Origin of the sequence: Helicobacter saguini, assembly GCF_000762875.2 — a bacterium.
GTDB classification, from domain to species: domain Bacteria; phylum Campylobacterota; class Campylobacteria; order Campylobacterales; family Helicobacteraceae; genus Helicobacter_A; species Helicobacter_A saguini.
In genome coordinates this window covers 1-56231 of record NZ_JRMP02000012.1, presented here as the reverse complement: position 1 = coordinate 56231, position 56231 = coordinate 1, and the positions used below count along the sequence as shown (strand labels likewise).

Sequence of the window (56231 nt, the reverse complement as noted above, 5' to 3'; positions counted from 1 at the left end):
AGCACAGATTTACTTGATAGGACGCGATTTAGCGATACGCAAAGTAGTGTGGAGTATTTCAAAGGCTTTAGCATTTTTGCGACTACATTTTATACCATTGACCCTATTGTGCTGCTTTTGCAGGGTAGCTTTAGGTTTAATTTGTATAAGAAAATGGATAATTTAAGTATTGATAATGCAGAGATTTTTAGCCTTAGCCCTATGATATATTTCGCGGTAAATCCTTATGTTTCGCTTAATTTTGGTGTGAAATATCAGTATAAAACAAAAGATTATCTAAATAACGCAGTAGTAAGCCCGCAAGGCTCATCGCTATCATATATCTTTGGCTTAGCTTATGAAATAAAAGCAAAGCTAATATTTTTTATGGACGCCGAATATAAAAATACAAGCGAATACACAATGGCAAGTGTAAATATGTCTATATCATATAGAATCTAGATTTTACACACTTAAAAAAGGCTGGTGGGTGGCGACTAGGTAATGTGCGAAGCAAAATATAGAATCTAGATTCTAAAAATATTTTCCAACCTTAAGGGTGGTTTGGGTGGGAATAGATAAAATAAAATATTTATAGAATCTTATAATTTGCTAATTATTAGTATTTAATGATTTTAAAAGAAAATTTGTATAATAAAAAAGCCCCGAAACCTTTTTAGATTCTATAGAATCTTTGGGGTGTAGGGGCAAACTCTACATATTAAGGAGGTTACTATGAAAAATAAACATAGTAACAGAAGCTCCAACAAAGTATTATACATAAAATTTGTAATATTTGGTTGCAAATTTAGTATTTTACTCAAAAGGTAGCTTTAAAAGAGGGGGTAGCCTTATAAGCTGCTCCACGCCTTAAGTAGATTTAATAAAACCTAGATGTTAAAAGGCAGGTTATGAAAAAATACATCCTTATTTTATTTCTTTCACTAGCCCAAATTCAAGGGCAAATCCATATCAATAATGATTCTATAAGTATAGATAAAAATGTGAAATCTTGGAGTGAAATTCGCAATGATAACCTGACGCGTCAGCAGTTTGATTATAGCTGCGGGAGTGCGTCTTTATCGACTATTTTGACTTATTATTATAATGTGGAGGTAAGTGAGAAAGAGATTTTAGAATCTGTGCTACAAAGTAAGGGAATTGACACGCAAAAGCAAGAGGAACTTGCAAAGGATGAGAATCTTAGAAAGACGCTAGATTTATCATTCCTTGATTTGTCGCATTTTGCGGAGAGCAAGGGCTTTAAGGCGATAGGACTAGGGCTTGATTTAGACACTTTGAAAAAGCTAAAAGCCCCTGTGATTGTGTATATAAATGTGCGTGATATTGAGCATTTTAGCGTGTATAAGGGCATTAGCGGCGAGTTTATCAATTTGGCTGACCCTAGCTTTGGCAATATCAAAATCCGCCTTGATAAGTTTAAAGAAATGTTTTATAGACGAGATGATAAAACGCATCCGGGCAAGATTCTAGCAATTCTGCCAAATTCAAACTCAGTGCAAATAAATAATGATTTTATGAATATAGATTCTAAAAACGACCTAATCTACGAAGTAATCAAGGACAAGATTGAATAGAATCTAGATTCTACATTTTCCAAATAAAAGCCTTTGTGTATTAATTTTTGATATTTGAAATATTATTAAGCTTAGTTTTTGTGGTAATTTTAGAATCTAAACCAAATCTACAACAAGAATTTATAGAGCTTTTATTTCAAAATCTTTGCCACTTCTTTAGCATGATAGCTTATGATTATATCCGCACCGGCGCGTTTCATACTTAGTAAAGATTCTATCATCACTTTTTCATAATCAATTACGCCAAGTTTCGCGCCTGCCTTTAAGAGAGCATATTCACCACTCACATTATACACAGCCAAAGGTAGCAGCGTCCTTTCGCGAATGTCACGCACGATGTCAAGGAACGCCAAAGCAGGTTTCACCATCAAAATATCCGCGCCCTGCTTTTCATCACTTAAAGATTCCAAAATCGCCTCCCTGCGATTTGCAACATCCTGCTGATAGCCCTTGCGATTGCCAAAAGTGGGCGTGCTTTGCGCCACCTCGCGAAATGGACCATAAAAACTACTCGCAAACTTCGTGCTATAGCTCATAATGGGCAGATTATAATAGCCATTCTTATCTAACGCGTGACGCATCGCAAAAATCTGCCCATCCATCATAGAACTAGGCGCTAGCATATCCACGCCGCTCTGTGCAAGCACAAGGCTTTGAGCCGCCAAAATTTCTAAGGTCAAATCATTTTCCACATTCCCCTTAGAATCTAAAATGCCGCAATGCCCATGGCTAGTGTATTCGCAAAAGCATACATCCGCTACAATGTGCATTTGTGGGAGTTGTTTTTTTATTTCTTTTGCCGCAGTTGCCACGATAGAATCTGCTTTGCACGCAGCAGTGCCTTTCTCATCTTTTTTAGAATCTGGGATAATGCCAAAAAGTAGCACACTTTTAATGCCAAGATTTAGTAGTTCCTCGCATTCTTTCAAAATATTATCAATACTCATTTGAAACACACCCGGCATCGAAGTCATCTCGTTTTTCACGCCCTTACCCTCGACAATAAAAAGCGGATAAATAAAATCACTCACACTAAGAAAATTTTCTCGCACCAAATCCCTACTAACCTCATTTAGCCTTAATCGCCTGAAACGTTGAAACATTTTTGTCCTTTTGGTAGAATTTATACATAGATTATACTTTAATTTTTTAACCCTACACTAAAATACTCCCTAACCCCATCGCCTAGCACATTAAACGCCACTACGCAAATAAATAGCGCCGCACCCGGATACAAAATCAAAGACGGATTACTCCAAATATAATCCTTGCTATCGGCAATCATAATGCCCCACTCCGCCGTAGGCGCAGCCACGCCCAGCCCAACAAAGCTTAAGCCCGAAATATGCAGCATAATATGCCCGATGTCAAGCATCGCCAAAGTCGCGCACTGACGAAGGATAGGCGGCAGCATATTTCGCTTGAAACTCTGAGCCGCATTCAAGCCATAGACCGCGGATAGCGCGACATACTCTTTATTTTTGGCGCTAAAAATTATGGCGCGCACGATACGCGCATACCACGCAAAATGCGTCGCGGCGATGGCGACTATCACATTTGCTAATCCGCCGCCCAAAATCGCTACCAAAAATAGCGACAAAATGATAGTTGGAAAGCTCAAAAACACATCGCAAAGCCGCATTAAGATTCTATCCAAAGCCCCACCCACAAAGCCGCTCACGCCACCCAACGCAATGCCAAAAAATAAAATCAATGCAAGTGTAGCAAAGCTCGCGCTTAGCGAGATTCTAGCACCATAAATAAGCCGCGTAAAAATATCGCGCCCAAGATAATCAGTGCCTAAAATATGCGTCATGCTAGGGGGCAAAAGCTTAGAATCTAGATTAATTTCATTTGGATTATAGCTTAAAATAAAGGGCGCAAAAATCGCACAAATTGCCAAAATCACAATAAAAACAAGGGCAATTTTGGCAGATAGTTTAAGAGATTTGCTACTCAACTGATGACCTTTTTTTGTTTTAAGAATTAAATAACATTTACAGGATTCTAACATTAAATATTGTAGAATCTAGCACAGAAGACTTTTATCTAACGTAAATTTTGAAATATTATTTTCATAACCTAAGGCTAAAAATGTTTGACTTATTAGAATTTAATCTTTTAGAATCTTACCCAAAAGTGCTAGAATTTCTCTACACCGATTTTTTCAGCTCAAACTCAATTGAGCATATTTTAATCAACACGATTTTTGCGATGGTGGCTGGATTTGGCTTTAGCTACGCGTTTAATCCGCCAAAACGCGTGTTTATCTCCATCGTGTTTATCGCTGGGCTTGGCTATTTTATCCGCTCCCTGCTTATGAACTCGCCCATTTTTAGCCTTGCGGGTGCGAGTTTTTGCGCGTCTTGCTGCATGGGGCTTACCACGATGCTCCTTGCTAAAAAGAATAAAGTTCCAGCCGAAGTAATCGTTTTTCCTGCGCTTCTGCCGATGTTTCCGGGCAGTTATGGCTACAAGAGCATTCTTAGTATCCTAGCCTTTACGCAAAACGCCGATAAGCCCGAACAGCTTGGCTATTTACTTGCGTTTTTTAATAATATTACGATTATGCTTTCAGTTAGCACGTCGCTAGTTTCAGGCGCACTCCTTACATTTATCATTTTTTATGAGCAAAGTTTTATGATGACACGCGGTCACAAACGCCTTTCGATTTATCACATTTTCCGTGATTTGAGGAAAAATAAAAAGTAAAATTTAAGATTTTTGTTGATATTGTTTGTTTAAATATTTAGTTTGTGATGATTTTTGGAGTTTGTTCCTTGAATAAAGGAAGGGTTTTGGGGAAAAGTTTAAAAAAAGTTGTTTAGTTTGGGTAATTTTATTGACTTTTGGGTTTGTTTTTTGTAAGATTACATCTTTTATTTTTCGTTACTTTACATTGATTTTACAATTTAAGTTTTGAAAAATTATTTAAACGCATAAAAGGAAAAGGATGCAACGGATACGATTGAAGCTTAAGGCTTATGACCACAGGGTGCTTGATAGGTCGATTGTGGCGATTGTGAATGCGGCGAAACGTACAGGTAGCGAGATTATCGGTCCTGTGCCGCTGCCGACTAAAAAGCGGCGATATACGGTGCTACGTTCGCCACATATTAATAAGGATTCGCGTGAGCAGTTTGAAATTCGCATTCACGCGCGAATTATCGATATTATGTCCGCGACTGGTGAGACGGTCGATAGCCTTATGAAGCTTGATTTGGCGCCTGAAGTTGATGTGGAAGTTATGTCGCTTGATAAGTAGGGCGTTTGTTCTTTGAAATGTGGGTTTTTGGAATCTAAGATTCTAAAAAACATAGAATCTAGATTCTATAAAGATTTAAGTTTTATGGATTTAAGTTTTTATAGAATCTAGATTCTATAAAGTTGTGGCGTTATGATAAGGATTTAAATCCTATCGCCCACCCACCACCCTTTTGAGTGATTGTGGATTGCTTCGAAATTGCTAAAGCAATTTCTCGCAGTGACCCACCCCCCTAGCCCCCCTCCGCAAGGGAGGGGGGAACAACCCCCCAACTATTAAAAAATAGAAACAGGGTTTAAGCTAGGGAAAGATAGAATCTAGATTCTATAAGTTGCGGTGGTTGGTAGATTTTTAGAATCCTATCGCCCACCCGCCACGCTATTTTTAGAAGTGGATAGAATCTAAGATTCTAAAATGGTATAGAATCTAAAACAAGATTCTAAGGATTATAGAATCTAAAAGGGTTTAAATCTTAGAATCTAGATTCTATAAAGATTTAAGTTTTATGGATTTAAGTTTTTATAGAATCTAGATTCTAAAATGATTCTATAGAATCTAAGATTAAGATTCTATAAGGTTGTGGTGATAGTTTAAATATTAGAATCCTATCGTCCGTCCGCCGCCCTTTTTAAGTGAGTGGATAGAATCTAAAAATAAGATTCTATAAATGCGGTGTGTTGGTTGGTAGATTTTTAGAATCCTAACCGCCCTTTTAAATGAGTGGATAGAATCTAGATTCTAGATTGTGAAATGTTGAAATATAGAGTCTAGATTCTATAAGTTGCGGTGGTCGGTAGATTTTTAGAATCCTATCGCCCAGCCACCGCCCTATTTATAAAAAATTATAGAATCTAAATAAAAAGGAAAAGAAAAATGGAATTTATAGTGCAGAAAGTCGGTATGAGTAGAATTATAACAACGCCTAGTATGGCTGTGACACTTTTAAAAGTGATAAATACAAAAGTGTGCGCGATTTTGGGTGAAGCAAAAAACAGCAATGGCAAAGCCTTGCACATTAAAAGTAGCGATGGCAAGAGCAATACTCCTGCAAATATCGCCCTTGTCGCGTATCCAAAGGGCAAAAGCACAAACAAGGCGATTGCTGGTAATCAAAAAAAATATAATCTAAGCAAAGAATTTAATAAATTCGCGACTTTAAATGTGGCAAATACTGAAAGTGGCGATATTGATACGAGCCTACTTGAGAGTAATCGCATTATAAAATCTAGCTTTAAGACTAAGGGTCGTGGCTTTAGTGGCGCGATAAAAAGGTGGAATTTTCAAGGTGGTCCAGCCGCACACGGCAGTAGATTCCATAGACGACTAGGGTCAATCGGTAATAGAGAGTGGCCAGGTCGCGTTCAGCCCGGGAAAAAAATGGCAGGGCATTATGGCGATGAGCTTGTAAGTGTTGAGAGCAAGATTCTAAGTTTTGATAAAAATACCGGCATTTTGGTGGTTAAAGGTTCGATTCCTGGCTACAATGGTGCGTTTGGTAAGATTAAGATTCTAAATAAGACTAAAAAATAAGGGTTAGAAATGAAAGCGATTGTATTAGATAATAAGTTTGCAAAAAGCGGTGAAACCGAGCTTCCCGCTAGATATGCAGAGATAAAAGAGCATAATTTATACTTGTATGTAAAGTCGTATTTGGCAGGATTTCGTTCTAATAACGCGCAAGCTAAAACGCGTGGAAATGTAAGCGGTGGTGGTAAAAAGCCTTGGTCGCAAAAAGGCGGCGGTAGGGCTCGCGCTGGCTCTATCACATCTCCTGTATTTGTCGGTGGTGGTGTAGCTCATGGTCCTAGCAATAATAGAAATTATGATATTAAAATCAATAAAAAGCAAAAACGTTTAGCCTTAGAGTATGCCTTAAAACAAAAAGCAGAATCTAATAGCCTTTTTGTAGTAGATTCTATAAATATAGAATCTGGCAAGACAAAAGATGCAAATAATGTGTTTAAAAGTTTGAAACAAAAAAGCACTTTATTTGTCGTTAAGGCAAGTAATGAAAAGACATTTTTGGCATTTCGCAATCTTGGTAATTGCTACTTGGCTGATAGCAGTGAGCTAAATGCGTATTTGGTTGCGGCGTTTCGTAGCGTTGTGATTGAAAAAGATGTCTTTGATGAAATTGTAAAGAGAGGTTAGACAATGGCAGATATAACAGATATAAAGACGATTTTATATACAGAAAAGTCGCTAGGATTGCAAGAAAAGGGCGTTATTGTCGTGCTTACTTCTCCAAGGGTAACTAAAAATAAGCTTAAAGAAATTTTTAAGGAATATTTTGGCTTTACTCCTTTGAAAATTAATTCTTTGCGTAGCGAAGGTAAGGTAAAAAGATTCAAAGGCAGAGTAGGGCAGAGAAATGATTCTAAGAAATTTTATGTGAAAGTGCCAGAGGGCGCGAATATAGAATCTTTATCGGTGTAATCAAAGGAGAAAATTATGGCAATTAAGACTTATAAACCATATACGCCAAGTAGGCGTTTTATGTCAAATCTTAGCTCAAAAGATATTACCGCGAAAGCTAGTGTGCGTGGTTTGCTTGTGAAATTACCTGTAACAAGTGGGCGAAATAATAATGGTCGCATTACTAGCCGACATAAAGAGGGCGGGGCTAAAAAGCTTTATAGAATCATTGACTTTAAACGAAATAAGTTTAATATTGAGGGAAAAGTAGCCGCGATTGAGTATGACCCATATAGAAATTGTCGTATTGCTTTGATATTTTATAAAGATGGTGAGAAGCGATATATCTTGCAGCCTAGCGGACTTAAAGTAGGAGATTCTATCATTTCTGCTGAGGGTGGCTTGGATGTAAAAGTAGGCTTTGCAATGAAGCTAAAAAATATTCCTATCGGGACAATAATTCATAATATAGAAATGCACCCGGGTGCTGGTGGAAGTATTGCTAGAAGTGCAGGGAGTAGTGCGCAAATTATGGGACGAGAGGGGAAATATACCATTCTTAGAATCCCAAGTGGTGAAATGCGATATATCTTAGATGAATGTATGGCGACAATAGGAAGTGTAGGAAATGAAGATTTTATAAACATTAAAATCGGTAAGGCAGGGCGAAATCGCCATCGTGGTATAAGACCACAAACAAGGGGCGCTGCTATGAACCCGGTAGACCACCCACACGGCGGTGGTGAGGGCAAAACAGGCTCAAGCGGTCATCCTGTATCTCCATGGGGCACACCAGCTAAAGGCTTTAAAACTAGAAAGAAAAAAGCAAGTGATAGACTAATAATCTCAAGACGTAAAAAATAAAAGGATAAGTTATGGCAAGGTCAGTTAAAAAAGGTCCATTTATAGACAAATATCTTGAAAAAAAGGTAGAAGTAGCAAAGGCAAAAAAGGATAATAAGCCGATTAAAACGTGGTCAAGACGTAGCACGATTTTACCTGAAATGATAGGCTTAACATTTAGCGTGCATAATGGTCGCGCATTTGTGCCTGTGTATATCACGGAAAATCACGTGGGATATAAACTAGGCGAGTTTGCTCCTACACGCACATTTAAAGGGCATAAAGGCTCTGTGCAAAAAAAGATAGGTAAATAGATTCTATAGAATCTAGATTCTAATATTAAGGAAAAAAAATGAGTGATAAGAAAAATATTCGCGGCTCTAAGGCGATATTAAAATATGCTAGACTTAGTCCTACTAAGGCAAGACTAATTGCAAGGCAGGTGCAAGGAATGAATGCCGAGCTAGCCCTTGCAAGTTTAGAATTTACACCAAATAAAGCGGCAAAAGCGATATATAAGACATTAGCTAGTGCTATTGCAAATGGTGGATATGAAGCCACAAATGTGATTGTAGAATCTTGTCGCGTGGATAAGGCATCTGTATTAAGACGTTTTATGCCGCGAGCAAGGGGACGTGCTACACCGATAAGAAAGCCTATGGCACACATTTATGTAGAAGTGGCAGAAGCACCAAAAAAAGATTCTAAAGATTCTAAAAAAAAGGATAACAAAATGAAAACTAAAGAAAAGGTGAAATAAAATGGGACAAAAAGTAAATCCTGTAGGACTAAGATTAGGTATCAATAGAAATTGGGCTAGTAGGTGGTTTCCAGATTCACAAAGCACACCAGAGCGAATAGGCGAAGACCATATCATTCGCAAGTTTTTAAAGAAAGAATTGTATTATGCGAGTGTGAGTGAGATTGTGATTGAGCGGATGGCTGCTAAACTTAGAATCACGGTTACAGCGGCAAAGCCCGGGCTAATCATCGGTAAAAAAGGCGCTGATATTGAAAAAATCAAAGATACCCTTTACAAGCTTGTGAAAAAAGAAGTCTCAATAAATATTAAAGAAGCAAAAAGATTCCAAGCAAATGCGCAACTTGCCGCTGAAAATGTCGCCTTGCAACTTGAAAAAAGAATCGCCTTTAGACGTGCTATGAAAAAGGTAATGCAAGCCGCCCTAAAAAGTGGCGCAAAAGGAATCAAAGTGCAAGTAAGCGGACGCTTAGCCGGGGCTGAAATGGCTAGGACTGAGTGGTATATGGAAGGTCGCGTGCCACTTCACACATTAAGAGCAAAAATAGATTATGGCTTTGCGGAAGCGATGACTACTTATGGAATCATAGGTGTAAAAGTGTGGATATTCAAAGGCGAAATCTTGCAAAAAGGTATCCAAGTAGAAAAAGAAGATTCTAAAGATGGGCGTAATAATAAGCCTAAAAGGAGATAAGCTATGTTAATGCCAAAAAAGACAAAATATAGAAAGCAGATGAAAGGGCGAAATCGTGGAAAGTCCTTTCGTGGAAATAGCCTAGCTTTCGGCGATATAGGTATAAAAGCAATTGAGCATGGTAGGATTGATAGCAGACAAATAGAATCTGCTAGGATTGCAATGACTCGCCATGTAAAAAGAGCTGGTAAAGTGTGGATACGCGTTTTCCCTGATAAGCCTTTAACACATAAGCCGCTAGAAGTGCGTATGGGTAAAGGTAAAGGCGGCGTGGAAAAGTGGGTTATGAATATTAAGCCTGGGCGTATAATTTATGAAATGATAGGCATTGATGAAGCGACTGCTAGGGAAGCCTTAGCTCTTGCTCAAAGCAAACTGCCCTTTAGAACAAAAATTGTAACAAAGGATAGTGAAAATGAAATATACTGATTTGAAAGATAAGGACTTGGCGGAGTTACGCACATTACTTAAAGAAAAGAAAAATGAGCTATTTGTAATGAGAATCAAGCTAAAAACACAGCAGCTTACAAAAAGCCATGAGATTTCTTTAACAAGAAAAGACATAGCTAGAATCCAAACGGCAATTAGTGCGAAGTCAAACGCACAAAAAAATGAGAAAAAGTAAGGAATAAGCAATGAGCGAAGCAAAAACACATAAAAGGGTAATACAAGGCAAGGTCGTAAGCATTGCTGGGGCTAAAAGCGCTGTGATTTTGGTAGAGCGAAAAGTCGTGCATGCAAGATATAGAAAAATCGTAAAAAGATTCAAAAAATATATTATCCACGATGAAGAAAATAAAAGCAAGGTAGGCGATGTGATTTCAGCAATCGAGTGTCGCCCTATATCTAAACGCAAGGCTTTTAAGCTAAAAGAAATATTGCAAGTAGGAGTTAGCGAATGATACAGAGTTTTACAAGATTAAGTGTCGCTGATAATAGCGGTGCAAAAGAAGTGATGTGTATAAAGGTGCTAGGCGGAAGCCATCGCCGTTATGCAAGTGTGGGCGATGTGATAGTCGTATCTGTCAAAAAGGCTATACCAAATGGTAAGGTCAAAAAAGGGCAGGTTATGAAAGCTGTTGTCGTGCGAACCAAAAAAGAGATTCAAAGGGATAATGGCTCATTAGTGCGATTTGATGATAATGCTGCTGTGCTTTTGGATGCAAAAAAAGAGCCTATCGGCACTCGTATCTTTGGTCCTGTAAGCCGCGAAGTGCGTTATGCGAATTTTATGAAAATCGTATCACTTGCCCCGGAAGTGTTATAGTGGAAGTGTTATAGGTTTTATAGAATCTAGATTCTAAGATTCTAAAAAGATTCTAAAAAGGATAAAAAAATGGCAAATAAAATAAAGATTAAAAAAGGCGATAAAGTTACGATTATCGCGGGAAATGATAAGGGTAAAAGCGGCGAAGTCTTAGCTGTTTTCCCAAAAGAAAACACATTAATTGTCAAAGATTGCAAAATCGCAAAAAAGGCAATTAAGCCAACTGATGATAATAAAAAAGGCGGCTTTGTAGCTAAAGAAATGCCTATACATGTATCAAATGTAAAGAAAGCTTAGGAGAAAATAATGTTTGCTTTAAGAGAAAAATATAAAAGTAGCATAAGGGAGCAGTTAGCAAAAGAGCTAAATATCAAAAATCCTATGTTGCTACCAAAGCTAGAAAAGATTGTGATTAGCGTGGGCGCTGGGCAGTATGCTAAGGAAGCCAAAATTATGCAAAATATCGCTGATACGATTAGTTTGATAGCCGGGCAAAAGGCGATTATTACAAAGGCGAAAAAAAGCGTGGCAGGTTTTAAAATGCGCGAAGGTATGCCTATGGGTGTGAAAGTTACGTTGCGTGGGAATATGATGTATAACTTTTTAGAAAAGCTAATTGTGATTGCCCTGTCGCGTGTGAAAGACTTTCGCGGTGTGCCACGAAATGGCTTTGATGGAAAGGGAAATTATAACTTTGGGCTTAACGAACAATTGATGTTCCCTGAAGTTGTATATGATGATATTATGGTAACGCATGGTATGAATATCACAATGGTAACAAGCACGCAAGATGATAAAGAAGCATTCAAATTACTTGAGTTATTTGGAATGCCATTTTCAAAAGGGAGATAACTATGGCGAAAAAATCAATGATAGCAAAGGCAAAACGAAAGCCAAAATTTAGCGTTAGAGCATATACAAGATGCCAAGTGTGTGGGCGACCGCACTCGGTGTATAGGGACTTTTCTTTATGCAGAGTATGCTTAAGGAAAATGGGTAATGAAGGGTTAATCCCTGGACTAAGAAAAGCAAGCTGGTAGGAGATAAATATGGTAAATGATATTATTGCAGATTCTCTAACTCGCATTAGAAATGCTGCTATGAGACGACTTGATAACACGGAGCTATATTACGCTAAAATCGTGGCTAGCATTTTGGAAGTTTTCAAAAATCGCGGCTTTATCAAAGACTACAAGGTCAATGATAAGGATGGAAAGCAAAGCATTTTAGTGCAGTTGATGTATGATGAGCGTGGGCATTCTGTGATTAATGAAATCACGCGTATTAGTAAGCCCGGACGCCGCGTGTATAAAAGTAGTAGTGAGTTAAAGCGATTTAAAAATGGCTATGGAATCATTGTCGTTAGCACTAATAAAGGTGTGATAAGCAATGATGAAGCGCACAAGGCGAATGTCGGCGGCGAAGCATTGTGTAGTATTTGGTAATAAGGAATCCATCATCTAAAAAGGGTGGTGGGTGGGCGACTAGGCAATTTGCGAAGCAATCCATTATCCTTAAAAGGGTGGTGGGTGGGCTTTAGGTTATGAGCGAAGCGAAATTATAGAATCTCTTATAAAGAATTTAGTTAAAATTTTTTCTAAGGGATTCTAAATTGTCTTAGAATCTAGATTCTATAAAACATTATGAAAGGTTAAAACAGATTCTAGTATTTTGCGACACGGAAGACGAATCTATTTCGAGGAGAATAAAATGTCAAGAATAGGGAAGAAGCCGATAAACATTCCACAAGATATTGAAGTAAGCAACGCAAATGGCGTCCTTACATTCAAAGGCAAAAAGGAAACAAAAACGCTTGATACACACAATCGCGTAGGTATCAATATCGATGGCAAGATTCTAAGCTTTAGTTTGCTAAATGATGAAAAGCAATCGCGCGCATTTTGGGGGACTTATCGCGCGCTTGCTAATAACATCGTGCAGGGCTTAAGTGCTGGATTTAGCAAGAGCTTAGAGATTAATGGTGTTGGTTACAAGGCGAGTGTAAGTGGCAAGGTTTTAGAGTTGGCACTTGGCTACTCACATCCTATAAAGTATGATATTCCACAAGGTGTAGAAATATCTGTGGATAAAAATACCATTACGATAAAGGGAAGTGATAAACAGCAAATCGGGCAGATTGCCGCCATAATTCGTGAGTTTAGACCGCCAGAGCCATATAAAGGCAAGGGTGTGAAATACAGCGATGAAGTAATCTTACGCAAGGCAGGTAAAACAAGTAAAAAATAGAATCTAGATTCTAACCACTTTTTAAAAAGGGTGGTGGGTGGGCGACTAGGCATTCGCAAAGCGAAATTATAGAATCTAGATTCTAAAATTATAGAATCTCTTACAAAGAATTTCAAAAGTAAATTTTTTCTAAGAGATTCTATAGAATCTAAATGTTCTTTGAAATTAAATTTTATTTGTATATGAAAGTGTATAAATAAAAAAAGCCCCGAAACTTTTAGATAAAATCTAAGGGAGTAGGGGCTAAACTCTTAACTACAGGAGGTTACTATGAAAAAACATAGTAAAAAACCTTCGAAAGTATTATACATAAAATTTGTGATTTTTGGTTGCAAATTTAGTATCTTACTAAGAAGGTAACTTCTTTTTGGAGGGGGTCTTGAAAGCCCTTTCCGCCTCCTTTTAGTTAAGAAATAGAATCTAGATTCTAAAAACCATAATTTTTGAAAGGAAAAACAATGACAAGCAAAGTTTTAGAGCATAAAAAATTATTGCGATTAAAGCGAAAAGCAAGAGTAAAAGCAAAGGCAAAGGGCTGTGAGATTAAGCCACGTATAAGCGTATTTCGCTCAAATAAATATTTCTACGCGCAAGCCATTGACGATACAAAAGGGCATACAATCGCAGCCATTGATAGTCGCAAGGAAAAGCTAGGAAATACAAAAGAAGATTCCCACAAATTAGGCGAAAAATTTGGGAAGATTCTAAACGAGCATAAGATAAAAGAAGTCATTTTCGATAGAAATGGCTACTTGTATCACGGCGTGGTCGCGAGTTTCGCCGATGGATTAAGAAAAAATGGCATAGTTTTATAAGGAGTTGCAAAAAATGCTAGAGTTTGATAAGAGTGAATTTAGCGAAGTTGTCGTAAATATCGGTCGCGTTACTAAGGTTGTGAAAGGTGGTCGCAGGTTTCGTTTCAACGCCCTTGTGGTGATAGGTAATCGCAATGGGCTTGTTGGCTTTGGGCTTGGCAAGGCAAAGGAAGTCCCTGATGCGATAAAAAAGGCTATTGATGACGCATTCAAAAATGTGATAAAGGTCAATATCAAGGGAACGACAATCGCCCATGACATCGAATATAAGTATAACGCAAGTAAGATTTTGTTGAAACCAGCTAGTGCTGGGACAGGCGTAATTGCCGGTGGTAGTGCGCGTCCTGTGATAGAGCTAGCCGGTATTAAGGACATTTTGACTAAGTCGCTTGGCTCAAATAATCCATACAATGTGGTTCGCGCAACATTTGATGCGTTAGCTAAAATCAAAGGATAGATTCTAAACCATCATCTAAAAAGGGTGGTGGGTGGGCGACTAGGCATTTGCGAAGCAAAATATAGAATCTAGATTCTAAAAAACTATAGAATCTCTTGCAAAGAATTTAAGCAAATTTTTTCTAAGAGATTCTAATTTCAAAAAAGGATAAACTATGTTAGAAAAAATAAAACCAGCTGAAAACAGCACAAAAGAAATCAAAAGAGTAGGACGCGGACAAGGCAGCGGCATGGGCAAAACCTCCACACGCGGTGGCAAGGGACAAACCGCACGCACAGGCTATAAAGCAAAAAGAGGCTTTGAAGGCGGTCAGCAACCATTGCAACGCCGCTTACCAAAAGTAGGCTTTAGCTCAAGAGTAGTAAAACCATTTGTGATAAATGTGGAAAAACAAAGCAAGGTAAAAAGCTTAGATTCTATAACCTTAGAATCTTTACGCGAAACTTTCCACTTTCCAAAATATGTAGAAAGCGTAAAACTAATCGGCAAAACCGCCAAAGACCTACAAAGCAAAGTAAAAGATTCTAATATCTTAATAAGCGGCATAAAAAGAGAAGAAAAACCAAAAGTCAAAAAAATGCCCCCAAAAGATTCTAAAGCAAAAGATTCTAAAAAAGCCAAGATAGAATCTAAATAGAATCTAGCATATTTAAAGCGATGTCAAATCGCAGTAACGTTTAGAATCTAGCATATTAAAATCCATAGAATCCAAATAAGATTCTATAAAATAAAGCTATTTCATTCGCTCATATAAAAACTCTTGCCTTGCACATCCTATAATTATCGCCGCTGCAATGCCATTAAACTCGTGGCTAAACTCGCGCTCTAAATCATTAATAGCCCCACGCATAGAATCTATTAGACTAGATTCTATCTTTTGTTGATTTCTATAATAGTTGCTATATAAATCATTAATGTTGCGATTGTCTAAAGCGATATTAGCAAAAGCAGAATTTTGCATAGGTTCTTTGATAGATTTTATAGAATCTATAAGCCCGATTTTCATACCATTAACACTAGATTTAACAAAGCCAAACTTATCAGCCACAGCAAAGCCAACCAAAAACGACACATATAGCTTTAATAAATCAGGCTCGATATTTTCCATCGCTTCTCTTATGCCATCCGCACTCACATTACGCGTTTTTATCCCCATGTATTTTGTGATATTATCTAGCTTTTCAAAATTCATAGAATCTAAAGCCTTATCAAACACATAAAAAATAATTTTCATCTCCAAGCTCTCGCAATCACCGCTATTTTGCATATCTAGCTCCTTGCATATATCTTGCAAGAAATCTTTGTAACTTTTGCCATTACTTAGTTGCAATATTCGTGTTTGCATGGCTTTTGTTAGTAGCTTATCAGCATCACTTTCATCTATAACAAAATTATTAGCTTCTAGCGCGGCTAATGTGTGAGAATCTACATTCGCAATGCTTAGAAAATTATCATCATTTATCCCCAAAACCGCCGCTATACGCTCATATGTATATCTTAAAGGCGTATCTAAAAATGCCAAATCATTATCCATGTTTTTCCTTTTTGTGAAATTATGTTATAATTATAGACAAAAAAAAAAAAAACAAGTATGTAAAATTAGAATCTAACTCTCACAAAGCACGTCCCCATCGCCATTTCAAACACTCCAAAATCCCACAAATTTTTTTTACATTTTTCTAAAAAATCCCCAACATTGTTACTTTTCTACTCATTTAAAACCTTTAGATTCTATAAAACCTACGACCTATAATCCGCGTTGATTTTAATATAGTCATAGCTTAAATCGCAGCCCCACGCCTTTGCCTCTTCCTTGCCATCATTTAGATTCACTATTATTCGCACTTTTTGCGCACCTAAAACTGAACGCGCCTTTGTCTCGCTAAATTTCACTCCCACGCCTTGCTTTACAATCTCCACACTGCCCTTTTTAGATTCAAAGCTTAAATCAAGTTTGCCCGCGTCAAAGTCGCTATTGCTATAGCCCATCGCACAAATTATTCGCCCCCAGTTTGCATCCTTGCCAAAAATGGCGGTTTTAACCAGATTTGAGCCGATAATCGCCTTGCTTAACGCCCTTGCCTGAGCCTTATCACGCGCCCCTTTTACCACGACTTCTAGCAAATGTGTCGCGCCCTCGCCATCTCTTGCGATTTTTTTGGCAAGATTTACGCACACCTGCTTTAGCGCATTTTTAAAGGTCTCATAATCCTTGCCCTTTTTATCAATTAGCGCATTTCCAGCCTTGCCATTTGCAAGCACTATCGCCATATCATTCGTGCTAGTGTCGCCATCCACGCTTATTTGATTGAAACTATCATTGACCACTTCGCTTAGCGCGTCATTTAGCAAGGCTTTATCAATCGCGGCGTCAGTTAGTATGAAGCCTAGCATAGTCCCCATATTAGGATGAATCATCCCGCTGCCCTTTGCCATACCCCAGATTCTAGCCTTGACTTTCGGGGTATCAGCGTTCGTAGATTCTAAGGCAAACTTCACACCAAAAGTCTTTGGATAAGTATCAGTCGTCATTATCGCGCGACTTGCCTGTTTTATAGAATCTTTACTCGCCTTTTTATTGCCAACTAGCTTTGGTATCGCCTTTAAGATTCTATCCATAGGCAGCTGCTGCCCGATAACGCCTGTGCTTGCAAGTAGTATGTTTGTAGAATCTACGCTAAGATTCTCGCTTAATCCACGCGCACAAATAATGCAATTTTTATCGCCCTGCAGCCCGGTGCAAGCGTTTGCGAAGCCTGAGTTTATCATTATGGCGTGAATGTTATTATCAATTACAGCCTTATTATAAGAAATGCAGGCTGCCTGCACCTTATTTTTCGTCCAAACACCCGCTGCCACACACGCACTTTTGGAGTAAATCAACGCCAAATCAAAGCGATTTTTATACTTTATATTCGCCTTAATGCCTGATAGTTTAAAGCCCTGCGGGAGTGAAGGCGTCTTGCTAATCTTGCTGCTTTTAGATTCTATAGAATCTTTTGGAGTAGCACTTACCTTAGCCTTTTTAGATTCTATAGAATCTTCTTTCACATCTTGCATATTTCAATCCTTAAAAAATGTTAAAAACCTTTATTTTATCATAAAATCTTATTTAGAATTTTTACCATCCCACATATAATACAAAATCTTAATCACAATTGTGAAAAATATCCCTTCAAATATGGCGGCGATAATAAGCGAGTAGTATTGCTCATTGCTTATTGCGCCTAGTTTCAACCCTAAAGAAGCAATAGCGACTAAGAAAGTCAAAGGCATACAATCGCTAAGGGCAAAAAGTAGTGTATTTTTAAACGTGCCAAAATACCTTAAAAACGAGATATTTGCCGATACCAAACGCACAAAAAGCATCGCAAAAACAATATAGATTCCATTTAAAACAATATCAAAATCACTCAAAATTAGCCCCAAATCTAGCGTGCTACCCACATAAATAAAAAACAAAGGAATAAAAAAGCCAAAACCTATATCATTTAGTTTGCTAATCATATCGTGCTTATACGCAAAAAAAGTCGCAATGACCACTCCAGCGATAAATGCGCCCAGCACCTCCTCAATATCCATAAAAGTCGTAATGCCGATAAGCACGAAAAATAGCATAAATGAAAAGCGAATATCTTGATTAGCATTGCCACTTTCAGGCATAAACCACAGCTTAAATCTAGGATGCCACCAAAAAATAAGACGCGAAATGCGAAACACAATCACACACCCAAGAATGAAAAGCCCAAGCAGGATAAATGGCTCATAAAAACTAAAACTATATATAGAATCTAAATGCCGCGAGTAGCCATTCTGCACGACCACAAGGGCTGTGATACTCACTAGCTCACCTAAAACGCCGATTTTAAAAGCGGTATTTAGCCAGTCCTGCTCCTTGCCATAGTCACGCAGCAGCGTCACAATCATCCCAAGGCTCATCACAGGGAAAATCGCCACATAAATCGCAGGCAGCCCAAACCCCACCACAATCGCAATGCTAAAGCCATAAAGGCAGACAAAATAAATCACGGCTTTTTTATAAAATTTTGCCCCAAGACTACGGAAACTACGCAAATTCACCTCCGCGCCAGCTAGTAGCATAAGAAAAAGGAAACTGATGTGCGAAATGCTCTCAAAGCTCTCACTCCTTTGAATCACGCCAAGAAATGCCGCAAGACTGCCTAGCATAATCTCAATTACCGCAACAGGAATCTTGCTTAGACGGCTTAAGGGCGGGGCAATCACAATAAGGAGTGCAACGATGCTAAGGTATAACAAATCATTTTGCATTTAGTTTTTCACTTTTTAGGGTTTTAGATTCTGTAATTAAAAGGGTATTTTATTATAATTTTGTGGGGTTTTGAGAATATAAAATCCACAAAAACAGGCTCGATATTTAAAATAAAATCTCAAAAATCATAAGATATACACACAAAAATACGCAATTTTAGAATTTATGTGTTACAATTAGTTTTTATTTTTAGCATTAAGGTTTTGGCTTTGGTGCTAGAATGTATAAGTTTTTTTAGATTTAATTACTATTTTACTAACTTTTTAGGTTTTGAGAATGAGTGAAACAAGTTATGGGCGAATTGACATTGATAAGATTTTGCAGGTTTTGCCGCATCGTTACCCTATGCTTTTGGTCGATAGAGTGCTTGAATTGCACGCACACAGCGACATTACGGCGTATAAAAATGTGACGATAAATGAGCAGGTTTTCACTGGGCATTTTCCGCGTGAGCCTATTTATCCGGGCGTGATGATTATTGAGGGGATGGCACAAGCCGGTGGAATCCTGGCGTTTGTTAGCACTTGGGGGCTTGATTTTACCGATATGCAGGACAAAGTTGTTTATTTTATGACGATTGATAATGTGAAATTTCGCGTGCCTGTAAAGCCCGGCGACCGACTGACCTATAAAATGAAAGTGTTAAAACAGCGAAGTAGCGTGTGGCAGCTTGAGGGCAAGGCGTATATTGATGATGTTTTAGCGAGTGAAGCAGAACTCAAAGCTATGGTAACTGAATCTAAAAATAAATAAGGAAAAATATAATTATGAAACTTAAAAGTTATGATTTTTATAATATTATAGAATCTAGATTCTGTAAAGATTTGGATTTTATGTGGGGATTTGTGAAATCTAAATTGAAAGATTCTATAAAGTTAGCTAGTTTAGAATCTAGATTCTATAAAACTATTGAATATAATAATTTAGATTTTAAAAAAAATATAGAATCTAATATTTTAAACAAAGGAAATTCGCAAGGACAAATTTTCTTTAGATTCCAAAGTCCCACCCATTCCCACCCATTGAAATACAAAGAAAATTTGTCCTTGCGAATTTCTACAAATAAACAAGATTATAAAGAAAGGTTAGGAAATATAGAATCTAGATTCTATCAAAATATCGAAAATAATAATTTAGATTCTAAAAAATTAGAAATTATAGAATCTAATATTATACAAAATTCGCATTCGCACTTTTTAGCTCAATCTATTCCCACCCGACCACCCTTTTTTAAGATTAATATAAAAAGTGCAACTGCAAATTTTGATAACGCACAAGATTATATAGAATCTAGCAACTTGAATTCTAAGAAATTACAGAATCTAGATTCTAAAAACATCAAAGAACCCACCCCCCAACCCCCCTCCACAAGGGAGGGGGGTTATTCTCCTTCAACGTTTAAAGAAAGAAAAAGCACAATTAAAGATATAGAATCTAAAATAAAAGATTCTAAGAAAAATAAAATAGATGTTTCGCTAACGCTCAACATGACAAAAAAAATAGAATCTAGATTCTATAAAAATACTGAATCTACTAATTTATATTCTAAAAAAATTATAGAATCTAAAATTATAAAAAGCGTGGATTGCCACGAAAATTCTTGCGAAAATTCTTGCAATGACAGCAAAGATTCTATAAAAAACACAGAATCTAAAAAAGCGAATTTAGATTTTAAAAACAAACGAATAAAAACGTCAAGCGATAGCTTGACAATTAATGGAGACGTGCGAAGCACGAACCTTGTAAGCCCGCCTGTCGCGCAGTGTCAAAAAAGCGGAAACAACGCACGCAGTAGTGCGGGCGTCCGCTTTTTTGCAAAGCGACAGATTAGCGGGGCTCGCCCCTTAGTTGAAAAAAAAGCGGCGGCTTTTTTTGGTCTAAGGGGCGCGGGGTGGGGATTAAGATTTTTTTGCGCAATGTGTAAAAATACATCTCATAACGATATATTGAAAAATAGCGACTTTGGAAAAGTAGATTCTATAGAATCTAAGAAAGCAGATTCTAAAGAAAAATTAGGAAAATTAGAATCTAGATTCTATAAAAATACTGAATCTAGTAATTTATATTCTAAAAAAGTTATGGAATTTAATTTGCAAGATTCTATAAAAGTATCTAATTTAGAATCTAGATTCTATAAAACTTATGAAATTTATAACTATAAAAAGGCTGTGTGATGGCAGATTCTAAACATAAGCGTTATAAGCACAATGAAAAGCATAATGACACAAAAAAAGATTCTAAAGTGGCTCAAGAATCTAGAAATGTGAAACCTAAAAATGTGGAATCTAAAATACATATCGATAAAGCGGCGAAAGTGGCAAAGACTGCGATAATAAAAGGGAATGTGAATATAGAATCTGGCGTAGAAATTTGCGATTATGCTGTGATTAATGGCACTAATGGCGATGTGAAAATAGCCGCGAATGCTAAGATAGAACACTCCGCTACAATTAATGGAAATGTGAAAATAGGGAAAAATGCTAGGGTTGGAAGTGGGGCTGTGATTTGTGGGAATGTGGAAATTAAGGAGAATGCGAGTATTAGCAATGGGGCTAGTATTTTTGGGAATGTTAAGATTAGTAAAGATTCTAACATTGCAAATTTTGCTACGATTGTGGGCGATGTGGATATAGAATCTAGCGTGTTTGTGGGTGCTCATAGTGTGATTAGCTCGGTTACGCATATTGATTATGCGGAGTTTATTAATAACGCACATAATATGGAATCTAGGAATGCAGATTCTAAAGAAAATCACGCTAATCAAAATTCACAGAATCTAGATTCTAAAAACGCCCAAGATTCTAAGAAATTACAAAATCTAGATTCTAATATCCTTTCGCCCACCCACAACCCTATTAAAGAGAGCCAAACGCCCCACCACAACAACACAAAAAACCACATCACAATCGGCGCGAACACCTACATTTACAACAACGTAAGCATTTACGGCGACACGCAAATCGGTAAAAATAATAAAATCTTCCCAAACGCCACGCTTGGCACGCCACCGCAAGATTTAAAATATAATGGCGAGAAAACCACGCTCCAAATCGGTGATAATAACTTAATTCGTGAATCTTGTATGTTTAATCCGGGCACGCAGGGCGGCGGCAGTCTTACAAAAATCGGTAATAACAATCTATTTATGGCATTCGTGCATATCGCCCATGACTGCATTATCGGTGATAATAATATCCTTGCAAATAACGCCACGCTTGGCGGTCACATCGTGATTGAAAACTATGTGAATATCGGCGGTATGACGCCTGTTCATCAGTTTGTCAAAATCGGCGAGGGTGCGATGATTGCCGGGGCGTCTGCGTTGTCCCAAGATATTCCGCCCTATTGTATGGCAGAGGGTAATCGCGCTAAGATTATCGGCTTAAATCGCTTTCGTATGCGTAAAATTATGGAACGCGACATTATAGATTCTATTGATGCGTTGTATAAAAGGCTTTTTTCTGGCGAACAGCCCTTGAGAGACCTTGCGGCGATGGAGCTAGAGGTCGCCAAAAGTAAAAAAAATCCACACATTATAAAAATCTGCGAATTTATCTTAGAATCTACTCGCGGAATACCATTTAAGAGAGGCGAAAATGACTGAAACATGTAGCTTTTGCAATAAGCCAAAAAGCAGGGCAAATCCCATCGTGTCAAGCAATGAGAAAATCACAGGGCTAAAGGCTTATATATGCCGCGCTTGTATCGAATTTATCCACGAGGAGTTTAAGAAAAGCAAGGGCGAGAGTAGCGATATTATGCAAGATTCTATTCCTTCACCAAAGGAGTTAAAGGAGCATTTAGATGAGTATGTCGTAGGGCAGGATAGGGCAAAAAAGGTCTTTAGCGTGGCTGTGTATAACCACTACAAACGCCTTTTGCACCAGCAAAAAATGCTACTTAGCCACAATAAAATTGTGAATCTTACAGACCTTGAAGAAAATGTCGAGCTATCAAAGTCAAATATCTTGCTTATCGGTCCTACAGGCAGTGGGAAAACGCTTATGGCGCAAACTTTGGCTAGATTCCTAGATATTCCCATTGCAATTAGCGATGCGACGTCTTTAACAGAAGCTGGATATGTGGGCGAAGATGTGGAAAATATCTTAACGCGTTTGTTACAAGCGGCAAATTATGACTTAAAAAAGGCTGAAATGGGCATCGTTTTCATTGATGAAATTGATAAAATCTCAAGATTAAGTGAAAATCGTAGCATTACACGCGATGTTAGCGGTGAGGGCGTGCAGCAGGCGTTGCTAAAAATAATTGAAGGCAGTAGCGTAAATATCCCGCCAAAAGGGGGGCGAAAGCACCCAAATCAAGAGTTTATAAAGATTGATACGAGCAATATTTTGTTTATTTGCGGGGGCGCATTTGATGGGCTAGAGGAGATTATCAAGCGAAAGCTTGGCAAGAATGTTTTGGGCTTTGATTCTAATGCAAAAGAGCAAATCACGCGTGATAATATCATCCATCAAGTCGAAACCGATGACCTTGTTAGCTTTGGGCTAATCCCTGAGCTAATCGGGCGGCTACACATTATCGCCACGCTAGATTCTATAAGTAAGGAAGCGATGATTTCAATCTTAACGCAGCCTAAAAACGCGATAATAAAGCAGTATCAAAAGCTTTTTGAGCTTGATGGTGCGCGTTTGATTTTTGAGGATGACGCACTAGAGCGAATAGCTGAGCTTGCTATGGAGCGAAAAACTGGGGCGCGTGGGCTTCGTGCAATCGTGGAGGACTTTAGCCTTGATATTATGTTTGACTTGCCAAATCTAAATGGCTATGATGTAATCATCACTCGCAAAGTCGTAGATAAAGAGGAAAAACCCATCCTAATAAAAAAGAAAAAAAGCAAAGCGGTGTGAATGGTGTGAAATACACCCCACTTTTTAAAAAGCGTTAGATAAAATAGAATCTAGATTCTATAATCTCATATAATTTTAAGATTCTAAAAATCTTGTTTTAAATTTTTGCTTTGTTCAAATCCTAATCGCCCACCTACCGCCCTTTTTAAAAACGTGGATAGAATCTAGATTCTATAAATATTTTTCAATATTAACTTACAAATGTGTGGATGGATAAAATCCAAATATTAAACAAATCTTAAAACTTTCCATATAAAATACGCTACTTATTTTCACTAAAATTAATGATTTAAGGGGTTTTAAATGCCGCAGCTTTTTGGGAGTGCGATTTTGGCGTTTGTCGCAAATGGTGTGCTTTGGTATTACTTGCTAGGTAAGCTTCCTTTGGCATTGCTACTTTCGCATGGCATTAAGTTTTTGGTTAGCTATGTGCTGGCGTTTTTTGTGATGGCGTGGCTGTATCACTCCATTGAGCTGGCGCGCCAACGTGGCGTCTCATTCCTAGATTCTATCATTAATGGGATGAAACTGCCCTTTTTGCACGCCCTAACAATGTCAATTATTGTTGTGTGCGTTTATATTGCGTTTTTATTTTGGAGCAAGGATTGGGTGTATAATGTGAAGCTGCTTGCGATTATTGTGGTGGTTGGCGGGGGGATTTACTTTTGGGCGTATGCGAATTTGAGCGTGTTATATGAGGATGATTTGGAGCAAAATTATCCGTTGCATAAGTTTATAGGTTTGGCGGTGTATTACTTTGTGGCATCGATATTTTTGACCCTGCCTTTTAAGATTCTAAAAGGCATTTTTTATGATTTTCCGCGTGCGACTTATAGGCGGAAGGTTGAGCTAATATTGCTAGTTGGCATTATCGGTGGGGCGATTTTTGCGGTGGATTATTTGATGATGAAGGGCAAACTATGGAAAACTAGCGTAGAATACGCAAGCGATGTCTTTGAAGACGAGGATGATAAAAAAGGCGGGAAAAAGAAATAGAATCTAGATTCTAAAGGAGAAATATGCAAAGTATAAAAGCTATGATTTTAATAAGTGGTAGTGGGACAAATATGCAAAATTTGATACTTTCTTGCCATAAAAAGAGTATATTTGAAATAATGCAAAATTACAAGTTAGAATCTAATTTGCAAGATTTTTTACACAAAGATTCTAAAGATTCTATAGAATCTAAAAACAACATAGATTTTTTAAAAAAAACAAATATCGAATTTATCGAGGTTTTAAGCAATAAACCTGAAGCAAAAGGACTGCAAAAAGCACAGAATCTAAACATCCCTACAAAAATTATAGAATCTAAAGGCAAAAAACGCAAGGAATTTGATGCGATTTTAAGCCAACATTTAAACGATTTAGAATCTAAGAGCGATTTAAAATTTGTTTTATTAGCCGGATTTATGCGTATTTTAAACCCTAGTTTTTTTTTAAATCTTAGTAAAAATCTCATTCTTTTAAACATTCATCCTAGCTTTTTACCGCTGCATAAGGGTGCGCATGGAATCCTTGATAGCTTTAATGACACCAACGATTTTGGTGGTGTAAGCGTGCATTATGTAAGCGAAATTCTTGATAGTGGCGCGATTATCTTGCAAGAAAAACTGCCTAAAATTAAGGGCGAAAACTTAGAATCTTTTGAGGCTAGAATCCACAAACTAGAGTATGAAATTTACCCAAAAGCCTTTGTGAAAGCCATTTTAGATTCTATAAATTTGTAATTTCTGCCTTTTTATTAACCATAGAATCTACCTTTTCTAAGATATGCGCGCCGATTGGGATAGCCGATGTGGCGGCGGGACTTGGTGCGTTACATACAAATATCGCACGATTCGTATTGACAAATAAAAAGTCCTCAATTAGTTTGCCATCATTGCTTACCGCTTGAGCGCGCACACCTGCTGGATAAGGGTTTAAATCAACTTTCGTCAAAGATGGGCAGTATTTTTGCACTAGCTTTAAATAGCCATCTTTAAATAGCGAGTTTTTTAGCTCCTCTAATCCTGTCTTAAAATTATCCTTAATAACCTTGCGAATGCCCTTGTGCTTTAGCATTTCAATGATATAAGGCAGCGAAATATCAGTCTTTTTATACCCCTCGCGTTTGAAAGCCAAAACCGCATTAGGACCAACGGTTACGCTACCATCAATCATCCGCGTCAAATGCACGCCCAAAAAAGGCACGCTCGGGTCTGGGATAGGGTAAATGAGATGTTTCACAATGTTATTATGCTGGGGGCTAAGCTGATAATACTCGCCGCGAAATGGGCATATCACAAAGTCCGGGGCGATGTCTAGCATACTCACAAGCCTATCGCTTTGCAGTCCGCCACAAGTAATCAAATACTGCCCCTCAAACTGCCCCTTATTCGTCTTAACCACAATGCCATTTGTGTGTTCGGTCAAGCCCACAACCTGCGTATTTAGGAAAACCTCGCCCTTAGATTCCATAAATCGCCTCATCATAGCCTTAGTCACCTCAGTGTAACTCACAATGCCACTACTAGGGAAAAAAATGCCGCCAACACCGATGATATTAGGCTCACGCGCCCTTAGCTCATTAGAATCTAGCCACGTCCTTTCAAGCCCATTTGCCTCCGTCCTATCCCACAGGGCTTTCATCCGCTCCATTTCGACATCGTTTGTCGCAACCAACATTTTGCCACAAATATCGTATTTTATGCCATTCTCATCGCAAAAATCCTTAGTCGCCTTATTCCCCTCAAAGCAAAATTTCGCTTTGAGACTACCCGGCGTATAATACACACCAGCGTGGATAACGCCGCTATTATGCCCTGTTTGGTGCTTTGCGACATCGCTCTCTTTCTCCAAAACCGCTATTTTGCTATCTGGCAGTTTTTTTTGCAACTGCATAGCGACCGACATACCGATAATCCCGCCACCCACGATAATAAAATCATAAATCATTTTAAGCCCTTTGTTGTTTGTATAGAATCTAGTTTTGTTTTTAGATTCTAACTTGCTCTTTTTAGAATCTAATTTTGTTTTAGAATCTTTGTTTTTATAGAATCTAAAAAGCTACATTGTATAACTTTTAAACTTAATTCATTCTTAATTTTGCCATTTATGCGAAATAGATTCTAAAATGTGTTAAAATGATACTTTATTTTATTAATTTTATAAAGGAGTTACAATGAAAATAAAAAAAATAGCAAGTGGTGAGTATCAAACTAATACTTATGTGCTTGATTTCGGCGAGTTTGAGTTTGTGATTGACCCAAGTTTTGCGCTTAATTTTGTGCTAGAAAATACCAAAAATTTAAAGGCGATATTGATTACGCATGGGCATTTTGACCATATTTGGCAGGCTGGAATGCTGCGTGATAAAACCGGAGCGAGAATTTATTGTCCAAAGCAGGATAATTTTATGCTTGAGAGTGACTGCTTTGAGCTTGGTCTAACGCCCTTTGTAGCGGATTTTTATGTGGATAATAATAAGGCTGTTAAAACGCTAAATATTGAAGGCGTGGATGTGAAATTTTGGCATTTCCCCGGACATACGCCCGGCTGCAGCGTCATTGAGATTAAAGGGCATTTTTTTAGTGGCGATTTTGTGTTTAGGCGAAGTGTGGGGCGCTGCGATTTCCCTTACTCAAATCCGCAGGATATGAAAGAATCACTGCAGCGTTTTATGGCTATAGAATCTAACTTGCCCATTCACCCAGGACATGGCGAAGATACAAGCGTAAATGCGGAAAAGCTAAACATCCCAAGCTGGATAAGATATATAGATTAGAATTTTTAAAGTAAAAAGTTATGAAAAAGTTAATTTTTATATTATTTATTATTAGTTGTATGCAGGGCGATTTTTTAGAATCTAAATTAGATTCTAAAGACAAAAAATATCACCCAAAAAGCAGAGATGAATTAGTGGGATTGCTAAATCAAGTCGAGCTAGAATACATAAAAATTTATACCACTTTAAACATTGATAAAAAAAATAAAGATAATATAGAATCTATTGTTTCATTTATTGAAGTGCCAAGGATAAAGCGATTTCTTATAGGATTAGATGAGATTGATACTAGTGAAGTGGATGATATGAGTTTTTTATTTCCTGATTTTATGGTGTGGGTGGATTTGTCACCACTAGATTGTGTGTATCACGATTGCAGGGACATAAAAATCATAGATTATTTGAATAACAAAGTTAATAATAAAAGACAGGCATGCAAAATATTTCCTCATCATTTTGCATTTGATTATTTTGAAAGTTTGGATTTCACAACTGATGAGATTCTATCAATCATAGATGTTTATAAACTGCCACTAGATAAAAATCTATATGATGTTCTCAAAATAAGGTTAGCAAAGTTAGATAAACTAGATTCTAAAGATGTAGAAACAATAAGTATGCAGTTATCAAAAAAGATTGCAAAAATGCAGCATAATTGCTTAAATCACGCTATTTTACGCGATAGCTATGCTGGGATTAGCTCTTGGGATGTAGGAAATGTGAAAGATATGAGCTATATGTTTTATCAAAATGAAAGCTTTAATGAGAATATACAATCATGGAATGTTAGCAAGGTAGAAAATATGTATCAAATGTTTGGCTATACACAAAAGTTTAATCAAGATTTGAACTCATGGGATATTAGCAATGTAAAGTTTCTGCATAATATATTTTTCAAAGCACAAAGTATGGAGACTAAAAATATATTAAAGTGGCTTAAGCTGCAAGATTCTAACATTTCTAAAAAAGCAGATTCTAAGGAAAAATCATTTACTACAGAATCTAATTTACCAACATTAGCAAAGGACTTAGGAATTTGATTTAGTTAAATCTTTTAAAAGCACATTTAAGAATCTAGATTCTATCATATTCACTTGAGATTATGGAATCTAGATTCTATCCATTCGCAAAAAGGTGGTGGATGGGCTTAGGCAAAAATGTAAAATATAACTCTTAATAAACAATATAAAATTCTTAGTAATTTTATTGATATATTGTAATTATTGTATTATTCTTTAAAGTGAAATGTTTTCTATCCACTAAGAAATGTTAAAAATTTTTTACATTTTAAGAATCTAAATTATTTATATAAATAAATAAGATTTATTCTTAAATTTAAGTTTGATTTAAGGTTAAATGTGATATAGTGTGAATACCACTAAAATTTTTAGTTGGTATTTTAAAGTGAATGTTATGAAAATCGTAACTTCAGTGTTCTTGGATTTAATGTTAAGTTAAAGCTAATGTAGATTCTATAGAATCTACCCTAACGCCCACCCGCCACCCTATCGATAAATTAGATTCTATAGAATCTAATACAGCCAAGATAGAGCAAAGCGATGCAAACTTTTTATTTAATAATGTGGAAACTAGCAAAGTTGCCGTGTTAAACGAACAAGAGCTAGGTGAAACTAAAGGTGAATTTTGGGGTGCTATTGTAGCAGCAGCGGCTCTAATTTACACAATAGGTGAAGATCACAAGTGGTGGTAAGATTACTATCAGTAATGATTCTAACTTAAAAACGGCAAAAAGGTGTTGTCATATAAATATTAATTTATATGATTTCATTTCTTAATTTATAATGAGGAGTAAATAATGAGAGAATTATTTAGGAAATCATTTATTGCGTTAAGTCTTGTGTCTGCCTTTGGTGTTAGTGCCTCTGCTTTTTGTTTTAATAACGGCTGTTATACAGGTGGTGTGGGGATAGGTGGCGTTTATAGCGATTTGGGTGGCAATGATAGTGCGAATGCGAATGCTTATGGTGGGTATATAAGTGCGTATGGGCAAAGCGTTTATTTTGGTAGGCTGCTAGCTTATGGTGGAGTTACTTTTGGTAGTGGGGCGATTAATAAAAATGGTGCTAACATGCAGGCTTTAGGTAGTCGCAAGGTATATTTTGCGTGGGAGGGTTTGCTTAAAGTGGGCTTTAATATAGCCTCTAAAGATAAGCCATTATTTATTAATTTACAAGCTGGGGCTGATACTATTTTAAATAGGAGTTTTGAAAGGGCTTTATTTTTCGTAGGGGCGCAAGCTAGATGGTCGCTTGCCGCTTAATACTAACTTTGCCCTTAATTATTCTCTTGGATATGGATGGATTGTAGCGGGTAATTATACATTTAATGATATACGCTCTCACTTGAGTGGGTATAATCAAAGGATACACGCATCTTTAGGTTTTGATGTTAGGATAAGTGAAAATTACGCCTTTTATCTAAAAGCTATCGGTAGGTATTATGGATTGCAAGATTCTAAAAGTGTAGTCTTGGATGCCGCCGCAAATACAAGTATCTCCTATCCAGCGGCTAACTCATATAGTGTAATGCTTGAACTAGGTGTAAAAGGGATATAAGATTCTAAACTAACTTATAGAATCTAGGTTTTTGTTATTGCTTTTTGCAATGCAAAGGCTTATAATAGTGCTATTAACCTTTATCTCTATTATAAACTATGGAATCTATTGTTTATAGAATCTAGCTTAAACAAACTCAACCCTTAGCTTCTTACCAAGTGCGTTTGCATACGCCTTTAAAGTCGCAAAACTAGGCGAATTTTTCGCATTCAAGCTCTCAAGTCGAGAAATACTACTTTTAGTCGTATTCATCTTTTTTGCAATCTCTTCTTGCGTCATATTCGCGGCTTTACGCAAAGAAATTAGCTTACTTTTTAACTCAAATTCATCGCTTAAACTATCATAAATCGCCTTTACTTCAGGCTTTTTCAACGCTTCTTTTTTAAACTCTTTAAAATCTTTTCTCATTTTATCTCCTTTGCTCGTTTTAGGGCTAAATCTAGCTCTTTTTTTGGAATCTTTTGGCTTTTTTTAATGAATGTATGCAAAATTACAATTTCCTTATTTTTCACGCTTACAAAAATGCTTCTAGCGATGCCTTCAGCCCCTTTAGCACGAAACTCAAATAAGCCATTTTTAAGCGGTGCAGAATAAGGCTTCCCAAGATTCCCGCCATAAATTTGGGCTAACTCTAAAATTCGCAATAAATTTGCCAAAATGCTAGGCGGCAAATTCATCGTTTCGCTATAAACATTATCATTAAAAAAAGTAATTTTGTAATTCATCTTAAAATGTTACCATATTTGCTAACTTTTGTCAAATATTAGAATCTAGTTTCAATTTCCCTAACAAAATGTTAAAAAAACTTTACGTTTTTGCCAAAATGTAAAATAACTTTAACATTTCTATACTTTTAGATTCTATAACTTTATAGATTTTTAATTATTATAAATGCAATGTTAATAATTTATTAGTTATAATTATTTCGCAACCAAAAAACATAAAGGAGTGAAATATGAAAAAGTTTGGTTTAAGCATTGTTCTAGCTTCAGCTTTAAGCATGGGAGCAAATGCTGCGTGTATCAGCAATAATACTTGCTATATCGGTGAAGCGGGCGTTGGCGGCTTTTATAGTGGCTTTGGTGGGAATAATGATGCAAGTGCAAATGCGTATGGTGGGTATTTTAAAATCGCGTATGATGGGGTGTATCGCAATAGGTTTTTGTGGGGGAATGAAGTTGCCGTTGGTGGCGGTATGCTGAATGTGAGTGGTGCGGCTCTAAGTGGTATCGCACAAAGTAGCGGATATTTTAATTATGAGATTTTGATTAAACTTGGGCTTAATGTCTCTAGCGTGCGTGCGCCGCTGTTTGTAAAGGTTCAAGTAGGGCTTGATAATATTGAAAATAAGGGCAGTCTAAATCGCGATTTGTTTTACACTGGGCTAGAGCTGGATGGTCGCGTGCCGCTTAGCTCACGCGTAGGGCTTGATTATAACCTGCGGTATGGATGGATATTTGCGGGTGGGTATAATTTTGGCAATTCGGCGAATTCCTTTTTGACAGGGTATAATCATAGGATACAAGCAAGTCTTGGCTTTGATGTGAAAATGACGGAAAACACCGCATTTTATCTAAGGGCTGTGGGGCGATACTATGGGCTGCAAAATTCTACTGCGGTAAATAATGTAAGCTATCCTGTGGCAAATGGCTACTCAGCTGGACTTGAGCTAGGCTTTAAAGGGATATAAGATTCTAATTTATAGATTCTATATTCTAGTCAAAATCTCCGCCCTGTTGTCAATGATAGCAATCGTATGCTCGTGATGGCTTGTGCGTTTGCCATCAATGCTTACCACCGACCATTTATCAGGCAGGATTCTCACTTCGCCACTTTTTTGACACACCATCGGCTCAAGGCAGAAAACCATACCATTTTTGATTTTTGGACCGCTGATTTTGACACCATCATCAAGGTAATTTGGTATGCTAGGCTCAGCGTGCGGGGTCGTGCCAATGCCATGCCCGCAGAAATCACGCAGCGGCACAAAGCCCCTAGATTCTATATTTTCTTGCAAAATCGCGCTAATTTCCTTAAATCGCATCCCAGCTTTTATAGAATCTATAGTTGCTTGAAGCGTTTGCAAGGAGCAATCCATTAGCTTAGAATCTTGTGCTGACACCTCGCCGATACCGATAGTTATCGCACCATCGCCGTAGTAATTTTGATACTTCGTGCCGATGTCAATGCCTAAAATATCGCCCTTTTTCAAGCGATAATCCGTAGGAATGCCATGAATTACAATCTCATTTAGCGACAGACACGCGGCATTTGGGAAGCCATACAAGCCTTTGAAACTAGGAATCGCATTTAGGGAATAAATCTTATCCTCAATAGCCTTATCAAGCTCTAATAGGCTCATTTGCTCACAGGCGATGCTCTTTGCATAATCAAGCGTCACCGCCACGATGCGACTAGCCTCACGCATAATCTCAAGTTCTTTTTTATTTCTAATTGCAATGCTCATAATGTTAAAAACCTTTTTTATTTTGGTAATTTTAACAAAAATTTGTGGGGTTTTGTGCTGTGCTTAGAATCTGTTTGTTTAAACAAGGCGATACAAACAAGATTTATGATAAAATATTTTTGGTCTTAACACACCTTTAGAATCTAGGATTCTATACAACCTTTTTCAATCTCTATAACATACTTAGATTAAAAAATAAACGCCCTGTTTTTCAATAGCAAAAATGCGTATATTGTAGAAATTATGGAGTTTACAATGCAAAAAACAATTAAAGCAATAGTGCTAACTACTTATACACAACCTTAACTTCTCTGCTAGATGGGACGTCATGCACGATTGCTACTTCGCCTTTAATATCGCTTAAAATAGCGCACGCTGCCTCTGTCGCACTACCGATAGCCGCACCTACCATTGTTGTTACACCACTTGCAAGACCCGCGACATATACGCCATCTTTTACCTGCTGTCTGCCACTCCACTCAAGGCGGATTTTGTTTGGCTTATTCATCAAATTGTGCGGTTTTACGATGTCGCCTAAGCCCTTAATGTTAAAATGACCCGCACCAGTCGCCAAAATCACATAATCACTCTTAAAATCAATGCCACTGCCCTTAGTGTGCAAACTGCCCTTGCTACCGCTAATGTCAGTCACTTCACCATCGACATATTTTACATGCAACATAGAATCTATTTGCCGTTTAGTATGCTCGATAATCTCCTTATACTCCACGCCACGCGGGAACATCGCCACATTATAAATCGCTACATTTTTCAAATCCGCCTTGCCCTCATCAATAATCGTAATCTCAAAATCTAGCTCTTTATTTTTCGCTGATGCTAATACCAAAGCCGCTGTAAGCCCTGCAATAGAGCCACCTACTATAACTACTGATTTTTTCATATTTTTCCTTTTTGTTGAAATGAGTTTAGATTCTATCAATAATAGTTAAATCAATGGGAAATTTAAAACTATATTTCATAATCTTTCAAAATACCACATTAAGTTTCAGTGATTATTTAAAACCTAAAAAAGTGATTGCAAAGGATTTAGCTTTACTTTTTAATTTTTACTATATTTTTTTTTTTTACGGAAAAATATAACCGAATTTAAAGCTGAAAGCTTACATGGATAGACAATCAACGTTATGTAACTCTAGTTAAATTATAGAATCTAATTTCTAACATTCATACTTTTAATACTATAAACCCCCAAAATAAATAGAATCTGCGCTATAAAAGACAAAATGGATGAAAATAACACAAGAAACAACCATCCCATCCCACCATCAAAAATAGATGCCAAATTCAAACCATTCCACAAAAGCGATGATATAAAATACACAAAAAAAATCGTTATAATCACATCAGATGCGACTATAAACTTAAACGCGCGCATAAAAACCTCCAACCCACTAATCTGGCGAAACGCATCCGCAATCTTATACTGCAAATACATCGTATAAATCATAAACGCCAAGCTAATAATCCCGCCAAATGCAGCACTCAAGCCCCTTAAGCCCACATTATCACTATCCATCACGCTAAAAAACAAAATCACAATAAACACCACATACATCACACACAAAATTATCCCAGACACAAAGTAGCGAAATAGCGGCGTGCACGTGAAATTACTAAGCTTTTTAACACCCACCAAAAAATAAATAGTGGCTACCAAACCAATAAAATTTATAATTGTAGGGAGCATACTAACATCATTTTTTGTCGCATACTGCCTATTTATCTCTCTATCAAGAAACTCACTATAAGGGTTTGAATAAAAGCGATAGCTAGAAAAACTCTCCACATCTTCATCACTCCCAACGCCACCTACAAATATGCTAAGTAGCACGCACACATAATACACGATTAAACCTACAAGTAGCATTTTCCTAATCTTACGTGCAATCTCCGCGTTAAAATCATCCTTAGTATCTAAAATTATTGTCATCTTTGTCCTTTCTTGGAATCTACTTATTAAATCTTATCTTATTATTACATAAATGTTTCCTGCTTATCTAATTTCTTCTACTATTTCACACAAATTATATCCAAAAACATTTAGATTCTATAATTTCAAATAATTTTCATATACGCTTTTTATCCCTTCACGCAAGGAAATTCGGGGGGTGAAGCCTAGTTTATTTAGCTTTGAGCTATCCATTAGCTTTTGGAATGTGCCATCTGGCTTAGTTTTATCAAAAATTATTTCGCCTTTAAAACCCACGATTTCACGCACAAGCTCCGCTAATTCCTTAATGCTAATATCCTCGCCAAAGCCCACATTTATGTGTGTGTTACGCACCTCTCCCTTTAAATTTCCAGTTTTTGTAGGATTAGCAATTCTAGTATCGTGCGTAAGATTCGCGGGTTGTGCAGATTCGAGCAAGGAGATAGAACTTTTGGGTTCATCGACGAAGTGAGAATCAAGCTCCCGCGAAGATTGCGCACGAGACGAATTGCACAAATCAGCAAAATCCACATTTTGCATAATAAACACACTAGCCTCCGCCATATCATCGCTATGCAAAAACTCACGCCGCGGACGCCCACTGCCCCACACACCAACAGATTCACTACTAATATTAAACTCATTTAGAATCTGCATCATAGAATCTTTAGAATCTGCTAGTTTATCGCGTGCTAAATCTCGCTCAACAGAAGCAAAATCGCCATTTGCAAGGAGTTTCGCAAGGTGAAATTTGCGTATCAAAGCAGGCAAAACATGCGAATTTTTAAGGTTAAAATTATCGTTATTTCCATACAGATTTGTCGGCATAATGGAGATGAAATTCGTGCCATGCTGCAGATTAAAGCTCTCGCACATCTTAATCCCCGCGATTTTAGCGATGGCATAAGGCTCATTTGTGTATTCTAACTCGCTTGTAAGCAGGCAGGATTCACGCATAGGTTGTGGGGCATTTTTGGGATAAATGCACGAACTCCCTAAAAACAAAAGTTTCTTAACTTGGAACTTATAGGCGTTAAAAATTACATTATTTTGAATAGTTAGATTCTCAAAGATAAAATCAGCGCGATAAGTATTATTCGCCAAAATCCCGCCAACTTTAGCCGCCGCAAGGAAAACAAACTCAGGCTTTTCTTTCGCAAAGAAATCACGCACCGCATTAGAATCTAGCAAGTCTAGCTCACTTCTATTTTTTAAAATCAAATTAGTGAAACCCTGCTTTTTCAAAGCATTTGTAATGCTACTACCAACAAGCCCATTATGCCCAGCCACAAAGATTTTAGAATCTTTTTTCATCGTAGTTTTACTCATTTTTTGCCTTTAGAAAATAAAATTATTCAACAGATGATTTGATAATCATATATTACATAAAAATATTTTATTAGGATTTAATATTTTTATTTTACACAATAAATACATAAGACTTGGCGTTTGGAATCTAATGGATCATAAAAAGATTCTATCATTTTTAAATATTCCATAAATTGCTGAAAAAGTATTGACTTTTTTTTTGTGTTAAGATTTTTATAGAATCTAGAAACATAAAATCTAGAAATTTATACACAAAGGTTGAAAAATGAATAATTTTAAGGAATGGGCTGTATCTTTTAGTGGCTGTGATGGCGGTGATATAGGTAGTGAGAGTGCGCCTAGCATTTGGGTGTGTGGCATTGAGCCCGGCGCGAAAAAGGGCGAGTATGAGAGTGACAAAGAATACATTGAGACGCTTAAAAAGGATATGGCACACACTTTTAGCGATGTGAATTTTGGCTATGATAAGGAGTGGGCAGCTACGCAAGACAAATATCCATTTAATCGAAATATTTGCAAGATTTTGAGTGTGATAGATGGCGGCAGTGCGAGCGATTATAAGAAATTTATAGAATCTAAGCTGCCTTTTAGCGATTCTTCAAAAGGGTATTTTAAGATGAATTTGTATCCGCTCCCTTTTAGCAATCAAGATTCTAAAAACGCTTCAAATGCCGTGATTAAGGAGCTTACAGGCTTTAATAATGTGAAAGAATATGAGGATTTTATCCGCACAAATCGCTTTCCTTTTTTTAATGATTTAGTGAAAAAATATGCGCCAAAGCTTATAATTTGCGTGGGGCTTGGTTTTAAGGATGATTTTATTAAGGCGTTTGGCGTGGATTCTAAGGTTAGTGAAGAAAAGATTAATGATAAAAGGCTTTTGCATTTTAAAGGTGGAAAAAGCCTTGTGGTGATTTTGCCTTTTGTGTCTGGGACGCCTAGTGGGCTTAATAGTGATGATGATTTTAGCAAGTTTGGAGCGCGAATTAGAGAGCTTTTGGCAAGTTAGATTCTTTAGAATCTTAAATGATGGCTTTTTTGGAGCGGATTTATAGAATCTATCTTATCATATCGCTGCCCTTTTATAAGAGCGTATAGAATCTAGATTCTATATTTTAGAATAGATTCAAACAATTTAAATTTAGGAGAAATAAAATGAGAAAATTTGTGTGTAAAGTGTTAAGTGGGCTTTTTATTGTTGGTAGTTTTGGCGTGGCGACTGAGACTATTATAAGTGATTCTAAGCTTTTGTATGCTTCTTATAATGGAAAATTTGTGTGTTATAAAACATTAGAAAATATCATTAGTGGTGAATATTCTGTGTATTTGATAAATAAGAATAGATATGATTACAACGAGAGAAAATTAGAGTTAGACGATTTAAAACAGCTTGAGTTTTTCGATGAATTTAAAATCGCAAGGCAAATAGAGCAGAATCTAAACGCCAAAGATAATGAAATCGAAAAACAACTAGAAGATAGATATAAAAAAATGCGTGATATAGCCATAAAAATGGGCTGTGTGGGACAAGATAAAAAAGATAAAATAAAGTGGAAAGGAAATGATAGTTGGTGGGACCCTTATGATATGGAAAGCGTAACATTTGATTATTCACTAAAAGAAGTGTATGAAGAGATACTAAAAGAGTTAAAATAGATTCTAATTTTACAAACGCCCACTGCGATTTTAAGATTCTATGTTTTTAAAAAAAAGGCGGTGGGTGGGCGACTAGGCTATTCTTTAAAAGGGCGGTGAGTGTGCGACTAGGCTATTCTTTAAAAGGGTGGTGAGTGTGCGACTAGGCAATGAGCGAAGCGAAATTATAGAATCTAAAGCTGATGTTTAAATATTTTTTCTTTTATCTATTCTAAGCCCTACCGCCCTTAAGATTGAAAAATATTTATAGAATCAAGAATTTTATTTTATCCTATCGCCCACCCACCACCCTATTTTAAGCGAATAGATTCTAAAAACTAGACAAAAAATGTCTCTTTTTGTGCGTATAATTTCGATATTAGATTTTTAAAGGAGCAAATTATGGAAAGTCTTGGAAATTTTTTGCAGTGGTGTAGATATTGTGGCATTTGCGTTGAGTGTGGCGGCGATGCGGATGGGCTGTGTGTGAATAGTCCCACTAAAAAGCACTCAATGCTAAATGCCGATGTGTGCTTTAGCTACGCGTATCGTCATAGGGAAAAGTATGAAAGCGGCAGCTATGAGAATGATAGCAAAAGTGGCTTTATGTGTGGCTACTGCGGATATATGGCTAAGATTCCAACTGATACGCAAGGCTGCCCAAACTCGCCCCTACCAAATAAGACGCATGAATGGAGCGGCTTTTCTCCGCAATCAAAACTGCCTAGATAAGATTCTAAAAGGTGAAAAAATGCAACAAACTCTGCTAAATCTAGCCCAAAAATATGACAAAAAATACATAAAATATTGCAAAAAATTTGAAAATATTTGCGAGCAAATTTATAATACAAAAGTGATAAAAGCAATGATTAGCCCGCAAACTACGCAAGATTCTGGAGATATTATTTATGGATTTTTCATTTTTTCAAAGACTTTTTATCATATGAGAGAAGCGGATTTAAGCAATTTTTTTGCTAACTTAGAATCTAAAAAAGAATCGCAAATCTCGCATTTCCTTGATGAATTAATGCAAGGAATTTTGCAATTTTTAAAGAATTATTTGTCCTTTTTAAACGCCCTAGAATCTAATATCAAAATGCTAAAAGTGTATATGCTAGGTTATAATTATTTTTGTAAATTTGAGATTGTAAATTTTAATTTTTGCCTTTTGGCGAAGCTTTTTAGCCATAATATTTTGGATAATGAAATGCTTAATTTTTGCTCTAAAATGCTTATTTTCTGGGATGTGGATGAAATGATTATGAGTGATATTAGCTGTGATATTGATAGTGATGAGTTTCAAAATATTGAGCTAGAAATTGTCAAAAATCGCGGTGTAGAGTTTAGAAAATTTATGCAAAATACTGATTTTACAAGCAAAGATTCTATAAAAAAGGGCTTTATTTTGTATGTGAAAAATGTGGCAAATATCTTTAAAAATATCGCAAATATCGATATAAAAGCGTATTTTAAAAAGCCTTTTTATAGTTTTTATGGCTTTAATTATAGCACGTTTTTGCGTGGGGATAGAGATGGAGTTGGCTATGTTTATCCACAGGAGTGTAGTAGTTTTTTATTTTTTTACTATCTTGATTTTGCTTTAAATATGCTAGATATAGAATCTATTTTGGCATTTTTTAACTGCGATAGGTGCTTTATAATTGATGAAAGGGTGTTTAGGTTTTGTGTGAAAAAGGGGCATAATCCAAATATAGGGCGACACTTGGGCGATAAATTAAATAAAGGGCAGCTTGTGGGCTATAGTTCAAATATAGGGCGGTGGGCGGACGATAGGATTCTTAAAAAAGATTCTATAGAATCTAGCATATTACCTACCCACCACCATTTTAATAAAAAAGATTCTATCTTGGGCTTTAAAAACTTGAAAGATTTTGAAAAATATAAACACAATATTGCTAATTTAATTTTTATAGAATCTAATTTATGCGAGACTTTTAAACGCAAAAAATCACTAAAATCTCGCCAAAAAATCTTGCAAACTTCGCAATTTTACACCCTTTACAAACACTTAAACTTAGAATCTTACAGCAAAGATTCTATCCTAAAACACTACAAAACTTTTTCCTTATTTTTATTGAATCTAACACAAGAATTATTTTGGTAAAATACCTTACAAGAGATTCTAAACACACACATTTAATCTTTAGAAATAAAAATATTAAAATAGATTCTATGGTTATTTAGAATCTTGGATTCGACCTATCACCCACCAACCATGCAAAATGTGGATATAGCCAACCACGCGCGTGACATCTCCACCGCAGTAGATTCTGTGGCAAATGAAATACTAGCTGACGTGGAAAAGAAAACATTTTAGAATCTATTAAAATATTGTTATAGAATCTTTACCAAGTTCTGTATGGTTTTTGTTTTTCTATCCTGCCGTCGTGGTGTCTTATAGTTCCTTCGTAGTATGGGATATTTTCAGCTTGCCTATATTTATCCACTTTATTATTAAAATGATATGCTAACAATTCTTTTTGCGTATCATTTAGGATTTTATTAAGCATTTTTGGCTTTGCATATATTTCAAATACTACAAAGGGGACATTATTTATAGACCTTTTGAGACTATTTCCATCATGTGTTCCATCATACTCTTTTCTATGCCATCTACCTATACCAAAATCACGCCTGAAACCAGGGATTGGTGGTATAGAATCATTTTTATTGTATCTTACCTTAAAATATAGCAACATATTAGACAAGCTATCCTCGTTTGTATTCTTATTGCTATCTGTGAGTTTCACATACTCATTATCATTGTGTTTTATAGAATCTTCTCTCACACGTGTAGGCATAATTAAAAAAGATTCTTGCAGCTCCTCATTTTCATTTAGCTTACCACTTAGCTTTCGCTCTATTTTAGATTCTATATATTCATTTAGCTTTGTTTGGAAAATCTTTTCTACGATTTGCTTAGTCTCATCATCGATTTCTTTACTCATATACTCTTCATCATCCATATTACGACCTACCCACTCCGCATGGACTCTTTCAACATATTCTTTATCGATATAAGGTTGAAAATCTAAGTTCAATTCATGTATTTCGCCCTTACCCATTTGGTTTGCTAACTTTATCGCTTGAGACTGCAAAGTATCGATATTACTAGCATATCGCTCCCAAAGCTCTATGATATAAAACACAATATCCCTAGATACATTAATCGTATAAATAGTCATCAATCGTCGTATTTGACGAGATGGTATTATGTAATTTTCATCTTCTACAAAATCGCTAATAATTAGCTTACTATCCAGCTCATCTACCAAGTTTTTGGGCTTTTTGGCTTCTGCAACTTTAGCTTCTTTTATATCGCCTATCACCTTAGACATTTCACTTGCAAAATCAATTGCCATTTTTTCTCCTTTTCATTTTTAGATTCTAAAGGATACAAAAAAAAAGCTTTGTCAAGGGGTTTTTAAAAGTTTCTAACGTTTTTATAAATCTAAGGAAAAAATGTAACATTTATATAGAATCTAGATTCTATATTTTCATGATTCCAAAATGCAAATTGTGTTTTTAAAAACTTGCGAATAGAATCTTTTAGAATCTTTTTTAAAAACTTTTTAGAATCTAAAGATTCTAAGATTCTAAAGTGTTACAAATTCACGCACATATATTTGATTTCAAGGTAGTCTTCAATGCCATATTTTGAGCCTTCACGTCCTAAGCCGCTTTGTTTTACACCGCCAAAGGGGGCTACTTCTGTGGAGATTATCCCTGTATTTACGCCCACAATGCCATATTCTAAGGCTTCGCCCACACGCCACAAACGCCCAGAATCTTTAGTGTAAAGATACGCCGCTAAGCCAAACTCAGTATCATTTGCCATTTCGATTACTTCATTTTCGCTTTCAAACTTAAATAATGGCGCTAAAGGACCAAAGGTTTCTTCCCTTGCCACAGCCATTTTCTGCGTTACATTTGTTAAAATTGTCGGCTCAAAAAATGTGTGACCTAGCGTGTGTGGCTTCCCACCGCAAAGCACTTTCGCACCTTTGCCCACTGCATCTGCGATATGTTCTTTGACCTTTTCTACCGCTTTAGAATCAATTAAAGGTCCTTGCGTTGTGCTAGATTCTATACCATTGCCTACTTTCAGGGCTTCCACAGCACTTTTCAACGCCGCTGCGACCTTGTCATACACGCCACTTTGGATATAGATTCTATTCGCGCAAACGCAAGTTTGCCCGCTATTTCGAAACTTACTAGCCAAAATGCCTTTTACCGCTTCATCAATATTAGCATCATCAAACACGATAAATGGCGCATTCCCGCCAAGCTCAAGGCTAAGCTTTTTAATCGTGCTGCTACTTTGCGCCATTAAAACGCGACCAACTTCAGTGCTACCTGTGAAAGTGATTTTTCGCACAATATCGCTCTCACATAGAATCTTGCTAATCATACTAGCCTTTCCTGTTACTATTTGTAACAAATCACGCGGCACGCCCACTTTATACGCAAGGACAGCCAACGCATAGGCACTTAAAGGCGTTTGCGTAGCTGGTTTTACAATCATAGAACACCCACACGCCAACGCCGGAGCAGCCTTTCTAGTAATCATAGCACTTGGGAAATTCCACGGGGTTATCGCGCCGCACACACCGATAGGCTGCTTTAATACAAGCAACTTTTGATTATGCGCCACAGGCTGCAAAATATCACCATCAATGCGGCGACACTCTTCAGCAAACCAGCGAATGAAATTTGCCGCATACACGATTTCACCACTTGCCTCAGTAATAGGCTTTCCCATTTCAATGGTTAGAATCTCAGCCAACTTTTGCTTATGCTCTAGCATTAAATCATACCATTTTAATAGGATATTTGCACGCTCCAACGCCAAAAGGGACGCCCATTTTTTCTGTGCTTTTTGCGAAGATTCTATGATTTTTACAAGCTCATTTTCCTTTATATCATAAACCCACGCGATATTTTCGCCTGTGGCGGGGTTAGTTACCGCGATAAAGCCATCTTTGCTACTTTTTGAAACATACTCGTGATTTAATAACTCAAAATGCGTAGAATCTAAACTCATTTTACAGCCTCCGTGATTACTTCTTGTAAGATTGTCAATGCCTTGTCAAATTGCGCTTCAGGGATTGTTAGCGGATATAAAAAGCGGATGACATTCCCATAAGTGCCACAAGTTAGTAATAAAAGCCCAGATTCCATAGCTAACTTTTGCACCTTTTTAGCAATGTCCGCGCCCTTGCCAGGACAGCCATCTTTGAAAAATTCCACCGCTACCATTGAGCCTAAGGCGCGCACTTCGGCTATTTCTTTAAATTTCAAGCCTTTTAGCGTTTTTTCTAGTTTTTTACCTAGCTTATTTGCCCTATCTATTAGCTTTTCTTCCTCAATTATTTTTAGCACTTCAAGACCCGCAGCTGTGGCTAAAGGCGAACCAGCATAAGTGCCGCCCATACCACCTGGCTCTACAGAATCCATTATCTCAGCCTTGCCAACGATGCCTGAAATAGGAATGCCCCCGCCCAAGCTTTTCGCCATACACATAATATCCGCTTGTGTGTCAAAGTATTCCATAGCAAACATTTTGCCTGTCCTTGCAAAGCCTGTTTGCACCTCATCGGCAATCAATACGATGCCATGCTCATCGGCAAACTTTCTTAGACCCGCTACAAATTCTTTTGGCGCAGGATTAAACCCCCCTTCACCTTGCACCGGCTCAAAGATAATCGCGGCGACATCTTTTGGCGAAATGCTACTTTTACAAATATGCTCTAGGCTTTTTAGGGCGTCCTCAGTTGTTACTTTATGTAACTTATTTGGATAATATCCATGATAGATTCCAACCATCCCTACGCCAAGCTGTGCTTTATAAGGCGTGACCTTGCCTGTCATAGCCACCGCAGTAGCAGTGCGTCCGTGGAATGAACCGCCAAATGCGATAACGCCAAATCGCCCTGTTTTTGCCTTTGCAATCTTTATCGCGTTTTCAGTTGCTTCCGCGCCAGTGGTAAAAAAGCAGGTTTTTTTCTTGCCTTTTATCGGCGCTAGTGCGTTAATCTTTTCAGCCAAAGCGATGTAGCTCTCATAAGGCGTGACCTGATATGCGGTGTGCGTGAAAGCCTTTAATTGCTTTTCTACCGCAGCGACTACTTTTGGGTGGCGATGACCCACATTTAGCACGGCAATGCCAGCGGCAAAGTCGATAAACTCACGCCCTTTGCTATCCCACATCGTAGCATTCTCAGCCTTTGTCACAAACCAGTCGCACATTACAGCGATACCCTTTGGAGTGGCTTCCACTCGTCTTTTTTCAATGTCTTTCATAAGTTTCCTTTTACTAAAAATCGATTTGAATATAATACACAAAATTAGCAAAAATGCAAGGGGAAAGTAATAATTTTGGGAATTTTAGTAAGGTGGTATTTAATTATAAAATTACTTTGTGTAACATAAAAGATTTTTTCACTGCATCATAACCGTGCTGCCGGGGTTTCGCGGTGTCTTTTTTGATTTGCCAAGCACATTTGGCTTATTAATCGCAAAGATTAGACAAAAGCCCAAAGACGCGAGATAAAAATAACAAAAGCCCTGCGTGTCAAAATATTCCATTAAAACGCCCAAAATCACAGGTGCAAATAACGAGCCAAACGAGTAGCAAAATAAAATACCACGTCCTAGCTCCACGCTTTTACCCTTGTATTTTGAGCCAGATTCAGCCGCCATATCATTCGCACGAGCCAAAGATAACGCATACAGGCAAAACACGCCACCGCCCAAAGGCACAGCCAACGCACACTGCAAAATTAAAGGCAAATTAAAAAACAAAAAGCACGTCATCACCGCAAACGCCACGCCGCTACAAAGCATAATGGCAAATTTACGCCCGAGCTTATCACTCACAATGCCTATCACGCTTTGGGCTAAAAAGCCCCCACACATCGCAGAAGCGATAAAATAGCTTACCGCACGCACATCAAAGCCCTGCTTTAGCATAAACACAGACGCCATCGCAAAAAAGCCATTCACAAGCATACCCGCGATAAATGCCGTCACTAACGCAAGTGGAGCAATATCAAAGATTTTAGGTAGCGAAATAGGCTCTTTTTTAGGCAGCAACGGCTCTTTTATGCGGATTAGATACAGCGGAATGGTCGAAAACATTATAAGACATGCACTCAAGATAAATAAGTCATCCTTACTCAAGTTTAGCGCGATAATTAGCACGCCAAGCCCTGAAGCGATATAATACACGACTTCATAAAAGCCAAGAACGCGCGAACGCACTTCATTTTTCGCCTTTTCATTGAGCCAAGATTCTATCACCATAAGCACGCCATAGTAGCAAAAGCCAAGCATAAGGCGATAAATCGACCAAAGGTAAAGATTGTCGCTAAAAGCGTGAAACAGGCTAGAAATCGCAAAAAGCGCGGCAAAAATCCCAAAACTGCGGATATGCCCCACACGCGAAATAATGCGATGCCCACTAATCGTGGCAGCGAGCGCGCCGATAAAAAAGCACGAGCTAATAAGCCCTATGGCTGTATCGCTCATTTGCGAGTTTTTCAAAATCACGCCAACGGAGCTTACAATTAGCGAATTACCGATAAATAAAAAAGACATACCGATAAATAGGGCGTTCATCGACTTTATCGTGCGCGTGGTGCTGGACATTTTGTGCCTTTTGTGAGTTAGTTTTGGGTTTAGATTCTATAATTTTTTTGTGAAAATGTTGGTGAATGTGTAAGATAAATTGAATTATTTTTTTGAATGTTGCATATAAAATTAATTGTATTTGTTTAATATTGTTAAGTGGGATTTGTTATGATTGTTTAGTGTGGTTTGTGATTAAAGTTGATGGTCTGTGGCTAAGAGTTTGTAAAATTTAGCAAAAATTTAATAAGTTTGCTAAATTCATTTACTTTTTTTGTTTATAATTTCGTTTGTTAATAAAAACAAACATTTAAACAAAATAGATTCTAAGAAATTATAGAATCTCTAATAAAAAGATTCTAAAGTTATAGAATCTTGAATAAAAAGCTTCTAAAGTTATAGAATCTAGGATTTTGTAAAATTTAGAATTTTAAAAACGCAAAAGATTCTAAGAAATTATAGAATTTAAAACGCGAGAGATTCTAAAGTTATAGAATCTAGAATATAAGGGTTTTAAAATTATAGAATCTAAATGCGAAAGTTTTAAGGTTTATGGAGTGCATAATCTTAAAAACAAAAGATTCTAAGAAATTATAGAATCTATAGCAAGAAGATTCTAAAAATTACAAAAATGGAAACTAATAGATTCTAAAGATTATAGAATCTATAATAAAAAAGGGAAAAAATGAATAAAAAGCAGGATTTGTTAGTAGGGATAATACAAGAGTATATCAAGTGCAAAGAGCCTATTGGCTCGGTTTTTCTTAAGGAAAAAAGAAGCATTTGTTTATCATCTGCTACGATTCGTAACTATTTTAAGGTGCTAGAGAGCGAGGGCGCGTTATTTCAGCCACACGCTAGCAGCGGTCGCATACCTACGACTAGCGCACTTAGCACTTATTGGCGTGGAGTGCTAAATTATTTGCTTGATAGCATTTTGTGCGTGAATAGCACGAAACTAGATTCTATATGCAGAGATTATAGAATCTTTTGTGTGATAGCGCCAAAAGAGAGCAATGAACTGCAAGAAATCATCGCTACAAAGGAAAATTTTTTAATTTTGAAATTTTCTCGCGGTGAAGTTGTGATAAAAAAAAGTGAAGCGATTTTGCGGTTTTTGCAGCCTTTTATCAATATGGACATCGCGGATATTACGCGTGTGAGTGTGGAAGTGGGCGCTAGTGACTTGGCGTTAAAATTAATCGCACTAGAGCAGGTCGATATGGCGAAAAATACCGCTAAATACGGCGTCTCTAACCTAAAAGAGATTCTAGAATCTAGCTATTTTGAGCAGATTTTCAGTGGCAAAATTATGTTAAAAAAGGCAAATGGAATCTACACAAGCGAGTTTGTGCCAAGCGGCTTTGTTTGCGTGATACACGATGTGGTGAATGTGGATTCAAAAGAAAAAAACAAGTGCGCTAGAATGCTAGTTTTTGGCTCACTTTTATGCGATTTTGAAGGTTTTTATACAGACTTAGTCGCGTAGGTTTGTATAAAGATTTTACAATCTTAAATGAATTTAAGGAGAAAACATGGCAAAAAAAGATTCTAAGAAAAAAAATGTAAATACCGAGCATAACGATATTTCCGCAGATGATTTGGAGACTACTGAATCTAGTGAATCTAGCGAGCAAGATTCTAAAGATTCTAATGAAGCGATTAAAAAAGCCGCAAATGAATATCAAAGCGTGGCAAATGAAAATGTGGCTAGTGAATCTAGTGAAAGTGTAGAATCTTTAAAGGCAAAAATTAAGGAGCTTGAAGATAGATATTTGCGAACTCACGCGGACTTTGAGAATGTCAAAAAGCGTTTGGAGCGAGATAAAAATTTAGCCTTAGAATATGCAAATGAAAAGATTTTAAAGGATATTTTGCCTGTGGCGGATACGCTTGAAAATGCGTTAAAAGCGGCAAAAGAGTTTGCAAATGAGAATGATAAGGGCGCAAAAATCGCTGAGGGGATAAAATTGACTTTAGATAAATTGCATAAGACTTTGAGTAATCACGGCGTAGAAATTATAGAATCTAAAGGCGAGCCAGACCCAAATTTGCACCATGCAATAAGCCAAGTGCCGCATGATTCTAAGAATGAAGGCGAGATTGCGGATGTGTTGCAAACGGGGTATAAGTATAAAGACCGCACTTTACGCCCAGCGTTAGTTAGTGTTGTAAAGAATGGATAGCGTGTCCTTTTGGAGATTCGTCTTCCGTTTGGATTTTGAATTTTCTTTTTCCCTGCTTCATTGCGACAGACGTTTTAGTCTAGTCTCACTCGCAGGGAAAAAGGAAAATCCAAACTACACGCAAAATACTAGAATCTAGATTCTGGCGTTTTGGCTTTCGTAAGTCTAGATTCTAAAAGATTCTATATATGGAATCTAAAAAAGATTTTATATATAGAATCTTAAAAGATTTTAAGTATGTAATTGAAAAATTATATATTTAGAATCTTTAGATTCTATAAAATGCCAGAATCTAGCGACTCGTGGTTAGAGCAATAGATTCTAGTATTTTAAATATATTTTGCTTGTTTTTTGTAGTTTTTGAGCGAGACTAGACTAATCGTCTGTCGCAGCGATAAAAACTACAAAATCAAGCAAAGGATAACGTGGAAGACGAATCTCAAAAAGAGAGAACGTTGAAAACAAAAAAGAATCTTAATTTAAAAGGATACACAATGAGCAAAGTTTTAGGCATTGACTTAGGAACGACAAACTCCGCAATGGCAGTATATGAAGGCAATGAGGGCAAAATAATCGCCAACAAAGAAGGGAAAAATACCACCCCTTCAATCGTGGCTTTTACGGATAAGGGCGAGATTTTAGTAGGTGAGCCAGCCAAACGTCAAGCAATCACAAACCCCAAAAAGACGATTTATTCAATCAAACGCATTATGGGGCTAATGTATAACGAGGACAAGGCTAAAGAGGCTGAAAAGCGCCTACCTTACAAAATCATTGATAGAAATGGAGCGTGTGCGGTAGAAATCGCTGATAAAGTCTATACCCCGCAAGAAATCTCCGCTAAGATTCTAATGAAACTCAAAGAAGATGCAGAGAGCTACTTAGGAGAGCCTGTGAAAGAAGCGGTAATCACGGTTCCAGCGTATTTCAATGACGCACAACGAAAGGCTACAAAAGAAGCAGGGGCAATTGCTGGGCTAGATGTGCTTCGTATTATAAATGAGCCTACTGCGGCTGCTTTGGCTTATGGCTTAGATAAGAAAGAAAGCGAAAAGATTATGGTTTATGACTTAGGCGGGGGAACGTTTGATGTTACCGTGCTAGAAACAGGCGATGGCGTGGTAGAAGTGTTAGCCACAGGCGGCGATGCGTTCCTTGGGGGCGATGACTTTGATAATAGAATCATTGACTGGGTCGCTGGTGAGTTTAAGAGTGAAAATGGGGTTGATTTAAAAAGCGATGTAATGGCACTGCAACGCTTGAAAGACGCCGCTGAAAACGCCAAAAAAGAGCTAAGTAGCGCGACAGAGACTGAAATCAACTTGCCATTTATCACTGCTGATGCGAGTGGTCCTAAGCACTTGGTGCAAAAGCTAACTAGGGCAAAGTTTGAGAGCTTAATCAATGATTTAATCGAAGATACGATTAAAAAAATAGATTCTGTAATCAAAGATGCTGGGCTAAGTAAGGGTGATATTAGCGAAGTAGTAATGGTTGGTGGCTCAACACGTATTCCAAAAGTGCAACAACGTGTAAAAGAATTTATCGGTAAAGATTTGAATAAATCGGTGAATCCAGATGAAGTCGTAGCGGTTGGCGCGGCTATTCAAGGTGGCGTATTAAAAGGGGATGTAAAAGATGTGTTGCTACTTGATGTAACGCCTTTAAGCTTAGGAATTGAAACGCTAGGCGGTGTAATGTCAAAAATCATTGAAAAAGGCACGACAATTCCAGTAAAAAAATCGCAAGTATTTTCAACCGCTGAGGATAACCAACCAGCGGTATCAATCCAAATCTTTCAAGGGGAGAGAGAACTTGCAAGGGATAATAAAAAGCTAGGAAACTTCGACTTACAAGGAATCCCACCAGCCCCACGCGGTGTGCCACAAATCGAAGTGACTTTGGATATTGATGCTAATGGAATCTTAACGGTGTCAGCAAAAGATAAAACAAGCGGAAAAAGCCAAGAAATCAAAATCACAGGTTCAAGCGGTTTGAGTGAAGAAGAAATTCAAAAAATGGTAAAAGACGCCGAGCTACACAAAGAAGAAGATTCTAAACGCAAGGAAGCAATAGAATCTAGAAACACAGGCGATAATCTAGTATATCAAGTAGAAAAAGCACTAGATGAAAATAAGGATAAAGTCGATGCGGCTGTGGTAGCTGAAGTGACTGCGGCAAAAGATGCACTGAAAGAAACGCTAAAAAATGATAGCGCGACTAAGGCGGATATAGATTCTAAAATACAGAATCTACAAAATGTATTTATGAAATTCTCCGCTACAAGTGGTGCTAATGCTCAAGGGGGCGGCGGTGCTAACGCTTCCGCTGGTGGGGCTTCTGGCTCTAAAAAAGATGATGATGTAATAGACGCCGAAGTCGTGGATGATAAAAAATAAAGTCTATATACTATATACTAACAAATCTTTTATAGAATCTAAATTTAGATTCTATTTTAAAGGGAAGAAGTGCGGTTTTTTATTTTTTTAGTTTTATTTCCTTTTGTTTATTTTGCTTATGCAGAAGCGGTAAATGATAAGCTAGATTCTATAGAATCTAAGCCACACAACAAAAATATTTCAAACACTCAAAATACAGAATCTGCTAAACAAAACAACTATAACATTAATCTAATTTCTAAAAATCAATCTAATCAAAACAGCCCGGATTTTAAAGATATGATAGCTAGTAACACAAAAGAAAGTGCCAAAATAGAATCTAGCGTTATTACAAAAGAAACAACAGAATCTAAAACGCAAGAAATAGAGTATAAAAAAGGGCGTAAGTTTGGACTTTCTTTTATAATAGGCTTAAGTGGTGGCTGGGGAGGTGGTAATGCAAATATCGCGCCCTTTACCTACCAAGTCACGCAAAATAATCAAACCATGAATACCACAATAACCGCCGCTCCTAAAAATAAAGATGATGGATTAGAAATGGATGCTACTATGATAGTGCGCTCTGGATTGCTTTTTAGGTTTGATAGTGGCTTGTGTTTGCAACTTAGCCTTTTATATTCGCAACACGAGGGCAAAATCGATGGTGGTTATCTTACCTGCACCTACAATAACGCGTCCTGTTACACGAATGATATACGCAATATCACTCTAAGTCACAAGCAAGTCGGTGTCGATTTTAGGGCAGGATGGGCTGTGCCGGAGTTTATTAGGGGTATCGTGTATGTCGGTGGTGGCGCACTTTTTGATGTGGGCTCTACTATGCGAGTCGTTGGTTGGAATGGCTTTACGCAGGATATTAAGAATGCGTATCCATTTTGGGAGCTTGGATATACAATAAATCTTGCTCGTTTTATGTATATAGAAATGAGCTATCGACATATCTTAGATATTTCTAATGATAAAACTTGGGCTACTTTGGGCAGCTTTAATCTTGGCTTTGGCTTTGAGATATAATTTCAAAATTTTTGATAGATTATTTTGTTTAATATAATTAAGATTGAAAATATAGAATATAGATTCTAGAATCTTACCACATAACTTTCAAAAAGGCTTAATATAAGAATTGATATTTATCAAGTGGTTTGGCGGCGGGTTTTAGCACTTTGCCAAAGTTTAGCGAGACGCCTAAGATTAGGTTTGATGCGGGGATTTCAATGTCTTTTGCTTTTAAGCGATAGTAGCGAAGTGTCGGTGAAATCGACAATGTGCGAAACAAATTTGCCTCAATTCGCGTCTCAATCAAAAACTGATATTCAGGCAAAATGCGCGACCCGCGAAAGTCGATTATGTAGTGCTTGAAATTCATCGAATACAAAAACCGCACGCTTTTATTAAGCCAATACTCAAGCGAAATGCCAAGCTCAGCGCCAAAGCCATTAAACTCAGTGGTGCGATTTAAGTCATGCTCGCCAAAAAAGTCAAAATACAGGCTCTTAATATACTTGCCATCAAAAAGTTTCGCGCCCAAGACATAATTAATAATGTGCCGCCGCCCTAACGCAGGAGTAGGGTTAAACTCGGTTTGATAGCTCGCCTTTAAAAACGGACCCGCCTCAAAACTCTCAAAGCCCAAGTCAAAATCCCACGAGCGCTGCGTATAATCGGTTGAAAATAGCAGCCTATCAAGGCTTTTGTTGCGTATCGTGGAGCTATCTGTTTGCTTAATTTCAGTGAAACCATACTCGGCAATCATCGAATTGAAACTCACAAAACGCATCGAGTAGTAATTCGCGTTGAAAGTAAAAAAAAACTGCAAGGCAAGCTGCGAGTTTCCGCTTAGGTTGCTATCGCTGAAACTTGAATAAAGGCTTTGATTTGATAGCGAATTTTGCGAGAAATTTAGCGCGATGCGGTTTAAGTCTAGCTCTAAGCCGTCCTTTTCGCTGCTTACATCTGTCATGGTTTTGCTAAAGGAGAAAGGCAGTGGTGCGGCGTTTAGGGGGCTTAAGAGTGCTAGGGTTAGCAGGATTTTTGCTGGGGTGTGGAATCTAGATTCTGTGGTTTGTTTGGAATCTACTTTTGTATTTTGTGTGTTGGATTCTATAAAATATTTTCTAACCTTAAGGGTGCTTTTGTGGAAATAGACAGAAAGCAAATATTTAAAATTAGATTCTATATTTTGCGTACCAAATTGCCTAGTCGCCCACCCACCACCCTTTTTGATAAATGAATAGAATCTAGATTCTGTGGTTTTTTGTGTTTTATAGAATCTAGATTCTATGTGAATGCGAGAGCAGAATGGTTTTAAGCATTTCTGTGGCAATTTTTAAGCTTTCTTTAAGATTTTGAAAGTATAACATAAAAAAAGCTATATGTATATAAAAAATTGAAAATTTTTACATATATATATATAATTTTTTCTAAAATTTATGATATAGTTTTGTCTATGAAAAATGTAGGTAGTGATTTTAAGGATTAAAAAGTTTATGAGTAAAAAGGATAAGATTAAAGAAAATATATCCATTCATAAGGCTTTTTTAATGCTTTTTGTTACTTCTATTTTTGGGATTGTCGGCTATGCTATGATTAATATGAATAAGCTAGAAAATAATCAAATATGGGTCGGTGGTATTGTCATTGTGGCTCTTTTGGCTGGTTCTTATTTTATTCATAGGAAATATAAGAAGCTAGTTGATTATTTGGGAGATTTAGAATGACTAATGGTGTTATTTTAGTTGCTTTTGGTATTGTTGCTGTGTTAGCGTTAGTCTTTTATATATCTAATGATATTACTAAAGAATATGAGCTAAAAGATACTTAAGGTATTTAGAATGATTGGTAATTGGATTTTTCTAGGTATTTCATTTGGGGCTTTGGTGTTTAGTTTTGTGTATTTGGCTGTTGCTATCGAGAAGTCAAATAGCAAAAGTGTGAAAAATAAGAATGATTAAAGGGTATTGTATGTTTAGGATTTCAAATGTTTCTAAGAAAATGGTGGGGGTTTGTGCTTTTATCCTTTCTCCTTTTATTTTTACTGCATGTAGCAATAACGAAACTAATGAAATTAAAGAAACTGCTTATGATTTATTAAAAAAAAATATTGATAACAAATGGAAAATATGCAAAGAAATTACAACTAAAGATTATGAAAAACTAGGAAATTTAAAAAGCATAGATTATAAAGATTCTATAATTAAGGTAAATGACGGACAAGGTAGCATTGATTATGCTTTTGTGCTGTATGATTTAAAGTTTGAGAATAAATCGATACTTATTGAGTTACCATTTATTCGAAGCGATGATAATTTTAATGGCAAAAAAGAAGAGAAATTTGTATTTAGTAGAATGGGTGAAATATATTGTGGTGAAGACGCACAAAAATATTTTGATATTATGAAAAATAAGATTGAGAAATCTTAAGATTTTATTTCCCTTTATTTCCACTTTTATCAGTAAATGGTGTTGCTTCGGCTGTGAATGAACCATTTTGCATTTTAGCTCTATAAGCTTCTTTATCGCCACTTGTTTGCCCCCTTATTCGTTGTGATAATCCGCCCATTCCAGCCATTGAAGCTAATCCTGCCATTGCACTTCTGCCCCAGCTATTTTTACCACCTGTCTTGTAGTTTATTCCATTTCTAGCTTCACTATATGCTTGGAATCCTTTTCCAGCTTGTTTCCCAGCTACCGCTGCTAAACCTGCTAAACCTGTCTTGTGTTCGCCATCTCCACTACCGATAATGCCCTGAGCCCACGCTGGGACTTTACTTAATAAAGCTATACAGGCTAATGCAATTACTATGGGTGCTACTATTTCTAATGTATTAAACCACATATCTGTTCCAGCTTGTTCTAGTCTTTCTGCCACGCTTTGATTGCTATCTATTTTTGTTATTTTCACTTGTATATTATTGATTCCATTTAATGCAATGCCAACTATCATTATTCCTAAACCTAATTGAATATTTGTGCTTAAATATAATTTTAACCACGAATAAAAATATTGTCTTAATGGTTGAATCACTATGCAAGGTAAAACAAAAGGACAAAGTATAAGTAATATTTGTGAAGCAAATTGAGTTAATAAAGTAAATAACAAAGCATATACTATAAAACAAAACATTACTAATGCGTATATTAACGCTAAGGGTAATCTTTGCACGAAGCCTAATATTGCATTTATTACATTTTCTCTTATATCGCCTGTTGTATCGCCCTTAACTATTTTTACCATCGTATCCCAAATATTTACCATGTGTTGTGAAAAATTTGTAGATTGAAAATCTGCTTTTGAAATGTCTTCTAAATGCTCATTAAACCATTTGGCAGGTATTTGTATGAAATCAATAAAGCCATTGTAATTTTTTTCACTATAAAAAATAGCATATATCACACAATAAGTAATCAAATAGATTCCCATTTTATAGAAATCTTCACGATTCCAATCTTTACCGATTTTAGAATAAATAAAAAAGCATAATGTTAAACCTAAAATATAGGTTAAAAAATGCTCCTGTATTAAGAAACTACTTACTGAATCAAATACAGCACTTTTAAAATCAACTAATGCTCTAGCCATAATATCTGCGGTGTTTCCATATAAATCTATTTCTCTAGCCAACATAATATTTTGACTTAGAAAAATTAAAAAACCAGCTAAAATTCTTTGCATATTTACTCCTTTAGAATCTATTTACCTTTTTTATTATCACTACCTAGTATTTCTATCGCAAGTCGTATTAATTTAAAAACAAAAGGTGCTTTTATGGCAAGTAATATTATTATGATTACACAAAATAAAAATATTACTGCCGCTTTTAATTTATCATCACTTAGTTCATTAATAACATATAAGCCTGAATTTATAAGCGTATTTCCTACTTGTTCTAAAGTCATCTTTTGTCCTTTATTGATTGCATTTGTCCCAATTTATAATTCCCTTGCTATTGTATTCGCAAGTTTTTCGCTTTTCAGTTTCTACAAAGTCTTTTTTACTTGTATCTATTGAGTTTAGCTTTTCTTCTTCCCTTGCAACATCGCTTAAGCTTTTTTCTACCTTTATTAGCTCGGTCATCATATTTGTATTTTGTTGCATTAAATCATATTGCTTTATCATCATATCAAGCATCATTTGTTGAATCTTTAGGGCTGTCTCTCGCTGATATTTTTCATCTTTGCTTGAAGCATTTTTTATTTCTCTAGCTAAGTCTTTTCTTTGCTTTTCAAACTCTTCTTTTTCTTTTTCATTATAAGCTTTGTAGCTAGTAGAAACTTTTTCAATTACTCCTGCTTGTTTTAGTCTTTCTGCTTGAGCTAATTTCTGCTCGGTTTTCTTTTCTTCTATTAAAGTTTCTCTATAACATTTTTCATCTTGCTCCTGCATACATTTTTCTTTTCTTTCTAAAAACTTAGCGTTAAAATGTTGTTTTACTACACTATCATTTAAAGATTCCACACACGCAAAAGTCTTACTTTTAGCCCTATCTAAAAATCCTTTAAAAAGATTCTCTTTTTTGCTTAGAATATCTTTAAATTGTGGAATCTCTTGATTCAACATATCGCATTGCTCTTGCAATTTGCTAAAAGCATTTTCAAGGTTGGTTAGATTTTCCACTTGGTCTTTTAGCTCATTCATTTTATCCCACGCATCTTGCATTTGATTGATAAATCCATTAATGCGATTTAAATCAATACCTGCGGCGGCTAGTTGCTTTTCAAACATCATCATTTCTTTTATTTGGTCGACGTAGCTTGTGATTTGCTGTGTTAAGCCTGTGAAGTCGAATACAGGTAAGTTTGCATGTGCTGTTTGTATGCTTAAGCTTATGCTTAAAATTGAACTTATTAGAATCTTTTTCATGGTTGTCTCCTTAGATAAAATTAAATATTTTGGTGCTTGGACTTGTGATATTTATCACGTTTAAGTCGCTAAAGTGTTTAGAATCTTTTTTAGATTCTATGTTTTTTTGGATTGCTTCTTTTGTTTGCAATGACGTGTTGTCTTGGATTGCCACGCCTTTAGCTTCGCTAGAGTCTCGCAATGACGACTTGGCTTTATTTTGGATTGCTTCACTTGCTTCGCTCGTTCGCAATGACAATAACTTTAAAACACTCTCATTTATAGAATCTTTTGAGTTGCCCTGTCCTGCTTTTATATGTGCTTTTACATCTAGGATTTCTAGAATCTTTCTTTGTTTTCCCACACGCTCGATTTGCACGATAAAATCTATCGCACTACGAATATAATCACGCAGGGCTTCCCTATCATTCATTCCGCCAAACATAGCGTTTGTGATAATCGCATTGATAGCATCTTCGCTATTATTAGCGTGAAGTGTGCTTAGATTCCCACTATGCCCTGTGTTATTCACACGCAAAAATGTCAAAGTATTGCGAATATCAATCTCGCCTAAGAATAATCTATCGGGTCGCAAACGCATTGCATTATTTATCGCAGTAGTGTAGGTATATACGCTATTTTCATCCTTTGGCACGGCGATTTGCGTTTTATTTGGATTAGCGACAAATAGCTCTTGGCTATCTTCAATCGTAACAACTCTATCATTTATAGGGATTTCTTGCATTAGTGAGTTTAGAAAGCTAGTCTTACCACTACCTGTGCCACCACTAACTAGCACATTTTTCTTATCTTTGATAAAATCTTTAATTTTTTGGTGTGTCCAGCCTTGCTTAATTAGATTCTCACTCAAAACAAAAGATTCTAAATTAAAGCGACTTTTACTTGGAATACGAATACAAATACACACATC

At 36.7% G+C, this 56231-nt stretch carries 65 protein-coding genes and 3 pseudogenes (1 of these 68 running past the window's edge); 45 read left to right on the top strand and 23 right to left on the bottom strand.

The annotated features are described in order from the left end of the window. Both LS64_RS08115 and LS64_RS08110 read left to right on the top strand, forming a co-directional pair. Positions 1-441, top strand: partial view of a hypothetical protein gene (locus LS64_RS08115; protein WP_034569842.1) — the 3' portion only. Its footprint begins 441 nt before the window's first position; the window shows 441 of its 882 coding nt (coding positions 442-882); the start codon falls outside the window, past its left edge; the stop codon is at positions 439-441. Positions 442-890: 449 nt separating this feature from the next. Beyond that, complete coding sequence (locus LS64_RS08110; protein ID WP_034569839.1) at positions 891-1577, top strand: C39 family peptidase; 687 nt, start codon at positions 891-893, stop codon at positions 1575-1577. Positions 1578-1708: 131 nt separating this feature from the next. On the opposite strand, the gene hemB is transcribed toward LS64_RS08110, so the two are convergent. Continuing rightward, positions 1709-2680 (bottom strand): porphobilinogen synthase, encoded by a 972-nt coding sequence (hemB, locus tag LS64_RS08105; RefSeq protein WP_034569836.1) that lies wholly within the window; start codon positions 2678-2680, stop codon positions 1709-1711. Between the two features lie 38 nt (positions 2681-2718). Continuing rightward, entirely contained in the window at positions 2719-3537 is an 819-nt protein-coding gene (gene nikC, locus LS64_RS08100) for a nickel ABC transporter permease subunit NikC (RefSeq protein ID WP_034569833.1), read from the bottom strand. A 134-nt stretch (positions 3538-3671) separates the two neighbouring features. On the opposite strand from nikC, the gene LS64_RS08095 reads away from it, so the two are divergent. Together LS64_RS08095 and rpsJ are read left to right on the top strand one after the other, a co-directional pair. Continuing rightward, positions 3672-4289 carry a threonine/serine exporter family protein gene (locus LS64_RS08095; RefSeq protein WP_052062316.1) on the top strand — a complete coding sequence of 206 codons (618 nt, stop codon included), beginning with the start codon at positions 3672-3674 and terminating at the stop codon, positions 4287-4289. A 241-nt stretch (positions 4290-4530) separates the two neighbouring features. Beyond that, the gene (gene rpsJ, locus LS64_RS08090; RefSeq protein WP_034569830.1) at positions 4531-4842 is read left to right on the top strand and encodes a 30S ribosomal protein S10; all 312 of its coding nucleotides are present in this window, start codon (positions 4531-4533) and stop codon (positions 4840-4842) included. 143 nt (positions 4843-4985) lie between these two features. Here rpsJ and LS64_RS13660 read toward each other — a convergent pair whose 3' ends face one another. After that, on the bottom strand, positions 4986-5114 hold the full coding sequence (locus LS64_RS13660; RefSeq protein WP_272916592.1) for a hypothetical protein: 129 nt from the start codon (positions 5112-5114) through the stop codon (positions 4986-4988). Positions 5115-5715: 601 nt separating this feature from the next. Here LS64_RS13660 and rplC point away from each other — a divergent pair. From rplC to rplO, 19 genes and pseudogenes are all read left to right on the top strand, one after another. Further along, positions 5716-6372, top strand: a complete 657-nt coding sequence (gene rplC / locus LS64_RS08085) for a 50S ribosomal protein L3 (protein ID WP_034572362.1) — start codon at positions 5716-5718, stop codon at positions 6370-6372. Between the two features lie 9 nt (positions 6373-6381). Then, a complete protein-coding gene (rplD, locus tag LS64_RS08080) occupies positions 6382-6993 on the top strand; it encodes a 50S ribosomal protein L4 (protein ID WP_034572360.1) in 612 nt (203 codons plus the stop codon). Between the two features lie 3 nt (positions 6994-6996). Continuing rightward, positions 6997-7278 (top strand): 50S ribosomal protein L23, encoded by a 282-nt coding sequence (locus LS64_RS08075; protein WP_034572356.1) that lies wholly within the window; start codon positions 6997-6999, stop codon positions 7276-7278. Positions 7279-7293: 15 nt separating this feature from the next. After that, entirely contained in the window at positions 7294-8121 is an 828-nt protein-coding gene (gene rplB / locus LS64_RS08070) for a 50S ribosomal protein L2 (protein WP_034572353.1), read from the top strand. An 11-nt stretch (positions 8122-8132) separates the two neighbouring features. After that, positions 8133-8414 (top strand): 30S ribosomal protein S19, encoded by a 282-nt coding sequence (gene rpsS / locus LS64_RS08065; protein ID WP_034572350.1) that lies wholly within the window; start codon positions 8133-8135, stop codon positions 8412-8414. Positions 8415-8452: 38 nt separating this feature from the next. Further along, on the top strand, positions 8453-8860 hold the full coding sequence (rplV, locus tag LS64_RS08060) for a 50S ribosomal protein L22 (protein WP_034572347.1): 408 nt from the start codon (positions 8453-8455) through the stop codon (positions 8858-8860). A 1-nt stretch (position 8861) separates the two neighbouring features. After that, on the top strand, positions 8862-9554 hold the full coding sequence (rpsC, locus tag LS64_RS08055) for a 30S ribosomal protein S3 (RefSeq protein WP_034572344.1): 693 nt from the start codon (positions 8862-8864) through the stop codon (positions 9552-9554). A 3-nt stretch (positions 9555-9557) separates the two neighbouring features. After that, positions 9558-9983, top strand: a complete 426-nt coding sequence (gene rplP / locus LS64_RS08050) for a 50S ribosomal protein L16 (protein WP_034572342.1) — start codon at positions 9558-9560, stop codon at positions 9981-9983. Beyond that, the gene (gene rpmC, locus LS64_RS08045; protein ID WP_034572339.1) at positions 9970-10179 is read left to right on the top strand and encodes a 50S ribosomal protein L29; all 210 of its coding nucleotides are present in this window, start codon (positions 9970-9972) and stop codon (positions 10177-10179) included. Before rplP ends, rpmC begins: the two co-directional genes overlap by 14 nt. 10 nt (positions 10180-10189) lie before the next feature. After that, complete coding sequence (rpsQ, locus tag LS64_RS08040; protein WP_034572337.1) at positions 10190-10456, top strand: 30S ribosomal protein S17; 267 nt, start codon at positions 10190-10192, stop codon at positions 10454-10456. Next, positions 10453-10821: a 50S ribosomal protein L14 gene (gene rplN, locus LS64_RS08035; RefSeq protein WP_034572334.1), complete on the top strand. Its 369-nt coding sequence runs from the start codon at positions 10453-10455 to the stop codon at positions 10819-10821. Before rpsQ ends, rplN begins: the two co-directional genes overlap by 4 nt. A gap of 69 nt (positions 10822-10890) precedes the next feature. Beyond that, positions 10891-11118 (top strand): 50S ribosomal protein L24, encoded by a 228-nt coding sequence (gene rplX, locus LS64_RS08030; RefSeq protein WP_034572331.1) that lies wholly within the window; start codon positions 10891-10893, stop codon positions 11116-11118. 9 nt (positions 11119-11127) lie between these two features. After that, positions 11128-11673, top strand: a complete 546-nt coding sequence (rplE, locus tag LS64_RS08025) for a 50S ribosomal protein L5 (RefSeq protein WP_034572329.1) — start codon at positions 11128-11130, stop codon at positions 11671-11673. A gap of 2 nt (positions 11674-11675) precedes the next feature. Continuing rightward, positions 11676-11861, top strand: a complete 186-nt coding sequence (locus LS64_RS08020) for a type Z 30S ribosomal protein S14 (protein ID WP_034572326.1) — start codon at positions 11676-11678, stop codon at positions 11859-11861. Positions 11862-11870: 9 nt separating this feature from the next. Beyond that, positions 11871-12266, top strand: coding sequence for a 30S ribosomal protein S8 (gene rpsH, locus LS64_RS08015; protein WP_034572323.1), 396 nt, complete (start codon positions 11871-11873; stop codon positions 12264-12266). A 265-nt stretch (positions 12267-12531) separates the two neighbouring features. Further along, positions 12532-13068 carry a 50S ribosomal protein L6 gene (gene rplF, locus LS64_RS08010; RefSeq protein WP_034572319.1) on the top strand — a complete coding sequence of 179 codons (537 nt, stop codon included), beginning with the start codon at positions 12532-12534 and terminating at the stop codon, positions 13066-13068. Positions 13069-13526: 458 nt separating this feature from the next. Continuing rightward, the gene (gene rplR / locus LS64_RS08005) at positions 13527-13883 is read left to right on the top strand and encodes a 50S ribosomal protein L18 (RefSeq protein WP_034572316.1); all 357 of its coding nucleotides are present in this window, start codon (positions 13527-13529) and stop codon (positions 13881-13883) included. 13 nt (positions 13884-13896) lie between these two features. Next, positions 13897-14340, top strand: a complete 444-nt coding sequence (rpsE, locus tag LS64_RS08000) for a 30S ribosomal protein S5 (RefSeq protein WP_034572313.1) — start codon at positions 13897-13899, stop codon at positions 14338-14340. 154 nt (positions 14341-14494) lie between these two features. Beyond that, a pseudogene (gene rplO / locus LS64_RS07995) lies at positions 14495-14890 on the top strand (50S ribosomal protein L15); the annotation flags it as partial. 183 nt (positions 14891-15073) lie between these two features. Here the strand turns inward: rplO and LS64_RS07990 are convergent. From LS64_RS07990 to LS64_RS07980, 3 genes are all read right to left on the bottom strand, one after another. Beyond that, complete coding sequence (locus LS64_RS07990; RefSeq protein WP_118949407.1) at positions 15074-15874, bottom strand: hypothetical protein; 801 nt, start codon at positions 15872-15874, stop codon at positions 15074-15076. Between the two features lie 206 nt (positions 15875-16080). Then, on the bottom strand, positions 16081-17400 hold the full coding sequence (gene argJ, locus LS64_RS07985) for a bifunctional glutamate N-acetyltransferase/amino-acid acetyltransferase ArgJ (protein WP_081948327.1): 1320 nt from the start codon (positions 17398-17400) through the stop codon (positions 16081-16083). A 48-nt stretch (positions 17401-17448) separates the two neighbouring features. Next, positions 17449-18630, bottom strand: a complete 1182-nt coding sequence (locus LS64_RS07980) for a cation:proton antiporter (RefSeq protein ID WP_034572156.1) — start codon at positions 18628-18630, stop codon at positions 17449-17451. A gap of 277 nt (positions 18631-18907) precedes the next feature. On the opposite strand from LS64_RS07980, the gene fabZ reads away from it, so the two are divergent. From fabZ to LS64_RS07950, 7 genes and pseudogenes are all read left to right on the top strand, one after another. After that, the gene (gene fabZ, locus LS64_RS07975) at positions 18908-19384 is read left to right on the top strand and encodes a 3-hydroxyacyl-ACP dehydratase FabZ (RefSeq protein ID WP_034572158.1); all 477 of its coding nucleotides are present in this window, start codon (positions 18908-18910) and stop codon (positions 19382-19384) included. Positions 19385-19398: 14 nt separating this feature from the next. Next, positions 19399-20805 carry a hypothetical protein gene (locus LS64_RS07970; protein WP_034572161.1) on the top strand — a complete coding sequence of 469 codons (1407 nt, stop codon included), beginning with the start codon at positions 19399-19401 and terminating at the stop codon, positions 20803-20805. After that, positions 20805-21182, top strand: a pseudogene (locus LS64_RS13655) (hypothetical protein); the annotation flags it as partial. The gene LS64_RS07970 and the pseudogene LS64_RS13655, both read left to right, overlap by 1 nt. A 354-nt stretch (positions 21183-21536) precedes the next feature. Then, positions 21537-22235: pseudogene (gene lpxA, locus LS64_RS13295) on the top strand (acyl-ACP--UDP-N-acetylglucosamine O-acyltransferase); the annotation flags it as partial. After that, positions 22228-23502, top strand: a complete 1275-nt coding sequence (gene clpX / locus LS64_RS07960) for an ATP-dependent protease ATP-binding subunit ClpX (RefSeq protein WP_034572164.1) — start codon at positions 22228-22230, stop codon at positions 23500-23502. The pseudogene lpxA and the gene clpX, both read left to right, overlap by 8 nt. Before the next feature lie 303 nt (positions 23503-23805). Further along, positions 23806-24498: a hypothetical protein gene (locus tag LS64_RS07955; RefSeq protein WP_034572167.1), complete on the top strand. Its 693-nt coding sequence runs from the start codon at positions 23806-23808 to the stop codon at positions 24496-24498. Positions 24499-24521: 23 nt separating this feature from the next. Continuing rightward, on the top strand, positions 24522-25232 hold the full coding sequence (locus LS64_RS07950) for a formyltransferase family protein (RefSeq protein ID WP_034572170.1): 711 nt from the start codon (positions 24522-24524) through the stop codon (positions 25230-25232). Here LS64_RS07950 and lhgO read toward each other — a convergent pair. Beyond that, on the bottom strand, positions 25219-26439 hold the full coding sequence (lhgO, locus tag LS64_RS07945; protein WP_202391524.1) for an L-2-hydroxyglutarate oxidase: 1221 nt from the start codon (positions 26437-26439) through the stop codon (positions 25219-25221). The two genes, LS64_RS07950 and lhgO, sit on opposite strands and share 14 nt — an antisense overlap. A 226-nt stretch (positions 26440-26665) precedes the next feature. Between lhgO and LS64_RS07940 the strand changes: the two genes are divergently transcribed. Together LS64_RS07940 and LS64_RS07935 are read left to right on the top strand one after the other, a co-directional pair. After that, positions 26666-27268: an MBL fold metallo-hydrolase gene (locus LS64_RS07940; RefSeq protein ID WP_034572173.1), complete on the top strand. Its 603-nt coding sequence runs from the start codon at positions 26666-26668 to the stop codon at positions 27266-27268. A 20-nt stretch (positions 27269-27288) separates the two neighbouring features. Continuing rightward, a complete protein-coding gene (locus LS64_RS07935; RefSeq protein WP_052062510.1) occupies positions 27289-28308 on the top strand; it encodes a BspA family leucine-rich repeat surface protein in 1020 nt (339 codons plus the stop codon). Positions 28309-28717: 409 nt separating this feature from the next. On the opposite strand, the gene LS64_RS12450 is transcribed toward LS64_RS07935, so the two are convergent. Then, a complete protein-coding gene (locus LS64_RS12450; RefSeq protein WP_160659356.1) occupies positions 28718-28864 on the bottom strand; it encodes a hypothetical protein in 147 nt (48 codons plus the stop codon). 220 nt (positions 28865-29084) lie between these two features. Between LS64_RS12450 and LS64_RS07930 the strand changes: the two genes are divergently transcribed. Further along, entirely contained in the window at positions 29085-29549 is a 465-nt protein-coding gene (locus LS64_RS07930; protein ID WP_034572175.1) for a hypothetical protein, read from the top strand. Next, complete coding sequence (locus LS64_RS07925) at positions 29539-29844, top strand: hypothetical protein (RefSeq protein ID WP_034572178.1); 306 nt, start codon at positions 29539-29541, stop codon at positions 29842-29844. The genes LS64_RS07930 and LS64_RS07925 overlap by 11 nt, the downstream gene beginning before the upstream one ends. A 126-nt stretch (positions 29845-29970) precedes the next feature. Here the strand turns inward: LS64_RS07925 and LS64_RS07920 are convergent, their stop codons facing one another. Both LS64_RS07920 and LS64_RS07915 read right to left on the bottom strand, forming a co-directional pair. Next, positions 29971-30252 (bottom strand): helix-turn-helix domain-containing protein, encoded by a 282-nt coding sequence (locus LS64_RS07920; RefSeq protein WP_034570316.1) that lies wholly within the window; start codon positions 30250-30252, stop codon positions 29971-29973. Next, on the bottom strand, positions 30249-30569 hold the full coding sequence (locus LS64_RS07915; protein WP_034570318.1) for a type II toxin-antitoxin system RelE/ParE family toxin: 321 nt from the start codon (positions 30567-30569) through the stop codon (positions 30249-30251). The genes LS64_RS07920 and LS64_RS07915 overlap by 4 nt, the downstream gene beginning before the upstream one ends. Positions 30570-30799: 230 nt before the next feature. Here LS64_RS07915 and LS64_RS07910 point away from each other — a divergent pair, with 230 nt between their 5' ends. Beyond that, positions 30800-31534 carry a hypothetical protein gene (locus LS64_RS07910; protein WP_034570321.1) on the top strand — a complete coding sequence of 245 codons (735 nt, stop codon included), beginning with the start codon at positions 30800-30802 and terminating at the stop codon, positions 31532-31534. A gap of 18 nt (positions 31535-31552) precedes the next feature. Here LS64_RS07910 and map read toward each other — a convergent pair whose 3' ends face one another. The 4 genes from map to LS64_RS07890 form a co-directional block, all read right to left on the bottom strand. Further along, on the bottom strand, positions 31553-32311 hold the full coding sequence (gene map, locus LS64_RS07905; RefSeq protein ID WP_034570324.1) for a type I methionyl aminopeptidase: 759 nt from the start codon (positions 32309-32311) through the stop codon (positions 31553-31555). Positions 32312-32597: 286 nt separating this feature from the next. After that, positions 32598-33212 carry an FAD-dependent oxidoreductase gene (locus LS64_RS07900; RefSeq protein WP_034570328.1) on the bottom strand — a complete coding sequence of 205 codons (615 nt, stop codon included), beginning with the start codon at positions 33210-33212 and terminating at the stop codon, positions 32598-32600. A 270-nt stretch (positions 33213-33482) separates the two neighbouring features. Beyond that, positions 33483-34262 carry a hypothetical protein gene (locus LS64_RS07895; protein WP_034570331.1) on the bottom strand — a complete coding sequence of 260 codons (780 nt, stop codon included), beginning with the start codon at positions 34260-34262 and terminating at the stop codon, positions 33483-33485. Between the two features lie 117 nt (positions 34263-34379). Continuing rightward, positions 34380-35576, bottom strand: coding sequence for a GDP-L-fucose synthase family protein (locus tag LS64_RS07890; RefSeq protein WP_034570366.1), 1197 nt, complete (start codon positions 35574-35576; stop codon positions 34380-34382). A gap of 280 nt (positions 35577-35856) precedes the next feature. Between LS64_RS07890 and LS64_RS07885 the strand changes: the two genes are divergently transcribed. From LS64_RS07885 to LS64_RS13650, 4 genes are all read left to right on the top strand, one after another. Then, the gene (locus LS64_RS07885; protein WP_034570334.1) at positions 35857-36600 is read left to right on the top strand and encodes a hypothetical protein; all 744 of its coding nucleotides are present in this window, start codon (positions 35857-35859) and stop codon (positions 36598-36600) included. 146 nt (positions 36601-36746) lie between these two features. Next, positions 36747-37247 (top strand): hypothetical protein, encoded by a 501-nt coding sequence (locus LS64_RS07880; RefSeq protein WP_034570342.1) that lies wholly within the window; start codon positions 36747-36749, stop codon positions 37245-37247. A gap of 544 nt (positions 37248-37791) precedes the next feature. Next, complete coding sequence (locus LS64_RS07870) at positions 37792-39351, top strand: hypothetical protein (RefSeq protein WP_160659358.1); 1560 nt, start codon at positions 37792-37794, stop codon at positions 39349-39351. An 84-nt stretch (positions 39352-39435) separates the two neighbouring features. Continuing rightward, positions 39436-39564, top strand: coding sequence for a hypothetical protein (locus tag LS64_RS13650; RefSeq protein WP_272916593.1), 129 nt, complete (start codon positions 39436-39438; stop codon positions 39562-39564). Positions 39565-39592: 28 nt separating this feature from the next. Here LS64_RS13650 and LS64_RS07865 read toward each other — a convergent pair whose 3' ends face one another. The 4 genes from LS64_RS07865 to LS64_RS07850 all read right to left on the bottom strand — a co-directional run bounded on the left by LS64_RS07865 (position 39593) and on the right by LS64_RS07850 (position 44897). Further along, positions 39593-40609, bottom strand: coding sequence for a hypothetical protein (locus tag LS64_RS07865; RefSeq protein ID WP_034570352.1), 1017 nt, complete (start codon positions 40607-40609; stop codon positions 39593-39595). 242 nt (positions 40610-40851) lie between these two features. Further along, complete coding sequence (locus LS64_RS07860; RefSeq protein ID WP_034570354.1) at positions 40852-42291, bottom strand: NAD-dependent succinate-semialdehyde dehydrogenase; 1440 nt, start codon at positions 42289-42291, stop codon at positions 40852-40854. Next, entirely contained in the window at positions 42288-43550 is a 1263-nt protein-coding gene (gene gabT / locus LS64_RS07855; protein ID WP_034570357.1) for a 4-aminobutyrate--2-oxoglutarate transaminase, read from the bottom strand. Before gabT ends, LS64_RS07860 begins: the two co-directional genes overlap by 4 nt. Before the next feature lie 138 nt (positions 43551-43688). After that, positions 43689-44897 (bottom strand): MFS transporter, encoded by a 1209-nt coding sequence (locus LS64_RS07850; RefSeq protein WP_034570360.1) that lies wholly within the window; start codon positions 44895-44897, stop codon positions 43689-43691. Between the two features lie 664 nt (positions 44898-45561). On the opposite strand from LS64_RS07850, the gene LS64_RS07845 reads away from it, so the two are divergent. From LS64_RS07845 to LS64_RS07830, 4 genes are all read left to right on the top strand, one after another. Next, entirely contained in the window at positions 45562-46365 is an 804-nt protein-coding gene (locus tag LS64_RS07845) for a hypothetical protein (RefSeq protein ID WP_034570363.1), read from the top strand. Positions 46366-46411: 46 nt separating this feature from the next. Beyond that, the gene (gene grpE / locus LS64_RS07840) at positions 46412-47062 is read left to right on the top strand and encodes a nucleotide exchange factor GrpE (RefSeq protein WP_081948263.1); all 651 of its coding nucleotides are present in this window, start codon (positions 46412-46414) and stop codon (positions 47060-47062) included. 494 nt (positions 47063-47556) lie between these two features. Next, a complete protein-coding gene (dnaK, locus tag LS64_RS07835) occupies positions 47557-49461 on the top strand; it encodes a molecular chaperone DnaK (RefSeq protein ID WP_034574493.1) in 1905 nt (634 codons plus the stop codon). A 69-nt stretch (positions 49462-49530) separates the two neighbouring features. Next, complete coding sequence (locus LS64_RS07830) at positions 49531-50475, top strand: hypothetical protein (protein ID WP_034572182.1); 945 nt, start codon at positions 49531-49533, stop codon at positions 50473-50475. 97 nt (positions 50476-50572) lie between these two features. Here LS64_RS07830 and LS64_RS07825 read toward each other — a convergent pair whose 3' ends face one another. Next, entirely contained in the window at positions 50573-51784 is a 1212-nt protein-coding gene (locus LS64_RS07825) for a hypothetical protein (protein ID WP_237416294.1), read from the bottom strand. 163 nt (positions 51785-51947) lie between these two features. On the opposite strand from LS64_RS07825, the gene LS64_RS07820 reads away from it, so the two are divergent. Beyond that, positions 51948-52178, top strand: a complete 231-nt coding sequence (locus LS64_RS07820; protein ID WP_118949406.1) for a hypothetical protein — start codon at positions 51948-51950, stop codon at positions 52176-52178. A gap of 244 nt (positions 52179-52422) precedes the next feature. After that, the gene (locus LS64_RS07815) at positions 52423-52881 is read left to right on the top strand and encodes a hypothetical protein (protein ID WP_034569453.1); all 459 of its coding nucleotides are present in this window, start codon (positions 52423-52425) and stop codon (positions 52879-52881) included. Between the two features lie 4 nt (positions 52882-52885). On the opposite strand, the gene LS64_RS07810 is transcribed toward LS64_RS07815, so the two are convergent. The 4 genes from LS64_RS07810 to LS64_RS07795 form a co-directional block, all read right to left on the bottom strand. Then, positions 52886-54133 (bottom strand): type IV secretion system protein, encoded by a 1248-nt coding sequence (locus LS64_RS07810; RefSeq protein ID WP_052062291.1) that lies wholly within the window; start codon positions 54131-54133, stop codon positions 52886-52888. Between the two features lie 17 nt (positions 54134-54150). Beyond that, a complete protein-coding gene (locus tag LS64_RS07805; RefSeq protein ID WP_034569456.1) occupies positions 54151-54357 on the bottom strand; it encodes a hypothetical protein in 207 nt (68 codons plus the stop codon). Positions 54358-54367: 10 nt separating this feature from the next. Further along, positions 54368-55321, bottom strand: a complete 954-nt coding sequence (locus LS64_RS07800) for a hypothetical protein (RefSeq protein WP_034569460.1) — start codon at positions 55319-55321, stop codon at positions 54368-54370. A 10-nt stretch (positions 55322-55331) separates the two neighbouring features. Then, on the bottom strand, positions 55332-56231 hold a 900-nt coding region (locus tag LS64_RS07795), incomplete at its 5' end, for a CpaF/VirB11 family protein (protein ID WP_161976973.1).

What these genes read in the sequence shown, in the direction of transcription:
- LS64_RS08110 (WP_034569839.1), top strand. Translation starts at nt 891, where the DNA reads ATGAAAAAATACATCCTTATTTTATTTCTTTCACTAGCCCAAATTCAA.
- hemB (WP_034569836.1), bottom strand. Translation starts at nt 2,680, where the DNA reads ATGTTTCAACGTTTCAGGCGATTAAGGCTAAATGAGGTTAGTAGGGAT.
- LS64_RS08095 (WP_052062316.1), top strand. Translation starts at nt 3,672, where the DNA reads ATGTTTGACTTATTAGAATTTAATCTTTTAGAATCTTACCCAAAAGTG.
- rpsJ (WP_034569830.1), top strand. Translation starts at nt 4,531, where the DNA reads ATGCAACGGATACGATTGAAGCTTAAGGCTTATGACCACAGGGTGCTT.
- rplC (WP_034572362.1), top strand. Translation starts at nt 5,716, where the DNA reads ATGGAATTTATAGTGCAGAAAGTCGGTATGAGTAGAATTATAACAACG.
- rplD (WP_034572360.1), top strand. Translation starts at nt 6,382, where the DNA reads ATGAAAGCGATTGTATTAGATAATAAGTTTGCAAAAAGCGGTGAAACC.
- LS64_RS08075 (WP_034572356.1), top strand. Translation starts at nt 6,997, where the DNA reads ATGGCAGATATAACAGATATAAAGACGATTTTATATACAGAAAAGTCG.
- rplB (WP_034572353.1), top strand. Translation starts at nt 7,294, where the DNA reads ATGGCAATTAAGACTTATAAACCATATACGCCAAGTAGGCGTTTTATG.
- rpsS (WP_034572350.1), top strand. Translation starts at nt 8,133, where the DNA reads ATGGCAAGGTCAGTTAAAAAAGGTCCATTTATAGACAAATATCTTGAA.
- rplV (WP_034572347.1), top strand. Translation starts at nt 8,453, where the DNA reads ATGAGTGATAAGAAAAATATTCGCGGCTCTAAGGCGATATTAAAATAT.
- rpsC (WP_034572344.1), top strand. Translation starts at nt 8,862, where the DNA reads ATGGGACAAAAAGTAAATCCTGTAGGACTAAGATTAGGTATCAATAGA.
- rplP (WP_034572342.1), top strand. Translation starts at nt 9,558, where the DNA reads ATGTTAATGCCAAAAAAGACAAAATATAGAAAGCAGATGAAAGGGCGA.
- rpmC (WP_034572339.1), top strand. Translation starts at nt 9,970, where the DNA reads ATGAAATATACTGATTTGAAAGATAAGGACTTGGCGGAGTTACGCACA.
- rpsQ (WP_034572337.1), top strand. Translation starts at nt 10,190, where the DNA reads ATGAGCGAAGCAAAAACACATAAAAGGGTAATACAAGGCAAGGTCGTA.
- rplN (WP_034572334.1), top strand. Translation starts at nt 10,453, where the DNA reads ATGATACAGAGTTTTACAAGATTAAGTGTCGCTGATAATAGCGGTGCA.
- rplX (WP_034572331.1), top strand. Translation starts at nt 10,891, where the DNA reads ATGGCAAATAAAATAAAGATTAAAAAAGGCGATAAAGTTACGATTATC.
- rplE (WP_034572329.1), top strand. Translation starts at nt 11,128, where the DNA reads ATGTTTGCTTTAAGAGAAAAATATAAAAGTAGCATAAGGGAGCAGTTA.
- LS64_RS08020 (WP_034572326.1), top strand. Translation starts at nt 11,676, where the DNA reads ATGGCGAAAAAATCAATGATAGCAAAGGCAAAACGAAAGCCAAAATTT.
- rpsH (WP_034572323.1), top strand. Translation starts at nt 11,871, where the DNA reads ATGGTAAATGATATTATTGCAGATTCTCTAACTCGCATTAGAAATGCT.
- rplF (WP_034572319.1), top strand. Translation starts at nt 12,532, where the DNA reads ATGTCAAGAATAGGGAAGAAGCCGATAAACATTCCACAAGATATTGAA.
- rplR (WP_034572316.1), top strand. Translation starts at nt 13,527, where the DNA reads ATGACAAGCAAAGTTTTAGAGCATAAAAAATTATTGCGATTAAAGCGA.
- rpsE (WP_034572313.1), top strand. Translation starts at nt 13,897, where the DNA reads ATGCTAGAGTTTGATAAGAGTGAATTTAGCGAAGTTGTCGTAAATATC.
- LS64_RS07990 (WP_118949407.1), bottom strand. Translation starts at nt 15,874, where the DNA reads ATGGATAATGATTTGGCATTTTTAGATACGCCTTTAAGATATACATAT.
- argJ (WP_081948327.1), bottom strand. Translation starts at nt 17,400, where the DNA reads ATGCAAGATGTGAAAGAAGATTCTATAGAATCTAAAAAGGCTAAGGTA.
- LS64_RS07980 (WP_034572156.1), bottom strand. Translation starts at nt 18,630, where the DNA reads ATGCAAAATGATTTGTTATACCTTAGCATCGTTGCACTCCTTATTGTG.
- fabZ (WP_034572158.1), top strand. Translation starts at nt 18,908, where the DNA reads ATGAGTGAAACAAGTTATGGGCGAATTGACATTGATAAGATTTTGCAG.
- LS64_RS07970 (WP_034572161.1), top strand. Translation starts at nt 19,399, where the DNA reads ATGAAACTTAAAAGTTATGATTTTTATAATATTATAGAATCTAGATTC.
- clpX (WP_034572164.1), top strand. Translation starts at nt 22,228, where the DNA reads ATGACTGAAACATGTAGCTTTTGCAATAAGCCAAAAAGCAGGGCAAAT.
- LS64_RS07955 (WP_034572167.1), top strand. Translation starts at nt 23,806, where the DNA reads ATGCCGCAGCTTTTTGGGAGTGCGATTTTGGCGTTTGTCGCAAATGGT.
- LS64_RS07950 (WP_034572170.1), top strand. Translation starts at nt 24,522, where the DNA reads ATGCAAAGTATAAAAGCTATGATTTTAATAAGTGGTAGTGGGACAAAT.
- lhgO (WP_202391524.1), bottom strand. Translation starts at nt 26,439, where the DNA reads ATGATTTATGATTTTATTATCGTGGGTGGCGGGATTATCGGTATGTCG.
- LS64_RS07940 (WP_034572173.1), top strand. Translation starts at nt 26,666, where the DNA reads ATGAAAATAAAAAAAATAGCAAGTGGTGAGTATCAAACTAATACTTAT.
- LS64_RS07935 (WP_052062510.1), top strand. Translation starts at nt 27,289, where the DNA reads ATGAAAAAGTTAATTTTTATATTATTTATTATTAGTTGTATGCAGGGC.
- LS64_RS07930 (WP_034572175.1), top strand. Translation starts at nt 29,085, where the DNA reads ATGAGAGAATTATTTAGGAAATCATTTATTGCGTTAAGTCTTGTGTCT.
- LS64_RS07920 (WP_034570316.1), bottom strand. Translation starts at nt 30,252, where the DNA reads ATGAGAAAAGATTTTAAAGAGTTTAAAAAAGAAGCGTTGAAAAAGCCT.
- LS64_RS07915 (WP_034570318.1), bottom strand. Translation starts at nt 30,569, where the DNA reads ATGAATTACAAAATTACTTTTTTTAATGATAATGTTTATAGCGAAACG.
- LS64_RS07910 (WP_034570321.1), top strand. Translation starts at nt 30,800, where the DNA reads ATGAAAAAGTTTGGTTTAAGCATTGTTCTAGCTTCAGCTTTAAGCATG.
- map (WP_034570324.1), bottom strand. Translation starts at nt 32,311, where the DNA reads ATGAGCATTGCAATTAGAAATAAAAAAGAACTTGAGATTATGCGTGAG.
- LS64_RS07900 (WP_034570328.1), bottom strand. Translation starts at nt 33,212, where the DNA reads ATGAAAAAATCAGTAGTTATAGTAGGTGGCTCTATTGCAGGGCTTACA.
- LS64_RS07895 (WP_034570331.1), bottom strand. Translation starts at nt 34,262, where the DNA reads ATGACAATAATTTTAGATACTAAGGATGATTTTAACGCGGAGATTGCA.
- LS64_RS07890 (WP_034570366.1), bottom strand. Translation starts at nt 35,576, where the DNA reads ATGAAAAAAGATTCTAAAATCTTTGTGGCTGGGCATAATGGGCTTGTT.
- LS64_RS07885 (WP_034570334.1), top strand. Translation starts at nt 35,857, where the DNA reads ATGAATAATTTTAAGGAATGGGCTGTATCTTTTAGTGGCTGTGATGGC.
- LS64_RS07880 (WP_034570342.1), top strand. Translation starts at nt 36,747, where the DNA reads ATGAGAAAATTTGTGTGTAAAGTGTTAAGTGGGCTTTTTATTGTTGGT.
- LS64_RS07870 (WP_160659358.1), top strand. Translation starts at nt 37,792, where the DNA reads ATGAAAGCGGCAGCTATGAGAATGATAGCAAAAGTGGCTTTATGTGTG.
- LS64_RS07865 (WP_034570352.1), bottom strand. Translation starts at nt 40,609, where the DNA reads ATGGCAATTGATTTTGCAAGTGAAATGTCTAAGGTGATAGGCGATATA.
- LS64_RS07860 (WP_034570354.1), bottom strand. Translation starts at nt 42,291, where the DNA reads ATGAGTTTAGATTCTACGCATTTTGAGTTATTAAATCACGAGTATGTT.
- gabT (WP_034570357.1), bottom strand. Translation starts at nt 43,550, where the DNA reads ATGAAAGACATTGAAAAAAGACGAGTGGAAGCCACTCCAAAGGGTATC.
- LS64_RS07850 (WP_034570360.1), bottom strand. Translation starts at nt 44,897, where the DNA reads ATGTCCAGCACCACGCGCACGATAAAGTCGATGAACGCCCTATTTATC.
- LS64_RS07845 (WP_034570363.1), top strand. Translation starts at nt 45,562, where the DNA reads ATGAATAAAAAGCAGGATTTGTTAGTAGGGATAATACAAGAGTATATC.
- grpE (WP_081948263.1), top strand. Translation starts at nt 46,412, where the DNA reads ATGGCAAAAAAAGATTCTAAGAAAAAAAATGTAAATACCGAGCATAAC.
- dnaK (WP_034574493.1), top strand. Translation starts at nt 47,557, where the DNA reads ATGAGCAAAGTTTTAGGCATTGACTTAGGAACGACAAACTCCGCAATG.
- LS64_RS07820 (WP_118949406.1), top strand. Translation starts at nt 51,948, where the DNA reads ATGAGTAAAAAGGATAAGATTAAAGAAAATATATCCATTCATAAGGCT.
- LS64_RS07815 (WP_034569453.1), top strand. Translation starts at nt 52,423, where the DNA reads ATGTTTAGGATTTCAAATGTTTCTAAGAAAATGGTGGGGGTTTGTGCT.
- LS64_RS07810 (WP_052062291.1), bottom strand. Translation starts at nt 54,133, where the DNA reads ATGCAAAGAATTTTAGCTGGTTTTTTAATTTTTCTAAGTCAAAATATT.
- LS64_RS07805 (WP_034569456.1), bottom strand. Translation starts at nt 54,357, where the DNA reads ATGACTTTAGAACAAGTAGGAAATACGCTTATAAATTCAGGCTTATAT.
- LS64_RS07800 (WP_034569460.1), bottom strand. Translation starts at nt 55,321, where the DNA reads ATGAAAAAGATTCTAATAAGTTCAATTTTAAGCATAAGCTTAAGCATA.